The 57671-nt window shown below is 73.6% G+C and carries 43 protein-coding genes, 1 tRNA gene and 2 pseudogenes (2 of these 46 cut by a window edge); 27 read left to right on the forward strand and 19 right to left on the reverse strand.

Annotation, left to right across the window (positions count from 1 at the left end; genetic code table 11):
* Nucleotides 1-85, forward strand: partial view of a S1 family peptidase gene (locus tag H7H31_RS27430; protein ID WP_197996018.1) — the end only. The gene continues 647 nt to the left of window position 1, outside the view; 85 of the gene's 732 nt are visible here — the last part of the coding sequence; its start codon lies off the left edge, out of view; it ends in the stop codon at nt 83-85.
* Nucleotides 86-373: 288 nt separating this feature from the next.
* Here H7H31_RS27430 and H7H31_RS27435 read toward each other — a convergent pair whose 3' ends face one another.
* Nucleotides 374-1402 (reverse strand): aminoglycoside phosphotransferase family protein, encoded by a 1029-nt coding sequence (locus H7H31_RS27435; protein WP_187064561.1) that lies wholly within the window; start codon nt 1400-1402, stop codon nt 374-376.
* Nucleotides 1403-1629: 227 nt separating this feature from the next.
* Between H7H31_RS27435 and H7H31_RS27440 the strand changes: the two genes are divergently transcribed.
* Nucleotides 1630-2826: an FUSC family protein gene (locus tag H7H31_RS27440; RefSeq protein WP_187064562.1), complete on the forward strand. Its 1197-nt coding sequence runs from the start codon at nt 1630-1632 to the stop codon at nt 2824-2826.
* A 105-nt stretch (nt 2827-2931) separates the two neighbouring features.
* On the opposite strand, the gene H7H31_RS27445 is transcribed toward H7H31_RS27440, so the two are convergent.
* Both H7H31_RS27445 and H7H31_RS27450 read right to left on the reverse strand, forming a co-directional pair.
* Nucleotides 2932-4716, reverse strand: a complete 1785-nt coding sequence (locus tag H7H31_RS27445; RefSeq protein WP_187064570.1) for a thiamine pyrophosphate-requiring protein — start codon at nt 4714-4716, stop codon at nt 2932-2934.
* A 43-nt stretch (nt 4717-4759) separates the two neighbouring features.
* Nucleotides 4760-5629: an SDR family oxidoreductase gene (locus H7H31_RS27450; protein WP_232110112.1), complete on the reverse strand. Its 870-nt coding sequence runs from the start codon at nt 5627-5629 to the stop codon at nt 4760-4762.
* Nucleotides 5630-6020: 391 nt separating this feature from the next.
* Here H7H31_RS27450 and H7H31_RS27455 point away from each other — a divergent pair.
* Nucleotides 6021-6517, forward strand: a pseudogene (locus H7H31_RS27455) (alpha/beta hydrolase); the annotation flags it as partial.
* A 233-nt stretch (nt 6518-6750) separates the two neighbouring features.
* Nucleotides 6751-9870 (forward strand): endo-alpha-N-acetylgalactosaminidase family protein, encoded by a 3120-nt coding sequence (locus tag H7H31_RS27460; protein ID WP_232110113.1) that lies wholly within the window; start codon nt 6751-6753, stop codon nt 9868-9870.
* A gap of 181 nt (nt 9871-10051) precedes the next feature.
* Here H7H31_RS27460 and H7H31_RS27465 read toward each other — a convergent pair whose 3' ends face one another.
* Nucleotides 10052-10627 carry a CGNR zinc finger domain-containing protein gene (locus H7H31_RS27465; protein WP_187064563.1) on the reverse strand — a complete coding sequence of 192 codons (576 nt, stop codon included), beginning with the start codon at nt 10625-10627 and terminating at the stop codon, nt 10052-10054.
* Between the two features lie 102 nt (nt 10628-10729).
* On the opposite strand from H7H31_RS27465, the gene H7H31_RS27470 reads away from it, so the two are divergent.
* Entirely contained in the window at nt 10730-11902 is a 1173-nt protein-coding gene (locus H7H31_RS27470) for an epoxide hydrolase family protein (protein ID WP_187064564.1), read from the forward strand.
* A gap of 138 nt (nt 11903-12040) precedes the next feature.
* Here H7H31_RS27470 and H7H31_RS27475 read toward each other — a convergent pair whose 3' ends face one another.
* The gene (locus H7H31_RS27475; protein ID WP_187064565.1) at nt 12041-12439 is read right to left on the reverse strand and encodes a VOC family protein; all 399 of its coding nucleotides are present in this window, start codon (nt 12437-12439) and stop codon (nt 12041-12043) included.
* A gap of 76 nt (nt 12440-12515) precedes the next feature.
* The gene (locus H7H31_RS27480; protein WP_187064566.1) at nt 12516-14282 is read right to left on the reverse strand and encodes a glycoside hydrolase family 35 protein; all 1767 of its coding nucleotides are present in this window, start codon (nt 14280-14282) and stop codon (nt 12516-12518) included.
* A 375-nt stretch (nt 14283-14657) separates the two neighbouring features.
* On the opposite strand from H7H31_RS27480, the gene H7H31_RS27485 reads away from it, so the two are divergent.
* On the forward strand, nt 14658-15539 hold the full coding sequence (locus tag H7H31_RS27485; protein ID WP_187118292.1) for a helix-turn-helix domain-containing protein: 882 nt from the start codon (nt 14658-14660) through the stop codon (nt 15537-15539).
* Between the two features lie 176 nt (nt 15540-15715).
* On the opposite strand, the gene H7H31_RS27490 is transcribed toward H7H31_RS27485, so the two are convergent.
* On the reverse strand, nt 15716-16186 hold the full coding sequence (locus tag H7H31_RS27490; RefSeq protein ID WP_187060294.1) for an NUDIX domain-containing protein: 471 nt from the start codon (nt 16184-16186) through the stop codon (nt 15716-15718).
* A gap of 2 nt (nt 16187-16188) precedes the next feature.
* On the reverse strand, nt 16189-16350 hold the full coding sequence (locus H7H31_RS27495) for a hypothetical protein (protein ID WP_187060295.1): 162 nt from the start codon (nt 16348-16350) through the stop codon (nt 16189-16191).
* A gap of 321 nt (nt 16351-16671) precedes the next feature.
* Here H7H31_RS27495 and H7H31_RS27500 point away from each other — a divergent pair, with 321 nt between their 5' ends.
* From H7H31_RS27500 to H7H31_RS27510, 3 genes are all read left to right on the forward strand, one after another.
* Complete coding sequence (locus H7H31_RS27500) at nt 16672-17886, forward strand: helix-turn-helix domain-containing protein (protein WP_187060296.1); 1215 nt, start codon at nt 16672-16674, stop codon at nt 17884-17886.
* Nucleotides 17887-18069: 183 nt separating this feature from the next.
* On the forward strand, nt 18070-18324 hold the full coding sequence (locus tag H7H31_RS27505; protein WP_187060297.1) for a hypothetical protein: 255 nt from the start codon (nt 18070-18072) through the stop codon (nt 18322-18324).
* Nucleotides 18325-18865: 541 nt separating this feature from the next.
* Nucleotides 18866-19234: a chorismate mutase gene (locus H7H31_RS27510; RefSeq protein ID WP_187060298.1), complete on the forward strand. Its 369-nt coding sequence runs from the start codon at nt 18866-18868 to the stop codon at nt 19232-19234.
* Nucleotides 19235-19255: 21 nt separating this feature from the next.
* On the opposite strand, the gene H7H31_RS27515 is transcribed toward H7H31_RS27510, so the two are convergent.
* Entirely contained in the window at nt 19256-20509 is a 1254-nt protein-coding gene (locus H7H31_RS27515; RefSeq protein WP_187060299.1) for an amidohydrolase, read from the reverse strand.
* Between the two features lie 303 nt (nt 20510-20812).
* On the opposite strand from H7H31_RS27515, the gene pepN reads away from it, so the two are divergent.
* From pepN to H7H31_RS27535, 4 genes are all read left to right on the forward strand, one after another.
* Nucleotides 20813-23341, forward strand: coding sequence for an aminopeptidase N (gene pepN, locus H7H31_RS27520; protein WP_187059808.1), 2529 nt, complete (start codon nt 20813-20815; stop codon nt 23339-23341).
* A gap of 482 nt (nt 23342-23823) precedes the next feature.
* The gene (locus tag H7H31_RS27525) at nt 23824-24675 is read left to right on the forward strand and encodes an SDR family oxidoreductase (RefSeq protein WP_187059576.1); all 852 of its coding nucleotides are present in this window, start codon (nt 23824-23826) and stop codon (nt 24673-24675) included.
* A 424-nt stretch (nt 24676-25099) separates the two neighbouring features.
* Nucleotides 25100-26758 carry a pyridoxal phosphate-dependent decarboxylase family protein gene (locus tag H7H31_RS27530; RefSeq protein WP_232110115.1) on the forward strand — a complete coding sequence of 553 codons (1659 nt, stop codon included), beginning with the start codon at nt 25100-25102 and terminating at the stop codon, nt 26756-26758.
* Entirely contained in the window at nt 26755-28212 is a 1458-nt protein-coding gene (locus tag H7H31_RS27535) for a lysine N(6)-hydroxylase/L-ornithine N(5)-oxygenase family protein (protein ID WP_187062444.1), read from the forward strand. Before H7H31_RS27530 ends, H7H31_RS27535 begins: the two co-directional genes overlap by 4 nt.
* A 553-nt stretch (nt 28213-28765) precedes the next feature.
* On the opposite strand, the gene H7H31_RS27540 is transcribed toward H7H31_RS27535, so the two are convergent.
* Nucleotides 28766-30607 carry a bifunctional metallophosphatase/5'-nucleotidase gene (locus H7H31_RS27540; RefSeq protein ID WP_187062445.1) on the reverse strand — a complete coding sequence of 614 codons (1842 nt, stop codon included), beginning with the start codon at nt 30605-30607 and terminating at the stop codon, nt 28766-28768.
* 154 nt (nt 30608-30761) lie between these two features.
* On the opposite strand from H7H31_RS27540, the gene H7H31_RS27545 reads away from it, so the two are divergent.
* Together H7H31_RS27545 and pyk are read left to right on the forward strand one after the other, a co-directional pair.
* The gene (locus H7H31_RS27545) at nt 30762-31457 is read left to right on the forward strand and encodes an SIMPL domain-containing protein (protein WP_176161074.1); all 696 of its coding nucleotides are present in this window, start codon (nt 30762-30764) and stop codon (nt 31455-31457) included.
* A 145-nt stretch (nt 31458-31602) separates the two neighbouring features.
* Nucleotides 31603-33033 (forward strand): pyruvate kinase, encoded by a 1431-nt coding sequence (gene pyk, locus H7H31_RS27550; protein ID WP_187062446.1) that lies wholly within the window; start codon nt 31603-31605, stop codon nt 33031-33033.
* Nucleotides 33034-33434: 401 nt separating this feature from the next.
* Here the strand turns inward: pyk and H7H31_RS27555 are convergent.
* A tRNA-Leu gene (locus tag H7H31_RS27555) sits at nt 33435-33507 on the reverse strand.
* A gap of 99 nt (nt 33508-33606) precedes the next feature.
* Between H7H31_RS27555 and H7H31_RS27560 the strand changes: the two genes are divergently transcribed.
* On the forward strand, nt 33607-34263 hold the full coding sequence (locus tag H7H31_RS27560) for an ANTAR domain-containing response regulator (protein WP_176161072.1): 657 nt from the start codon (nt 33607-33609) through the stop codon (nt 34261-34263).
* A 70-nt stretch (nt 34264-34333) separates the two neighbouring features.
* Here H7H31_RS27560 and H7H31_RS27565 read toward each other — a convergent pair whose 3' ends face one another.
* Both H7H31_RS27565 and H7H31_RS27570 read right to left on the reverse strand, forming a co-directional pair.
* Complete coding sequence (locus H7H31_RS27565) at nt 34334-34822, reverse strand: PaaI family thioesterase (RefSeq protein WP_187062447.1); 489 nt, start codon at nt 34820-34822, stop codon at nt 34334-34336.
* Nucleotides 34823-34895: 73 nt separating this feature from the next.
* Nucleotides 34896-37178, reverse strand: a complete 2283-nt coding sequence (locus H7H31_RS27570) for an FdhF/YdeP family oxidoreductase (RefSeq protein WP_187062448.1) — start codon at nt 37176-37178, stop codon at nt 34896-34898.
* A 282-nt stretch (nt 37179-37460) separates the two neighbouring features.
* Here H7H31_RS27570 and polA point away from each other — a divergent pair, with 282 nt between their 5' ends.
* The 3 genes and pseudogenes from polA (at nt 37461) to H7H31_RS34385 (ending at nt 42461) form a co-directional block, all read left to right on the forward strand.
* Nucleotides 37461-40190 (forward strand): DNA polymerase I, encoded by a 2730-nt coding sequence (gene polA, locus H7H31_RS27575; RefSeq protein ID WP_187062449.1) that lies wholly within the window; start codon nt 37461-37463, stop codon nt 40188-40190.
* Between the two features lie 421 nt (nt 40191-40611).
* Nucleotides 40612-41703 (forward strand): annotated as a pseudogene (locus tag H7H31_RS34380) (lytic transglycosylase domain-containing protein); the annotation flags it as partial.
* A gap of 191 nt (nt 41704-41894) precedes the next feature.
* Complete coding sequence (locus H7H31_RS34385; protein WP_232110117.1) at nt 41895-42461, forward strand: hypothetical protein; 567 nt, start codon at nt 41895-41897, stop codon at nt 42459-42461.
* Nucleotides 42462-42617: 156 nt separating this feature from the next.
* Here H7H31_RS34385 and hrpB read toward each other — a convergent pair whose 3' ends face one another.
* Both hrpB and H7H31_RS27595 read right to left on the reverse strand, forming a co-directional pair.
* Nucleotides 42618-45467 (reverse strand): ATP-dependent helicase HrpB, encoded by a 2850-nt coding sequence (gene hrpB / locus H7H31_RS27585; RefSeq protein ID WP_372455980.1) that lies wholly within the window; start codon nt 45465-45467, stop codon nt 42618-42620.
* Nucleotides 45468-45590: 123 nt separating this feature from the next.
* Nucleotides 45591-46577 (reverse strand): class I SAM-dependent methyltransferase, encoded by a 987-nt coding sequence (locus tag H7H31_RS27595; protein ID WP_232110119.1) that lies wholly within the window; start codon nt 46575-46577, stop codon nt 45591-45593.
* A 370-nt stretch (nt 46578-46947) separates the two neighbouring features.
* On the opposite strand from H7H31_RS27595, the gene rpsA reads away from it, so the two are divergent.
* Entirely contained in the window at nt 46948-48459 is a 1512-nt protein-coding gene (rpsA, locus tag H7H31_RS27600) for a 30S ribosomal protein S1 (protein WP_187060288.1), read from the forward strand.
* A 118-nt stretch (nt 48460-48577) separates the two neighbouring features.
* Here the strand turns inward: rpsA and H7H31_RS27605 are convergent, their stop codons facing one another.
* Nucleotides 48578-49603 carry a right-handed parallel beta-helix repeat-containing protein gene (locus H7H31_RS27605; protein ID WP_187118112.1) on the reverse strand — a complete coding sequence of 342 codons (1026 nt, stop codon included), beginning with the start codon at nt 49601-49603 and terminating at the stop codon, nt 48578-48580.
* A gap of 368 nt (nt 49604-49971) precedes the next feature.
* Here H7H31_RS27605 and H7H31_RS27610 point away from each other — a divergent pair, with 368 nt between their 5' ends.
* The 4 genes from H7H31_RS27610 to H7H31_RS27625 all read left to right on the forward strand — a co-directional run bounded on the left by H7H31_RS27610 (nt 49972) and on the right by H7H31_RS27625 (nt 53129).
* The gene (locus H7H31_RS27610; protein ID WP_187064958.1) at nt 49972-50919 is read left to right on the forward strand and encodes a PAC2 family protein; all 948 of its coding nucleotides are present in this window, start codon (nt 49972-49974) and stop codon (nt 50917-50919) included.
* Between the two features lie 234 nt (nt 50920-51153).
* Complete coding sequence (coaE, locus tag H7H31_RS27615) at nt 51154-51756, forward strand: dephospho-CoA kinase (protein WP_187064959.1); 603 nt, start codon at nt 51154-51156, stop codon at nt 51754-51756.
* A 223-nt stretch (nt 51757-51979) separates the two neighbouring features.
* Nucleotides 51980-52441: a DUF3592 domain-containing protein gene (locus H7H31_RS27620; protein WP_187064960.1), complete on the forward strand. Its 462-nt coding sequence runs from the start codon at nt 51980-51982 to the stop codon at nt 52439-52441.
* A 316-nt stretch (nt 52442-52757) separates the two neighbouring features.
* Entirely contained in the window at nt 52758-53129 is a 372-nt protein-coding gene (locus tag H7H31_RS27625; RefSeq protein ID WP_176161062.1) for a tetratricopeptide repeat protein, read from the forward strand.
* A 151-nt stretch (nt 53130-53280) separates the two neighbouring features.
* On the opposite strand, the gene H7H31_RS27630 is transcribed toward H7H31_RS27625, so the two are convergent.
* Entirely contained in the window at nt 53281-53604 is a 324-nt protein-coding gene (locus tag H7H31_RS27630; RefSeq protein WP_222625576.1) for a DUF6343 family protein, read from the reverse strand.
* Nucleotides 53605-54107: 503 nt separating this feature from the next.
* Between H7H31_RS27630 and H7H31_RS27635 the strand changes: the two genes are divergently transcribed.
* From H7H31_RS27635 to H7H31_RS27645, 3 genes are all read left to right on the forward strand, one after another.
* Nucleotides 54108-54803, forward strand: coding sequence for a S1 family peptidase (locus H7H31_RS27635; RefSeq protein ID WP_187064961.1), 696 nt, complete (start codon nt 54108-54110; stop codon nt 54801-54803).
* 179 nt (nt 54804-54982) lie between these two features.
* The gene (locus H7H31_RS27640) at nt 54983-55444 is read left to right on the forward strand and encodes a type II toxin-antitoxin system PemK/MazF family toxin (protein ID WP_187064962.1); all 462 of its coding nucleotides are present in this window, start codon (nt 54983-54985) and stop codon (nt 55442-55444) included.
* 81 nt (nt 55445-55525) lie between these two features.
* Nucleotides 55526-56170, forward strand: a complete 645-nt coding sequence (locus H7H31_RS27645) for a nucleoside/nucleotide kinase family protein (RefSeq protein ID WP_187064963.1) — start codon at nt 55526-55528, stop codon at nt 56168-56170.
* Nucleotides 56171-56228: 58 nt separating this feature from the next.
* Here H7H31_RS27645 and H7H31_RS27650 read toward each other — a convergent pair whose 3' ends face one another.
* Nucleotides 56229-56759: a methylated-DNA--[protein]-cysteine S-methyltransferase gene (locus H7H31_RS27650; protein WP_232110375.1), complete on the reverse strand. Its 531-nt coding sequence runs from the start codon at nt 56757-56759 to the stop codon at nt 56229-56231.
* 362 nt (nt 56760-57121) lie between these two features.
* Nucleotides 57122-57671, reverse strand: the 3' portion of a protein-coding gene (locus H7H31_RS27655) for a glycerophosphodiester phosphodiesterase (protein ID WP_187064964.1). 377 nt of this gene lie beyond the right edge of the window; the window shows 550 of its 927 coding nt (coding positions 378-927); its start codon lies beyond the right edge, outside the window; its stop codon occupies nt 57122-57124.

Here is a 57671-nt window from a genome sequence, read left to right on the forward strand (position 1 = left end):
CGCGCGCGCCGGCAAGCCCGGTGTCTACACGCAGGTGAGCCACTTCGCCACGGCCATCAAGAGCGCCGCCAGCCAGCTCGGCTAGCGCCCTCCCGGCGCCGGGCGGCGCCGCGTACCCAGCGCCCACGGGCCCGCGCGACGGGCACCACCAGACGGCGCGCGACGCGGCACCGCACGGACCGGCGGCCCCTTCGGGCCAGTGAAACGAGTAACCCGCACCACCGCACGGGCCGCGCCGACGGGCGCGGCCCGTGCGCGCGTGGCGGGGCCGGCCGGACCTCACGCGCCGCGCGCGTCGCCGGCCGCGTCCAGCACGCGCGGGCGCGCCTCGTCGCGCTGCCGGCGGGCCGGGAGCCGGCGCGGGCCGGCCGCGTTACGGGCGGCGGGCCGGGGCCGGGCGCAGCGTGGGCCAGTGCGCGAGCATCCGGTCGCGCAGCTCGGCGCAGAGCGCGGCCAACCCGCGCACCTCCGCGCGCCCGCGCGCCAGTTCGGCCACCACCGCCAACCGGTGCGCCAGCCGCTCCCGGGCCGAGACGGTGCCCCACGTCCAGTCCTCGTACGGGAGCCGCGCCAACTGGTCGACGGTGCCCCGGTGGGCCCGCTCGACCAGCGCGTCGCCCCTGATGAGCCAGCCGGCGCAGGCGTCGGCGAGGTCGACGCGCAGGTCGGTACCGGTACGGGCGCGCCAGGTCGCCGCGTAGGCCCGCTCCGCCCGCTCCAGCAGCGCGGGGGAGGCGGAGGTGACGCACCAACAGGTGGGGAAGCCGACGCGCAGGTACGCGAGCTCCACAAGGCCGCTGCCCCAGGACGCCCCTTCGAGGTCGATGAAGGTCACCCCGTCCGCCGTGTGCAGGTCGTTGCCGGGGCACGGGTCGCCGTGCAGCAGCGCCCGCCCGGGGGCCTCGGCCAGCCGGCGGATCAGCGCGCGCAACTCGGCGGCCACGCCGGGGTCGGCGCGGGCCCCGAGCGTGTCGGCCAGCGCGAGGAAGGAGTCGACGTCGGCGTCGTCCGGGCCCTGCCAGCGGGGCAGCGCGTCGACGACCTCGGGCCCGCCGCTGGCGTGCAGCGCGGCCAGCGCCCTGGCGTAGCGGACGATCCAGCCGGCGGCCGGCCGCCGGTGCGGGACGTGCGCCATGACCAGCACCCGCTCGCCGGGATCGGTGCCCCACACCGCGGGCACCACGGGTTCGTCGGCCGCGCCGGCCAGCTCCAGCGCGGCCACCTCGCGCGCGTACCGCTCGTCGGCGTCGGCCTCGTCGACGACCTGCTTGACCACCGCGGGCCCGGCGGCCAGCTCCACGCGCCACACCCGCGACCGCGGGCTGCTGTCCAGCAGGCGGGGGTCACGGGGCTGGCCCAGCGTGGCCCGTAACCCGTCCCCGAACGACAGTTCCGACTCCATCGGCGCATCGTCCCACGCCGGCGTGCGCCCCGTCCGGGAGTTGTCGGGCGGCCCCGATGGGGCGGCCCCGATGGGGCGGACCTCGGGCGCGGTCCGCGTGGGGGAGGGCTGGAACGGGGCGGTCGGGGTACGCACGGTCTCGGACCGGCGCGGTCGGGCGTGGCCCGGCGGACGGGAGCGCGCGGTCGTGGACACTCGGGTGCGTTGACTACGCGGAGGAGGCGCCGTTGTCGACCGGCGACAGGCTGATGACCGTGGGGGATCGGCTGCGAACGGAGGTGGAGGCGGCCTGGCGCAGCGCGCGCCTCGCCGTGCGGCAGTCGGGCCCCGAGCGGGACACCATGACGCAGGCGCTCAAGGCGGCGGGCGCGGCCATCGCGGCGTGGGCGCTGACGGGCTGGTGGCTGAAGGCCCCGCTCGCGCTGCTGGCCCCGTGGACGGCGTTGGCCCTGGTCGAGGCCACCGTCTACCGCTCCCTGCGGTCGGGCGTCCAGCAACTCGGCGTGATCATGGCGGGGACCCTGTGGGCGTCGGCGGCGATGGCCATGACCGGCGGCAACACGCTGGGCGCCATGGTGATCGCGCTGCCGGTGCTGGTCCTGTTCGGCACCTACCGCCGGCTGGGGGCGCAGGGGCTCTACGGCGCCACCACCGCCCTGTTCGTCATCACCTACGGCGCCTACTCGCTGGACGAGGTGGGCCACCGCCTGCTGGAGTGCCTGATCGGCGCCGTCATCGGCATCGGCGTCAACGCCCTGGTGCTGCCGCCGGTGCACCTGCGCAGCGTGCACGAGCGGCTGCTGCGGCTGATGCGCGAGAGCGCCGAACTCCTGGAGACCATGGCCGGTTCGCTGCGGGAGGAGTGGTCCGCCGCCGACGCCGCGCAGTGGCACGACCGCGCCCGGCGGCTGGAACAGCTCTCCCGGGAGCTGGCGGAGGCCCGGCAGTGGACCGCGGAGAGCGCGCGGGCCAACCCCGGCTGGCGGCTGCGGCGCGTCGGCGCCCCGCCGCCGGCCGAGGAGGACGTCCGCTGGACGCGCGTCGCCGGCCACCTGACCGCCATCACACGCTCCCTGGAGGGCACGGCGGGCGAGGAGCCCCGCCTCGTGGTGCCGGAAAGCGCGTTCCTGAGCCGGTACGCCGATCTCGTCGCCGAGGTGGCCAGCCTGTGCGCCGTCGCCGAGCGCTCGCTGCGCGGGGAGCGGCCCGATCAGGCGGAGGCGCGGCGCAGCCGCGACCGGGCCTGGGCCCTGTACGACCAGTTCGTCGACGACTTCCAGCACCACCGCTTCGGGGCGACCACGGTCAGCGGCGCCCTGCTGGTGGAGAGCAAGCAACTGCTGTACGAGCTGGCTCCCGACACCGACCGGGGCGACGCCGCGCGGGACGCGGGGGACGACCGCGACCAGCCGGGCCGCCCGTGACCACCGGTCCCGCTGGCCCTTGGCTCCGCTGGCCGTCGGTCCCGCTGACCACCGGTACCGCGGGCGCTCGGGAGCGCCCGCGGGACCGGCCCGGGTGGGTCGGCGTCAGTCGTGACCGCCCGGCAGCATCTCCTGCACCTTGGCCTTCAGCCCCTGCCGCAGCACCGCGCCTCGGTCGCTGTCGCCCTTGACCAGGGAGGCCGCGGCGGCCTCGATCTGGTCCAGCGTCGCGTGCGGCGGGATCGGCGGCACGGCCGGGTCCACCCGGAAGTCCAGGACGAAGGGCCGGTCCGCGGCGAGCGCCCGCTGCCAGGCCGTGGCGACCTCGGCCGGCTCCTCCACCCGCGCCCCGTCCAGGCCGATGGAGCGGGCGAAGTCCGCGTACGGCACGTCGGGGATGGCCTGCGACGGCAGGAACTGCGGGGCGCCCGACAGGGCGCGCATCTCCCAGGTGACCTGGTTGAGGTCCCCGTTGTTGAGGACGGCGACGATCAGTCGCGGGTCGGACCAGTCCTGCCAGTACTTGGCGGCGGTGATCAGCTCCGCCATGCCGTTCATCTGCATCGCCCCGTCGCCGACCAGGGCCAGCGCGGGGCGGTTCGGATGGGCGAACTTCGCGCCGATCGCGTACGGCACGCCGGGGCCCATGGTCGCCAGCGTGCCGGAGAGCGAGCCGCGCATGGCCCCGCGCAGCCGCAGGTGGCGCGCGTACCAGTTGGCGGCGGAGCCCGAGTCGGCGGTCAGGATCACGTCGTCCGGCAGCACCGCGTCCAGGGCGTGCACGACGTGCTCCGGGTTGACGGGATCGGCCTCCACGGCCGCCCGCCGCTCCATCACCTCCCACCAGCGGGCGGTGTTCTTCTCGATCTTCTTCCGCCACGCCCCGTGCTTCTTCCGCGTCAGGCGCGGCAGCAGCCGGGCGAGGGTCTCCCGCGCGTCGCCGACCAGGTTGACCTCGAACGGGTACCGCAGCCCGACCATGAACGGGTCGATGTCGATCTGCACCGCCCTGGCCTGGTCGTACTCGGGCAGGAACTGGCTGTACGGGAAGCTCGAACCGATCACCAGGAGCGTGTCGCACCCCTGCATCAGCTCGTAGCTCGGGCGGGTGCCCAGCAGGCCGATCGCGCCGGTCACGTACGGCAGGTCGTCGGGCAGCGCGTCCTTGCCGAGCAGCGCCTTGGCCACGCCCGCGCCGAGCGCCTCCGTGACCTGCTCCACCTCGGCCCGCGCGCCCCGGGCGCCCTGCCCGACGAGGATGGCCACCTTCTCGCCGGCGTTGAGCACCTCGGCCGCCCGGTCCAGCTCGGCGTCGCCCGGGACGGGCGCGTACGAGCTGAGACCGAGGCTGGAGGGGACCATCTTGAAGGCGTGCCGCGGCGGCGTGTAGTCCAGCTCCTGCACGTCGGCGGGGATGATCACGGCGGTCACGGTGCGCTTGGCGTAGGCGGTGCGCATCGCCCGGTCGAGGACGTTCGGCAACTGCTCGGGAACGGTCACCATCTCGCAGAACTCGGCGGCCACGTCCTTGTACAGGCTCAGCAGGTCGACCTCCTGCTGGTACGAGCCGCCCATCGCGCTGCGGTCGGTCTGCCCGACGATCGCCACCACCGGCACGTGGTCCAGCTTGGCGTCGTAGAGCCCGTTCAGCAGGTGGATCGCCCCCGGCCCCGAGGTCGCGGCGCACACCCCGACCTTGCCGGAGAACTTGGCGTACCCCACGGCCTGGAAGGCGGCCATCTCCTCGTGCCGGGCCTGGATGAACCGGGGCTGGTTGTCGGCCCGCTCCCAGGCGGCCAGCAGGCCGTTGATGCCGTCGCCGGCGTACGCGAAGACGTGCTCCACCTCCCACGCGCGCAGCCGTTGCAGGACGTAGTCGGACACCTTGATGGACACGAAACTCCTCTCCGAGTGGTGCGTTCTGGGGCGGCGGTTACGGCAGGGGAGTTCCGCCGGTGGCGTTCACGACCTCCGCGGTGATGTAGCTGGCCCGGTCGGAGGCGAGGAAGACGTAGGCGGGCGCCATCTCGGCGGGCTGGGCCGGCCGCCCGAGGGGCGACTGCTTGCCGAACTCGGCCGTCTCCGGCAGCGTCGCCGGGATCAGCGGCGTCCACACCGGCCCCGGCGCCACCGCGTTGACCCGGATGCCGCGCTCGGCGACCATCTGCGCCAGCCCCTGCGTGAAGGTGACGATGGCGCCCTTGGTGGTGGCGTAGTCGAGCAGGTGCGGGCTGGGCTTGTACGCCTGCACGGAGGTGGTGTTGATGATGGAGCCGCCTGCGGGCAGGTGCGGGAGCGCCATCTTCGACAGCCAGAACAGCGCGTACAGGTTGGTGCGCAGCACCCGGTCGAACTGCTCGGTGGTGATCGCCTCGATGCCGTCCGGCTGGCTCATCTGGTAGGCGGCGTTGTTCACCAGGACGTCGATGTGGCCGAACTCCGACAGCGCGCGGTCGATCACCGCCTGGCACTGCTCCTCGTAACGCAGGTCGCACTCGACCGGGACGGCCCGCCGGCCGGCTTCCGTCACCAGCTCGACCGTCCGCTCGGCCTCCGACCGTTCCTCCGCCAGGTGGGTGAACAGCACGTCGGCGCCCTCGCGGGCGAAGGCGAGGGCCACCGCGCGGCCGATCCCCGAGTCGCCGCCGGTGATGATCGTCACGCGGTCCGTCAGCAGGGCGCTGCCCTGGTAGGAGTCCTCGCCGTGGTCGGGCGGCGGGTCCATCGGACCGGTCCAGCCCGGGTGGGCCTGGTCCTGCTCGGGGAATTCGGGACGGGGGTGCTTCTGGACTGGATCGCTCACGGGTCCTCCTGACCGCCGGGGCGCCTCGCGGCGCCCCGGGTACGGGCAACAACAGCCCACGGGTTCCCACCGAAGGCCCCGGAACACCCGGTACGTCGCCGCTCCCCCTGGTTGGCCCACGTAACTCCCCCGGAAGCCCCGGCCACCGGGCCCGCGCCGGTGCGGCCGGGACCCGTACCCGTGCGGGCGGGGAGTTCGTATCCGTGCGGGCGGGGCCCGGCCGGCCTGTGGGCGGGCGCGGCGGGGTGGCCTCCCGGGCCGTGCCGGTCTCCCGGGTAGCGCCGGTCTCCGCGAGGCGCGGCGGCCGGACCCGGAGCCGGAAGTCCGGAGAAGCCCAGGGCCCCGGAGCGAAAACCCGTTGGCCGGCCTCGGCGGTCGTTGCTGGCCTCCCGGCGACCGCCCCCGGTCCGCCGCCGACGAGCGGGCCCGCGCCGACCTGCGGCGGGCGCTGCGAGCCGGCGAATCGGCCGACGCGATCCTCGAATCCGTCGTCGGCCCGCTGGTCAAGAACGCCGTCCCGGAGTGGCGGTTCACCCTGGACGCCCTCTCGGAGCTGCCCGAGATCGACGGCCCGGTCGGGTACTCCGGCGGCTGGGCCGCCCTCGGCATCGCCCTCGCCGTGGCCGAGCCGCGCGTCGTGGCCGCCGGCCTTTCGCCGGCGGCTACGTGCCCCGGGCCCAGCGCGAGGAGGCCCGGCGGCTCACCATCCCGCTGCTGTTCCTGCTCCAGTGGGACGACGAGGGCAATTCCCGGCAGCGGGCCCTGGACCTCTTCGACGCCTTCGGCGGCGAGGAGAAGACGCTGCACGCCAACCTCGGCGGGCACACCGGCACCCCGCCCTTCGAGCTGGAGGACGCGTGCCGGTTCCTGGACCGGCACCTGAGGTGAGGCCCGGGCCGGCGGCCGGGTGACGGGCGCTGGTCCGGCACCGGCCGCGCGGCCGGCGCCGGGGACGGGCCTCGGCCTCCCCGACGACGGTCGCCCGCCACCAGCGCCCGGGCGCGCGCTCGTACGCCCCACGGCCTTAGTCCAACAGTCGCCCCGGCTTTGTCCATCGCGACCCCCACGGGTGCGGCCCAGAGTGTCCCCACACCAGGAACCGGCGACGTGAGGAGCACACCGTGGCATCGGAGAGCGCACGAGAGCGGGGGACGGGGCGGCCGGCCAGGAGAACGCTGGTGGCGGGGACGGCACTTGTCGGCGTGGGCACCGCGCTCGCGCCGCTGGGCACCGCCGCGCACGCCGCGCCCGGCGCGCCACGGCGCCGGCCGCGCGGTCCGTTGCGGCTGCGCTCCGCGGCCCTGGAGGTGCGGGTGGACGCCGGTTTCCCGCGCGTCGTGGCGTACGTGGACCGCGCCACCGGGGCCGTCCTGCACGGCCAGGAGGACCCGGTCGCCACCGTCCTCGTCGACGGGGTCGCGCACACGCCCACGGTGACCTGCGTGGCGGGCGCGGACCGCGCCGTCTACACGCTGGCCTTCGCGGCGGGTACCGAGATCACCGTGGAGATCCGGGTCACCGACTGGCGCGTGGACTGGCGCGTCACCCACATCGCCGAGGCGCCGGCGCTGCCCGTGGGCACGCTGCGCGTCCCCGATCTCGCGCTGCTCAGCGTGCGCGGCGACCAGCCGGGGGCCACGCTGCTCGCCGCCCGGATCGAACTGGACCGGGCGAAGAGCGGCGACACCCTGATCGAGGTGAGCGACGCGACCCCGGTCGACCCCGAGCCGGTCGGCTGCGCGTACGCCGTCGTGGCCACCGACCGCATCGGCGCGGCCATCGAGACCAACACCGTCTTCGACCTGCCGGCGGCGACGCCCGGCGCCACCTGGGACAACGGCCGGCTGTGGCGGCAGACGGTGCGCCGGGACGGTTACACCAAGGCCCAACTCGCCTGCGGCCAGTGGACCTACCGCGCGGCGGGCGCGCCGGCGCGGATGACCGAGCCGCTGCCGTACGCCACCGTCATCGTCACCCGCGACCGGGGCGGCGACGGGCGGGTCGACTGGCAGGACGCGGCGATCGCCCTGCGCGACATCATGGTCAACCCGCTGGGTGCCGACGAACAGCACCTGCGGGTGGTGCCGCACATCCCGTTCAACTTCGCCAGCCAGGCCACCAACCCGTTCCTGGCGACCCTCGACAACGTCAAGCGGATCGCGCTGGCCACCGACGGGCTGCGGCAGTACACGCTGCTCAAGGGGTACGCGTCCGAGGGCCACGACTCGGCGCACCCCGACTACGGCGGCAACTACAACGAGCGCGCCGGCGGTCTGCGCGACCTGAACGCGCTGCTGCGCGAGGGCAGGCGGTGGAACAGCGACTTCGCCGTGCACGTGAACGCCACCGAGTCGTACCCGGTGGCCAACGCGTTCTCCGAGACGCTGGTGAACAAGGACGACGAACAGTGGGACTGGCTCGACCAGTCGTACCGCATCGACGCCCGCCGCGACCTGGTCTCCGGCGACATCGCGCGCCGCTTCCGGCAGTTGCACGAGGAGACCGACGCGGGCCTGAACACCCTGTACATCGACGTCTTCCGGGAGTCCGGCTGGAACTCCGACCGGCTCCAGCGCGAGCTGCGCGCGCAGGGCTGGCACGTGACCACCGAATGGGGCCACGGCCTGGAGCGCTCGTCCCTGTGGTCGCACTGGGCCACCGAGACCGACTACGGACCCGACACCTCGCGCGGCATCAACTCCCGGCTGATCCGCTTCGTCCGCAACCACCAGAAGGACGTCTTCGCCGACAGGGAACCGCTGCTCGGCATCCCGCGCACCGGCAACTTCGAGGGCTGGGTCGGCAAGGTCGACTGGAACGCCTTCTACCAGCAGATCTGGACCGACAGCCTGCCCGCCAAGTACCTCCAGGCGTACCCGATCAAGTCCTGGCACGCGCACGAGATCACCTTCTTCGGCCCCGGCGCGACCACCGTCTCCGACGCCGAAGGCCAGCGGACCATCACCACCGCGGGCCGCGTGGTCTACGCGGGCGGCGCCTACCTGTTGCCCTGGGAGCCGCGCGACGCCGCCGACCCGGCCAAGCTCTACCACTACAACCCGCGGGGCGGCAGCACCACCTGGCACCTGCCGCGCGGCTGGTCCCACGCCCGACACGTCACCCTCTACCGTCTCACCGACCAGGGCCGCGCGCGCGTGGGTCGGCTCCCCGTACGCGGCGGCGAGGTCACCGTGGCCGCCGAGGCCGCGACGCCCTACGTCGTCTACCGCGACGCCGCCCCGCGCCAGAGCGCACCGAACTGGGGCGCGCACACGCCCGTGCACGACCCCGGCTTCCACGCCGGCACGCTGGCCGGCTGGCGGGTCAGCGGCCCGGCGCGGGTGGCCCGCAGCGAGCGCGGCGACTACGAACTGGTCATCGACGCCGGCGGGCCGGCCGCCGTCGGGCAGCGGCTGGGCCGCCTCGCCCCCGGCGAGTACGCCGCCTCCGTGCAGGTCGAGGTCGGCGCGCGGGCCGGCGAGCGGCGCCGGGCCACCCTGGAGGTACGGACCGCCGACGGCATCACCGCCAGCAACTGGGCCGACCGCTCGACCGCCGTCAACCACGTGGCCGCCGACCGCAAGAAGGACACCCGCTTCCAACGCCTGCTCACCCGCTTCACCGTGCCCGAGGGCGGCGGACCGGTGGAGCTGACGCTCCGCGCGGCGGCGGGCGCGGCCCGGGTCCGCTTCGACAACGTGCGCGTCGTGCCCACCCGCCACCCGCGCGGCCACGACCGCGACGTGCTCGTCCACGAGGACTTCGAGCACGTTCCGCACGGCTGGGGCCCGTTCGTCAAGGGCGACGCGGGCGGCACCAACGACCCGCGCACGCACATCGCGCAGCGGCACGCCCCGTACACCCAGCGCGGCTGGAACGGGAAGGCCATCGACGACGTGCTCGACGGCGGCCAGTCCCTCAAGTCCCGTGGCGAGAACCGCGGACTGGTCTACCGCACCGTCCCGCACACGGTGGGCTTCCGCCCCGGCCGCCGCTACGAGGTCACCTTCCGCTACGCCAACGAGCGGGCCGGCCAGTACGCGTGGGTCACCGGCGTGGACGAGCCTGCGCCGCGCGAGCTGAGCCGCGCGCCGCTGCCGGTGGCGACGGCGCCGACGCGCTGGCGGCACACCTTCACGGCACCGTCCGACGGCGACGCCTGGGTCGGGCTGCGGAAGGTGGGAGACGACGGCAAGGCGGAGTTCGTCCTGGACGCGTTCACGGTGCGCGAGCTGGACTGAGACCGGACTGAGACCGGACTGAGAGCGGCTTGGCGCCTGCGGCCGGCCGGGGCGCGCAACTGGCCCCGGCTGGCTGGCCGGGGCCCGTAACTGGCCCTGGCCGGCCGGGCGGCGTGCGTTCAACGTGCCGGAGGAGGCGCGGGCATGGTGGGGGTCCACGGCGTCGGACCGGAGCGGGCGCTCACTCCGCCGAGCTGGCGTTGTGGCGCCGGCCCGCCTGGAAGCGCGCCTTCTTCTGGCGGTTCCCACACGTGTTCATGTCGCACCACCTGCGGGTGCGGCTCCGGCTGGTGTCGAAGAAGGCGGCGCGGCAGGTCGGGGAGGCGCACAGGGCCAGCCTTCCGTCGCGTTCGCCCGCGATGACGCTGATCGCGTCGGCGGCGATCACGCCGAGGGCGTCCGCCACGCGGGACGCCGGGCTGAGCCGCCATCGGTGCTCGCCCTCGGGTGTCAGGACCGCCGAGGCCCGCCCCCGCGCGCTGCGGTCGTTGATGACCTGGACGGCGGACGCGGGGAGCGCGTCCTGGAGCGCGGCGGCTGTCGCGGCGGCGTGGATCGACTCCCGCAGCTCCCGGGCGAGGTCGAGTTGGGCGGGGGTGCAGGAGTCCACGGCGAGTCCGTACACCGCCAGCCAGTCGACCAGCCGGTGCGGCGTGGGGATGCGCTCCACCGGGTTTCCGTGACGCTCCGAGAGGGTGCCCGTGAAGCTGGTGGCCAGCACGCTGCCGAGGCGGAAGTCAGGGAACGCGGCACTCATGGAACCACCTTAGCCGGTTGCTACCTGGCTCGGCGGGCTGCTAGAACCGTTATAGCCGGTTCACGCGTGTCGTGGCCGGTCCCTCGACGGCCAGGAGGTCCCATGCCCCCGCCCACCAGCGACGTACGAGCCTTCACGGCCCGCGCGGCCGACGCCGACCTCGAAGACCTGCGCGCCCGACTCACCGCGGCCCGGCTGCCGGAGGCCGAGACGGTCCACCACGCCGCGCCCGGCCCCGGCCGGTGGGGGCAGGGCGTTCCGCTCGCCGACCTCACCGACGTCGCGCACTACTGGCGCACCGGGTACGACTGGCGGTCGTTCGAGGCGCGCCTGAACCGCATCGGCCAGTTCGGCACGGTCATCGACGGCCTGGGAATCCACTTCCTGCACCGCCGCTCCCCGCGCGCGGACGCCACCCCGCTGGTCCTGACGCACGGCTGGCCGGGCAGCGTCGCCGAGTTCGTCGACGTCGTGGACGAACTGGCGGAACCGGCCGGTCCGGACGCGCCGGCGTTCCACGTCGTGGCCCCGTCGCTGCCGGGCTTCGGCTACAGCGACAAGCCGACCACCACCGGCTGGGGAACCGAGAAGATCGCCGCCGCCTGGGTGGAGCTGATGGGGCGGCTCGGCTACCGCACGTTCCTGGCCCACGGCGGCGACTGGGGCGGCAACATCACCACGGTCCTCGGTGGCAGGTTCCCGGCGCACGTCCTCGGCATCCACACCACGTTCGCGCAGGCCCCGCCCGGGGTGACGACGGAAGGGCTGACGCCGGTCGAGCGCACCTGGGCCGAGGAGACCCGGCGGTTCTGGCGCCACCGCGCGGCGTACGCGAAGCAGCAGGCGACCCGACCGCAGACCATCGGCTACGCGCTCGTCGACTCACCGGTCGGGCTTCTCGCCTGGATCCTCGACAAGTTCGCCGAGTGGTCGGACACCGAGGACAGCCCCTTCGAGACCATCTCCCGGGACCGCGTTCTCGACGACGTCACCCTGTACTGGCTGACGCGGACCGGCGCGTCGGCGGCCCGCATCTACTACGAGAGCCACGACTCGCTGGACCCGGACCTCCGGGTCGACGTCCCGACGGCGATCACCATGTACCCGCGCGACGTGGAGAAGTGCCCGCGCCCCTGGGCCCAGCAGCGCTACCGGCACCTCGTCCGATGGCGGTCACCCGAGAGCGGGGGTCACTTCCCGTCCCTTGAGGTCCCCGCGTACTTCGTGCGGGACCTGCGCGAGGGCCTCGCGGCGGTGCTGGCCGCCCGTCGGTGACCGTGGCCGACCGGCGGCCTGGCGCACGGGCCGCCGAGGCGTGCCGGGCCGGGCGGGTGCCCACCGTCGGGTACGGGAACGGCTCCGGGCGCCCCGCCCGCGTGCCGGCCTGGCCGCTTGGCCAGGGCCCCGCACCGCTCAGGACGGTTCCTCAAGCCCCAGCCCCTGCCCGTAACACAGGCAGAAGGGGTGTCCCAGCGGGTCGGTGAAGACGCGGAAGCCGGAGCGGGCGCCGCCGGTGTCGTGGACGAGCGTGGCGCCCAGCGCCTCCACCTCGCGCTGGGCCCGTTCGACGTCGTCCCGGGTCTCCACCTCCAGGTCCAGGTGGAAGCGTTGCGGGTGGTTCGGGTCGGGCCAGCGCGGCGGCCGGTAGTCGGCGACGCGCTGGAAGGCGAAGCGCTGGCCCTCCGGCGAGGTGAGGGTGACCCAGTCGGGGTCGTCGGCGTTCCGCCGCCAGCCCAGGATGGCGCCGTAGAAGCCGGCCAGGGCCGTCGGGTCGGGGCAGTCGATGACGGTGTACTGAAGTTTCGCGATCATGACGGCAGGGTGCCGAAGCGGGGCCCCCGCGTCCACCTCCCGCGCCCGGGCCCGGCCCCGCCGGCCCCCGCGCCGCTCAGCTCAGCAGCGCGGGCCCGACGGGCTGGGCGTCGGCGTCGGCGGGCGTGCCCTCCAGTTCCAGGAGCAGCAACTCGTTGTGGCCCGCCCGCAGCCAGGGACCCGGCACGTACAGGCCGCGCTGCGGGCCGCGCGACCAGTAGCGGCCCAGGCAGCGGCCGTTGACCCAGGCGAAGCCGCGGACCCGGCCCGGCAGTTCGAGCGTCGCGTCGCCCGGCGCGGCCACCTCGAAGGAGCCGGCGAACAGGCCGGGCTCCGCGCCGCTTGGCGCCGGCCCGTACGCGATCCGCGCCAGCGCGCCGGGCCGCTCGACCGCGTCGAGCCGCAGCGGCCTGGCCCGAACTCCGTGCAGGTACTGCCGCTCGTGCAGCACGCCGCCGGTGATGCCCTTCGGCTCGGCCAGCCGCGGGCCGTAGTTGACTCGGCCCAGCGACTCCACCCACAGTTCTACCGTCGCCGGCCCGGCCACCTCGCCGAGCAGCGCGTCCCGCTCGTCGAGCACGCCAGCGCGCACCCCGTCCACGGTGACCAGCGCGCGGTCCCGCAACCCGAGCACGCGCAGCGGGTAGGGCGCGCGCGGCCCCGGCACCTCGAACCGGTACCGGACGACGCCACGGTCCACGTCCAACTCCTCGAAGGTGGGCGGCGTCGCGGCGTGCGTCTCCGGCCCACCCAGCGCGTCGAGCACGCCGTCCAGCGGCGCCCAACGGTCGAGCCGCACGGTGACCGGTCGGCCCAGCGACGGGGGAGCGGGCGGCGGCGCGGGCAGCGGGCCCGGCGTGTGGTCGGCGAGCACCTCGCGGAAGCGCCAGAACTTCTCCGTCGGCGCGCCGCGCTCGTCGATCGGCGCGTCGTAGTCGTACGAGGTGGTGGTGGGCCGCAGCGCGCCGTCGTGCAGCTCGCCGGCCCGGTTGGCGCCGGCCCAGCCGCCGAAGTTGGTGCCGCCGTGTGCCATGTACAGGTTGACCGACGCGCCGCACTCCAGGACCTCCCGCAGCGCCTCGGCCGCCTCCGCCGCGTCCCGGGTCGCCGGCTCGGCACCCCAGTGCGTGAACCAGCCGCACCAGAACTCCATGCACATCAGCGGGGAGCGCGGCCGGTGCCGGCGCAGCGCGGCGAACGCCTCGCGCGCGCCCGCGTCGAAGTTCACCGTCGCCAGCACCCCGGGCAGGCAGCCGCCGGTGAGCATGTGGTCCTCGGGGCCGTCCGAGGTGAACAGCGGCACGCTCACCCCGCACCGCCGCAGCGCGTCGGCCAGGTGCCGCAGGTAGCGCTGGTCGCTGCCGTACGAGCCGTACTCGTTCTCCACCTGCACCATGACCACCGGTCCGCCGCGGTCCGCCTGCCGGGGCACCACCTGCGCGAGCACCCGCTCGCACCACGCGCCCACCGCGGCCAGGAACTCCGGATCGCGGGTCCGCACCCGGGGGCCCAGCGGCCCGGTCAGCCAGTGCGGCAGCCCGCCGTTCTCCCACTCGGCGCAGATGTAGGGGCCCGGGCGCACGATCGCCCACAGGCCGGCCGCGTGCGCCGCGTCCAGGAACCGGCCCACCGCCGCCACGTCGCGGAACTCCCCTCGGCGCGGCTCGTGCAGGTTCCACGGAACGTACGTCTCCACGCAGTTCAGGCCCATCGCACGGGCCATCGCCAGCCGGTGCGCCCAGTGCTCCTCGGGCACCCGGAAGTAGTGCACGGCCCCCGAGAGCAGCCGCACCGGCCGCCCGTCCCAGGTGAACCCCTCGTCCGTGACCGCGAACTCCGCCACGCCCCGCACCGCCTCTCGCACCCCGGCCCGCCAACGCCCACACCCTCGCCCGCCGGCCGGCGGCCGGTCCATGGACAAAGGTCGGCGCTGGGTGGACGGAGCGGGGCGCCGCGCGGGCGGCGGTGGCCACCACGGGCGGCGCGCGGTCGCCGGGTGAACGGGAGTTGGCGACGGGGTGGCGGACGGGCGCTCTCCGGGTGTGCGGTTCGTTCGGGGCCCGCCATGGGGCCCGGCCCGGCCGGGCGACGGGGGCATCGGCCAGCTTGGCCGGATACCGTCGACCACGTGGCGCAGAAGATCTTGGCACCCCGAGGACCGGTCATCCAGCGACGGAACGAGAGGCAGGCGGTGGAGGAGCGCGCGTACCGGACCTGGATGCGGTACTTCATGCCCACCCCGGTCCACCACCAGCTCGGCCTGGTCTGCCTCGGCGTCGGCCTCCAGCACGGCGCGCTGCCCACGGTCGGCCCGCGCGTCCTCGACCACCACGTGGCGGTGGTGGTGAGCGCCGGCAGCGGCTGGTTCGAGGCCGCCGACGGGGTGCGCCGCCCGGTCACCGCGCCCGCCCTGCTCTGGCTCACGCCCGGCGTGCCGCACCACTACGGGGCGAGCCGGGACGCCGGCTGGGACGAGAGCTTCGTCGACTTCACGGGGCCGGCCGTCGCCGCGTACACCGAGCTGGGCTACATCGACCCCGACCGGCCCGTGGTCGCCCTGACCGACACGGTCACCGCCCGCGCCGCCATCGGCCGCATCACCCGCGCCGCCCAGCCGGGCAACCCGCTGCTCGAAGTCGAGACCTCCGCCGCCGTCCACGAACTGCTGGTCGCGCTGCGCCGGGCGCGCGCGGACACCGCGGGGGACACCGATCCCGTGCTGCGCGCGCTGGCGCGCGACGCCTTCCTGCCGCTGTCGGTCGCCGAACACGCGGCCCGGCACGGCATGACCGCGGCCGAACTGCGCGCGGTGGTACGCCGCGCGGCCGGCGCGAGCCCCAAGGACTACCTGCTCGGCATCCGGCTCGGCCGGGCCAAGGAACTGCTGGTCGGCACCGAACTGTCGGTGGCCGCCGTGGCCCGCCGGGTCGGCTACGACGACCCCGCCTACTTCAACCGGCTGTTCACCCGCCGGGTCGGCATCGCGCCCGGCCGCTTCCGCGAACAGCAGGGCCGCGCCGCCCCCGGCGGCTGGAGCGACGCGATCCCCGACCCGCGCCACCCCCCGACCATCCGCTCCACGCCGCCCGCCGTGACCTGACCGGGGGTGGGACGGGACCCTGCGGGGGCGCCGTGACCCTGGTGGTTGGTGGGGCCATCCCCGCACGCGCGGGGACCAGTCGGCGACCCGTCTGACGTGCGTCGTCAGGAGGGGGCCATCCCCGCACGCGCGGGAACCAGAGCAATCGACCTGCAGGTTTACCTCATCACACAATGTCAGCCCAGATACGGCGAGGTTCGATGTTTCAAGTAGTGCCGAATGCGTAGTTGCTGTGTGTGGTGCATCGGCAGATCTTCTACCGCTTCGGAAGCCACGAAGCGCAACTCTGTTGACTCGTCGGAGATGGTCAGTGTTCCGCCAAGCACGCGCGCGGTGAAACAGATATTGAATTGCCGCCGTACCTCGCCGTCCGTGTACGCGATGACGTGGCGTGGGTCGGTGTACGTGCCCACCAACCCGGTGATCTCTACGTCAAGGCCGGTTTCCTCCTTGACCTCGCGTACCGCGCACCCGGGCAGGGAGTCGCTCATGTCCATGCCCCCGCCGGGCAGTGCCCACAGCTCGTTATCCCGGCGGCGCTGGAGCAGAATGCGCCCCTCATCGTCGGTTACCACGGCGGAGGCCGCCACGACCATGCTGTTCGGTGCAGGGGCGGTCGGATCGTCGTAGTACTCGGTACGGGCCAAAGCTAACCTTCCTGACGGAGCGGAACGGCGGACTTCCAGATGGCCGCGAAGCTGTCGGCGTACGTGTCGAATATGCCTGCCTTGCCGGCGCCGGTCTGGTACGAGCGCCGGGCCATCCCCCCGCGCGGGGACCAGAAGAAGACAGACTCGAAGTCTCGGAACATCCAGGGACCATCCCCGCGCGCGCGGGGACCAGAGCAATCGACCTGCGGCTTTATCTCGCGGGGGCCCTGTTTTCTGCAACTTCCACTGATCGCGACCTATCGCCCAAACTCGATGAATCGCCCCATGCTGGTCCCTTCTAGCGGGAAGGCTGTTCAGCCTAGCGCTGTGATGCAGACCTCGATGAGTAGTGCCATGGCCATCGTGATGGTGAGCCGACGCGGGTCGAGAGCTGGGCCCAGCACTAGTGAGCGACGCCGGCGTGGTAGGCCCGTTTCCCGGTGGGTGATGCTCCCGCCGCCGAGCGGAGTAGCGTCTACAGCATGGCAGTTGAGCATCTGGGCGATCGAATCGCGCAGCTCCGCCGCCTCGCTGACCTCACCCAAGAAGGACTGGCCGAGCGTTCAGGTGTGTCCGTTGACGTGATGCGGAAGCTGGAGCAGCACCGTAAGCACGGCGCTCGCCTACCCACCCTGCACGCCCTCGCGAAGGGGCTCGGCGTGGAGCTGACGGGTCTGCTGGGTGATCCGCCCGGGGTCCCGTCAAGCGGGGATGTCGAACCCCCGCAGTTGGTAGCCGTGCGTCGTGCCATCATGCCCCCGCTGTTCGCCCCGCCCCCGAAGTCGTCGGCCGTTGAGCCGCTGTCGCTCCCGCTGCTGCGCGCCGAACTGGCGGCAGGGTGGACGCTCTATCACGCGGCGGAATTCGGCCGCGTCATGGAGCAACTCCCAGGCATCATCAATGATGCCCGGCTCCTGGCCGCCGTGGGCGATCCCGACCAGCGAGCGGCCGGACAGGCGGCGCTTGGCAAGGCATTGCAACTCGGCGGGCATCTCGCCCTTCGGCTCGGGAAATCTGACCTGGCCTTAGCCGCGTTGGAACGCGCCATAGGCGCCGCCCAACAGTCGTCTGATCCGCTGTTGGCGCCGACGATTTCGGGGTCTGTGGCGTGGGCCTATCAGCGACAGAATCGCCTGTGCGACGCGAAAGACGTGGCTGTGTACGCCGGTGACGAGGTGGAACGGAGGCACGCGCGGACCGCCGAAGGCATACGAGTCTGGGGCGGCCTTCTGATGTCAGCGGCCACCTCGTACGCCCGGAGCGACGACTACGACACGGCTGACGAGATGATGCGGACCGCTGAAGCAGCAGCCCAACGGCTGGCCCGACTCCCGGCGCCTGCTGACGGCAAGTTGCTCTCGATGTTCAGCACGTCGTCCGTACGTATCGAGCGCGTGCGTCTCGCGGCTGAACACGAGCGGCCTGCCGAGGCGCTTGATATCGCTCGCGGGATGCGCCTGAACGCACACGTCCCTCCGTCGTGGCGCTCGTGGCTGTTGCTCGACGTTGCCCGCGCGTATACGGACGTCGGAGATGCTGCCGGGGCCGTGCGTACTCTCCAGACGCTGCACCGAGTTGCTCCGGCATGGCTGCGTCACCACACGCTCGCCGTGTCCATTGTCAGCGATCTGCGGGCCGGGCCGAATCGCCCGCCTGGCCTGCGAAAGCTTGCCGTATTCCTGGGGGTGGCTGACTAAGCCTTCAGAAGTGGGACGGTTCCGTCCCTGGTCCGCTGCTGTCGGTCGCGGTTCGCTGACGTAGCGCAAGACCCCCGCGACCGTCTGACCAGTCCGGGGGCGTGGACCACCTGGAAGGTAGGCAGCCATGTGCCAGCGTACGCGCCCGAGCGGCCGTGTTGGCAGCGAACGACAGGGGGCCCGGTGAGCGACACCCCCGCCCCAACTCCCGCCGACGCCAAGCTCGCCGCGCTGATCGACAAGCACGACCGGGAAGCGCGGGAAGACATCGCGGCCACCGGCCGGGAGTCCTGCGCCAAGTGTCGTGCGCTGTGGATCGTCGCCGAGCGCGCGAAGGCGCTGCGCGACTTCACGCAGGCCCGGTCCGCGGCTGAGGCTTGGCGAGCGCACGAGAAGCGGGACCACGCGGCCGGGGGTGACTCCCCTGGCGCCGAGTAGTCGCGGGAACTGCCCCCAGTGCCGGTCTCTCGCCGCCCGCCGGCAGCGTGCCCGCGCGGGGCGACGCGCGGCCGAGTACCAGCGGCTGGGCCAGGAGCTGAGGCAGCACGTACTGGAACAGCACACGCCGTTCCCGCCGGTCGGGAGTGCTGTCTGATGCGCTGCCGAATCGATGAGGGTGGGTTGTGCGTGATCGGGGCGCGAGAGCGCCGGCAGCGCGCGGCCCCCGCGCACCGCAAGCCCCGGGGCCGCGCTCGGACCCACGACTTGGGCCCCCGACCCGGACCCCGCAGGCGCCGAGCCCGTACCCCGCCCGCGCCCTGCTCGTACGCCGTCCGCGCCCCCCTCCGTGTCCCCGTCCGTGCGCCGCCCGCGCTCCAGCGCGCCGCCGGACGGCGCGGGCGTGGTCGCGGCCGGCCGTTCGGCACCGGGCGCGTCCTGTTAGCGTGGCGCCGTTTGCCGCCCGTGACCGCATCGGGAGACCCACGCGATGAACGACCAGCCCGACCTGCCCGCACGCTCCGCCGAGCGGGCCACCTCCGTGCCGCCGACCGGGGAGACGGACACCGGAGAGACGGACACCGCAACCCCGGGTGACGCGGCCGTACGCGCCGAGCTCTCGCGGCTGCGGGACAGCATCGACAACATCGACGCGGCCGTCGTCCACATGCTCGCCGAGCGCTTCAAGTGCACCCAGCGGGTCGGCCGACTCAAGGCCGACCACAAGCTGCCGCCGGCCGACCCGGCGCGCGAGGCCCGACAGATCGCCAGGCTGCGCGAGCTGGCCGAGAGCGCCAAGCTCGACCCCGGGTTCGCCGAGAAGCTGCTGAACTTCATCATCGCCGAGGTGATCCGGCACCACGAGCAGATCGCCGACGACGTCGTGGCCAACGGCGGCGGCACCCCGTAGGAGGGGGACCGGCGCGTCGGGTCAGCCGTCCGCGCTGCTCGTCGCGCCGCCCACGCCGGCGGCGCGCAGGTCGAGGTAGTGCGCGCGGCGCTCCTCGTCGGCGGCGAGCGCGATGCCCGCCCAGGCCATGGCGCGGGCCCCCGCGAGCACCGCGTCGTCGGCCGCGGCGCCGCCCGTCCACTCGGCGAACTCCCTGGTGTGCGGCGTGCCGCTGGAGCCGATGAGGCCCAGGTGCGGGTGGATCGCGGGCAGCGCGCGGGTCACGTTCCCCATGTCCGTCGACGCGCCGATGCGCCGGGGCGGGCCGGCCGGCTCGGCGGGGGAGCGGCCGGCCGCCGCGCGCAGCCCGTCCGCGTACCGGGCCATCAGCCAGGCGTCGTTGCGCAGGTCGAGGTAGTCCGGCTGGGTCGCCGTGATGGCCACGGCGCACCCCGTGGCGAGCGCGGCGCCGCGGAAGCAGTCCGCGACCCGCTCGCGCAGCGCGGCCAACTCCTCCGCCGTGGGCGTGCGTACCTCGAAGGAGAGCACGGTCCGCTCCGGGATGATGTTCGACTGCGCGCCGCCCTCACGGACGATGCCCGCCACCCGGTAACCGTCCGGCAGTTGCTGCCGCAACTGCCCCACCGCCACCTGCGCCACCACGGCGGCGTCCCCGGCGTTGATCCCCGACTCCGGGGCGAGCGCCGCGTGCGAGGCGCGCCCGGTGAACGTCACGTCGAAGCGCGCGACCGACGTCGTGGACGAGCGCGGATCGACGTCGTCCGCCGGCCCCGGGTGCGCCATCATCGCCACCGTCACGTCGTCGAAGGCGCCACGGTCGAGCATCAGCACCTTGCCGCCGCCCGTCTCCTCGGCCGGGGTGCCGAGCAGCCGCACCGCGAAGCCGAGTTCGTCGGCGGCCGCCGCCAGACCGATGGCGGCCCCCGCGCTCGCCGCGCAGATCACGTTGTGCCCACAGGCGTGCCCCAGCTCCGGCAGCGCGTCGTACTCGGCGCACACCCCGATCGTCAGCGGGCCCGTGCCGTACGAGGCGGTCAGCGCGGTCGGCAGGTCGTACGGGCCACGGCGGACGGCGAACCCGGCCTCCTCGAGCAGCGCCGCCAGCCGCCCCGCCGCCCGGTGCTCGGCGAAGGCCAACTCGGGATCGGCGTGCAGGCTCCGGCTCAGCTCCGTGAGCCGGCCGGCGAACGCGTCGATCCGCTCCAGCGCCCGCCGCCGCGCGGCGACCTCCACCGGCCGCTCCCCGCCGGCCCCGGCGCCCGCCACCCCCGTCATCGCGTGCCCCCGGCGGGGCGGCGGGTCACGGCCGGCGCGGCCGGCGGCGCGGGACGGGAAGCGGTCCCGGGCCACGCCGGGAGCGGGGGACGCGGGGTGCGTACGGCGATCGTCATGCCCCCACCCTGCCACCGCGCCCCGGGACGCCACCGACCCACCCGGCCGGCCGCGCCCGTGGACGTCCCCCGGCCCGCTCGCCGGCCCGCCCGCCGCGCCGCCCGGGGCCGGGCTCCGGGCGCCCGGCGCGCGCCCGGCACCCACCGCGGCCTGCACGGAACGCGAGCCGTACGGCAGCATGTCCCCATGTCCGTACTCACGCGCGACGAAGCGCAGAACCGTGCCGCCCGCATCGGCCTCCGCCGCTACACCATCGACCTCGACCTCACCCGAGGCGCCGAGGTGTTCGGCTCGACCACCTCCGTACGCCTGTGCGTGCTGGCGGCGGGCACCGACACCTTCATCGAGCTGGAGGCCGCCGCGCTGCACCGGATCGCGCTCGACGGCGACGAGCTCGACCCCACGCTGTACGCCGACGGTCGCTACCCGCTGACCGGGCTCGGCGAGGGCGAGCACGAGGTGCTGGTCGAGGCTGACATGCACTACTCGCGCACCGGTGAGGGCATGCACCGCTTCACCGACCCGGCCGATGGCGAAACGTACCTCTACACCATGTGCTGCATGTCCGACGCGCCCAAGGTGTTCGCCTGCTTCGACCAGCCCGACCTGAAGGCGGTCTTCGAGGTCACGGTCACCGCGCCGCCCGAGTGGACCGTGCTCGGCAACGGTGTCGCGACCCGCGTCGGCGACACCGCGGACGGCCGCTGGCAACTGGCCCCCACCCAGCCCATCAGCACCTACCTGATGGCGGTCGCCGCCGGCCCCTGGCACTCGGTGCGCACCCGCCACGCGGGGCTGCCCTTCGGACTGCACGTACGCCGCTCGCTCGGCGCCTACCTCGATGCCGACGCCGACGAACTCCTCGACATCACCCGGCGCTGCTTCGACCGTTACCACGAGATCTTCGACGAGCCCTACCCGTTCGACTCCTACGACCAGGCGTTCGTGCCCGAGTTCAACTCCGGCGCGATGGAGAACCCCGGCCTGGTCACCTTCCGCGACCAGTTCGTCTTCCGCTCGGCCGTCACCGAGGGCGAACGGCAGAGCCGCGCCATGGTCATCGCGCACGAGATGGCCCACATGTGGTTCGGCGACCTGGTCACCATGCGCTGGTGGGACGACATCTGGCTGAACGAGTCGTTCGCGGAGTACATGGGCTTCCAGATCCTCACCGAGGCCACCGGTTACACCGACACCTGGGCCGACTTCGGCGTCCGCCGCAAGAGCTGGGGCTACGACGCCGACCAGCGCCCCTCGACCCACCCCGTCGCCCCCGAGCCCGACGGCGTGCCCGACACGGCCGCCGCCCGGCTGAACTTCGACGGCATCTCGTACGCCAAGGGCGCCTCGGCCCTGCGCCAACTCGTCGCCTGGCTCGGCGAGCAGCACTTCTTCGCGGGCATCAACGACCACTTCACGCTGCACCGCTTCGGCAACGCGACCCTCGCCGACTTCATCGACGCGCTCGCCCGCGCCTCCGGCCGCCCGGTGCCCGAGTGGGCCGACGCCTGGCTGCGCACCACCGGCGTGGACACCCTCACCCCCCAGGTCAGCGAGGGCCCCGACGGCTGGGAGCTGCGCCTGCTGCACGAGGGCAGCCGCCCGCACCAGCTCACCATCGGCTGCTACGACCTCGACGCCGCCACCGGCCGCCTCGTCCCCCGTACGCCGCTGCGCTGGAACGTCCCCGAGGACGCGACGCACACCGGCGACGGCCGCCGCCCCGACCTCGTCCTGGTCAACGACGGCGACTACGGCTACGTCAAGATCGGCTTCGACGAGCGGTCCTGGCAGACGATCGCCGCCGCACTGTCCGGGCTGCCCGACGCGCTCTCCCGCGCCGTGGTCTGGAACGCCGCCCGGGACCTGGTGCGCGACGGGAAGCTGGCACCCACCGACTACCTCGACGTGCTGCGCGCCCACCTCCCACGGGAGAGCGACGTCGTCATCGTGCAGGGCGTGCTGGCCTTCGCCCGTGGCCAGATCGCCGACCGCTACCTGCCCGCCGAGCAGCGCCCCGCGGCCCTGGCCACCCTCGTGGACACCTGCCGCGAACTGCTCGCCCGCACCGCCGACGGCTCGGCGCCCGGGCTGCGCCTGGCGGCCGTGCAGACCCTGGCCGACAGCACCGCCGACCCGGCCGAACTCGGCGACTGGCTCGCCGCGGGCGCCGTGCCCGGCGGCCCCGAACTCGACCCGGAGCTGCGCTGGCGGCTGCTGCTGCGGCGCTCCGTGCTCGGCGCCGTCACGCTCGCCGACATCGAGGAGGAACTCGCCCGCGACTCCAGTGCCACCGGCCAGGAGGGCGCCGCCCGCTGCCGCGCCGCGCTGCCCGACGTGGCGGCCAAGGAGGCGGCCTGGGCCGAACTCTTCGACAAGGACGACCTGTCGACGTACCTGGCCACCGCGACCGCCGAGGGCTTCTGGCAGCCGGAGCAGCACGAGCTGCTCCGCGCCTACCTGACGCGCTACTTCCCCGCCGTCGCCGACCTCGCCGCCCGGCGGGGTCCCGCCATCGCCCAGGCCGTCGGCCGCTTCGGCTTCCCGTACCACGCGGTGGACGAGCAGACGCTGCGGCTCGGCGAGGACTGCCTGCGCGAGGCCAACCCGATCCCCGCGCTGCGCCGCCGCTTCGCCGACGAACTCGACGACCTGCGCCGAGCCCTGCGGGTCCGCGCCGCGCAGGCCACGGCCACCCCGGCGACCGCGGGCTGACCCGGAGCCACCCACCCGCCCGCGCCCGCCCGCGCCCGCCCGCGCCCGGGAGTCGCCCGGTGCTTGGCAGCCGCCCCGGCGCCTGGCAGCCGCGCGCGAGCGTGCCGGGGCGCCGGGCCGGGCCGTGGGGCGGGGCCTGGAGCGAAGGGCTGCGCCGCGGCGCACGCCGGGCGTGCGGACAGCGAACGAGTGCACCCCTCGGCGCTCATCGCCCGCCCGGTCCTAGGTCTCCGGTCGCAGGCGGACTCCGCCTAGTTGGCGATCCGGAGGGGGCATCCGGTTAACTAGTCTGGCGCGTGCCAACCAGCAGTCCAGACCCCGGCGTACCCCGCCGGACCCCCAACGCCCCGCCCCGCGCGGGCGGTTCGCCACCGGCCAGCACGCCTTCGGGCGGCGCGGCACCGGTCGCTTCGACCTGCTCGACCGTTGCTCGGGCGACCCGGGCCGGCCGGGGCGTGGGCCAACAGAAAGGCGGCACCGCCGTGATCGTCGTGACCGGAGCCACCGGCAACGTGGGGCGCTCGCTCGTCTCCCAACTCCTCGCCGAGGGCCAGCCCGTACGCGGCCTGACCCGTGACCCCGACCGTGCCGCGCTGCCCACGGGCGCCGAGGCGGTACGGGCCGACTTCGCCGACCCCGCCGCCCTATCCGCGCTCTTCGCCGGCGCCACCGGCCTCTTCGTCAACCTGAGCGCGGTCGGCGAGCACACCCCGGCCGTGCTCGCCGCCGCGATCCCGGCCGGCGTCCGGCGGGTGGTGATGCTCTCCAGCGGCGCCGTCGACGACGACCCGGACGAGACCAACCCGCTCGTCGCGCACCATGTCGCGCCGGAGCGCGCGGTCATGGCCAGCGGCGCCCAGTGGACGCTGTTGCGGCCCAACGGATTCGCCGTCAACTCCTTCCAGTGGGCACCCCAGATCCGCGCCGGCGACGTCGTGCGCGCCCCGTTCGCCGGGGCGCGCAGCGCGCCGATCCACGAGGCGGACATCGCCGCCGTCGCCGTCCGCGCCCTCGTGGACGACGGGCACCACGAGGCGATCTACCGCCTCACCGGGCCCGAGGCGTTCAGCAACGCGGAGCAGGTCGGCATCATCGGCGCGGCGCTCGGCCGCGAGCTGCGCTACGAGGAGATCCCGCGCGCGGAGGTCAAGCCGGAGCTGTTCCCGCACGTCCCGCCGGGGCTGCTCGACACGGTCCTGGACGCGTTCGCCGCCGCTGCCGTCGAGGAGCCCGAGGTCTCGACGGCCGTCGCCGAGGTCACTGGCCGCCCGGCGCTGACCTTCGCCCAGTGGGCGACCGACCACGCGGCGGCCTTCACCCGCCCCGGAGCCTGACCCGCCCCCGTCACGGGCCCACCTCCACCGGCCGCGCCCACAGCGCCCACAGCGCCGCCAGCCTCCCTCGCCCCGGCCCCGCGCCCCCGCCCCACCCGGGTCGGGGGCGCGGGGCCGTCGCACGCCGTGCCCGTCGCGCCCCGGGGGCAACGGGCGGGAGGGAAGCCCCGCCCGCCCCACGGACAGCCCCGGTACCGCCCCGCGGTCAGTTCACCCCCGACCCGCGTGGCCGTACGCCGTGTGGTCGGCCGAGGGGGCGTGATCCTCGTCGGGAACGCGCGTCACCCGCGGCCCGCGCATCCCTCGTACGAGCACGTGGCTACCCCTAACGGGTGGTGTCCGGGCAAGGGCCGTCGCGGCCCGTGGCGACGCCAGTAATTTAGGCCAACCTCAAACCTGCGACTGCCTATTGGAGGGCACATCCGTGCCTGTGCCCGTTGCCGACGCCGAACCGCCCCTGCCGCCCCTCGCGGGCGGTGCCGCGGGTCCGCGCGCGCTGCGCCCGCTGCTCGACGCCGTCCTGGACACGCTCGCCACCGGCGCCCGCGACCGCGCCGGACCGCTGCCCGCGGGCGGACCCGAGGCCGTGGCGCGGGCCGTGCGCGACGCCGTGGGGTGCGCCATTCCCGCCGAGGGCACCGGCGCGGACGAGGCCCTGCGCGCCCTGGTGCACGCCGTCACCGTCGGCGCCGCGGACCCCGCCGACCCGCACTGCGTCGCCCATCTGCACTGCCCGCCGCTGGCCGTCGCCGTGGCCGCCGACCTCGCCGCCAGCGCGCTCAACCCCTCGCTCGACTCCTGGGACCAGGCCCCGGCCGCCTCCGAGCTGGAAGCCCGCACCAGCCGGGCCCTCGCCGCCCTGGTCTACCCGGCCGCCCCGGCCGCCGACGCCCTGGTCACCACGGGCGGCACCGAGGCCAACCAACTCGCCCTCCTGCTGGCCCGCGAGGCGGCGGCCGGCCGCCCCGCCCGCGCTGCGGCACCCCCCACCGCCAGGCCGGCCGACCGCTCGGCGGCCCACGTCCCGGCCCGCGCCCCCGGGGCCCCCGGCGACCGCACGGCGGCCGACCCCGCGCCGGCCGGGCCCGCCCCCGAGCGCCCACCGGCCGACCCGTGGCCGGGCCCGTACGCCCTGCCGCACCCCCGCCGCCACTCCGACGCGCCGCACCCCGGCCCGCCGTACCCGCACCGGCCGGCGCACGGGCCGCCGGCGCTCCGGGTGGTCTGCGGCGAGAACGCGCACCACAGCGTGGTGCGCGCGGCCTGGCTGCTCGGGCTGCCGGACCCGGTCGTGGTCGCCACCCCCCGTGGCGTGCTCGACCCCGCCGCCGTGGCCGCCGCCCTCGGCCAACTACCCGACGAAGCACCGCAGTTGATCGTGGCCACCGCGGGCACCACCGACAGCGGCGCCATCGACCCGCTGCCCGAGCTGGCCGACGTGGCCACCGCGTACGGCGCCCGGCTGCACGTCGACGCCGCGTACGGCGGACCGCTGCTGTTCAGCGACGTCCACGCGGCCAGGGTGCGCGGCATCGAGCGCGCCCACACCGTCACCCTGGACCTGCACAAGCTGGGCTGGCAGCCGGTCGCGGCCGGGCTGCTGGTCGTGCCCGACGCCGCCGACCTCGCGCCGCTCGGCCACCGCGCCGACTACCTGAGCGCCGCCGACGACACCGCCGCCGGCTTCCCCGACCTGCTCGGCCGCTCCGCGCGCACCACCCGCCGCCCCGACATCCTCAAGGTCGCCGTCACGCTACGGGCCCTGGGCCGCAAGGGGTTGGCCGAGCTGATCGACCGCACCTGCGCGGCGGCCCACCACCTGGCCGACCTCATCGAGGCCACCCCCGGCCTGGAACTGCACGCCCGGCCCACCATCAGCACCGTCCTCTTCCGCCCCACCGGCGCGGACCCGCCCGCCGTGGCCCGGGCGCGCCGCCGGCTCCTCGCCGAGGGCCGGGCCGTCCTGGGCCGCGCGGCCCGCCCCGACGGCCTGTGGCTCAAGGCCACCCTCCTGAACCCGCACATCCAGCCCAGCGACCTCGAAGCGCTGGTGAAACTCGTGGAAGGCCACCGCACCGGATGAGCACCACCGCCCCGACCCCGCGACACGAAGCCCAGCCGCAGGCGCCCGCCACCACCCCGGAACAGCCCTACGACCTCGCCGGCGTCGGCATCGGCCCGTTCAACCTCTCCCTGGCCGCCCTGGCCTACGGCGTTCCCGGCCTGCGCACCGCCTTCTACGAGGAGCGGCCCGCCTTCCGCTGGCACCCGGGCCTGCTCATCGAGGGCACCACGCTCCAGGTGCCCTTCCTCGCCGACCTCGTCACCCTCGCCGACCCCGCCAGCCCCTGGACGTTCCTGAACTACCTGCATGACCAGGACCGGCTCTTCCCCTTCTACTTCGCCGAACGCTTCCACATCAGACGCGCCGAGTACGACGCCTACTGCCGTTGGGTCAGCGAGCACCTGCCCGGCCTGTACTTCCGCCACCACATCGACACGGTGCGCTGGAACCCGGACCGCGAGCTGTTCGAGGTGGACTACGCCCACTTGGACGCCGACGACGAGGTGGTCGCGCTCGGCCGCGCCTACGCGCGCCACCTGGCGCTCGGCGTCGGCACCGCGCCGCACGTGCCCGAGCCGCTGCGCCCGCTCGCCGACGCGCACGGCGTGCCCGTGCTGCACTCGGCGCACTACCTCGACCACCGGGCCGAGCTGCTGGCCGCCGACCACGTCACCGTCGTCGGCTCCGGCCAGTCGGGCGCCGAGGTCTTCCTCGACCTGCTGCGCCGCCGCCCGCACGGGCGCGAGGGCCTGCACTGGCTCACCCGTACGGCGGCGTTCGCGCCCATGGAGTACAGCAAGCTCGGCCTGGAACAGTTCACGCCCGACTACACGCGCTACTTCCACGGGCTCAGCGAGTCCACCCGCGACGCGCTGCTGCCCGGCCAGTGGCAGCTCTACAAGGGCATCGACCAGGCCACCATCTCCGCCATCCACGACGAGCTGTACGACCGCACGCTCGACGGCGGCTGGCCCGACGCCGTACTGACCCCCGGCGTACGGGTGCGCACCGCGGGCCGCGTCGGCACTTCCACCATCGAGCTGCACGTCGAACACGAACACCAGCACACCCGCAGCAGGCTCACGACCAACGCGGTCGTGCTGGCCACCGGCTACCGCGAGCGCTCCATCGACACGCTCCTCGCCGACCTGCACCCCCAACTGTGCCGGGACACCGCCGGCCGGCCGCTGGTGGACGAGCAGCAGCGGCTGGTCCTCGACCCCGCCATCAAGGGCTCGATCTACGTGCAGAACGCCGAGCGGCACACCCACGGCGTCGGCGCGCCTGACCTCGGGCTCGCCGCCTGGCGTGGCGCCGTCATCCTCAACTCAGTCACGGGTCGGCTGGCGTTTGCGCTTCCGCGCCGAACGGCGTTCACCACCTTCGGCCTCGACCCGGCGGTCTGCGGCGGTGGTCAGCGTGGCGGCAAGCTCCCCGATCAGCGCGACCGTCACACCGTCGCGCGGACATGACCACACCGCCTGACCGTGCAGGACGACCGGCGCCAGCGGGTGCGCGTTGGGGTGCGCGGGACACTCGGGCCACACCGCCGGCATCGTGGCCGCGCACAGCGCCTCCACCGCCCACTCCTGCACCTGGTCGGCCAGCTCCGCGACCTGCTGCGCCCGCGGCTGGCCGAGCATCGTGGAGATGCCCATCCCGGTGCCGTCCGGCTCGTACAGCATGACCCCCGCGACCCCACCCACGCCCGCGAGCTCCTGAGCCCACGCATCCTCGGCGAAACGAGGTCGCACGGCGCATGAGGCAGCTAGATCCCGGCGCACGGCTTCGAACGCGGCGGCGAACTCCTCATTCATCCTTTCATTGTGCTGACCCGGACCGGCGGGTGTCAGATTTATTGACACCCTTTAACGGTTGTTGACGCCCTTTAACGCTTCCTGACTGACGGCACGTCACACCGGCATGTGCCCCGCCCGGCCCGACCGACCGCCACCCGGCCGGCCCGGCCCGACGCCGCGGCCACGGGGCGTCGGAACCGGCTCGGTCGAGCGTTCGGCGGTCACCTCAGCCGCAGCAGGGGCACTGCGCGTACGGCCGGTGCTCCAGCGGCGAGTAGAAGACGGGCGCCCCGTCGCGGGTCAGCTTCCAGTCCTGGGTCGCGAACTCCTCGGGATCGATCGTCCCCTTCGCCCGCACCCAGGCGATGATCGTGTTCCGGATCTCCTCGGACGTCGACCACACCTGCCTGGCCGTCGCGACGTGCGGGAAGTTGCCGCCGCCGCTGGCCCGGTAGTTGTTCACGGCCAGCACGAACCGGGCGTCATCGGCCACCGGCCGCCCCTCGAAGCACAGCTTCGCGATCCGCCGCCCCGGCTCCTTGGCGATGTCGATCTCGTACGTGACGCCGCTGACCGCGTCGTAGTTGTAGTCCGGCGTACCGTTCGCGTTGGTCAGCTTCGCCGGATCGACCCCGCCCCCGGCCGGCGTCCGCACGTAGTACCGCGCCGAGTGCTCCAGGTACTCCCGCAGTTGCGCGCCGGTCAGCAGCCGCGCCTCCAGGGTGTTCTCGAACGGGTACAGGCCGGCCACCTCGCGGATGGTGACCTCGCCCACCGGCACCACGGCCGTACGCGAGAAGCACGACGCCTGCGAGAGCACCGGCACCTTCGCGTGCTCGGTGCCCGCGAGCGCCGCCCGCACCGTCTGCGCCTGCACGTGGTTGATGAGGTCGATGATCGGCGTGTCCTTGTACGGCGCCTCGTCCGCCGCCATCCGCCGCGCCGAGGTGCCGATCACCTGGTTCACGTACGACACGACCTTCTCGTGCTCCCCGGTGAGCAACCGGACGATCTCCGGGTCCTCGGCGACGGTGTTGGAGTTCAGCACCTTCGAGGTCACCGACTCCACCTGCCACCGGCCGCGCTCCCAGACCAGGCCGAAGTCGAACACCGTCAGCCGCTGGCCCCACTTCAGCGGCTCCGAGAGGACCACCTCGCGGCCCGTCTCCTCGTTCACCACCCGGTACTCCGGGATCTCGGCGTGCGCGTGCCCCACCAGGATCGCGTCGATGCCCGTCACCCGCTGCGCCACCTGCGCCGCCGCGTTCTCCACGTGCGGCAGCAGGTCGCCGTAGGAGGAGGTGCCGCTGGTGCCCGAGTGCGCCGAGACGATCACCACGTCCGCGCCCATCGACCGCAGCCGCGGCACGTACTTCGCCGCCTGCTCGACCAGCCCCGGGAAGGTCAGCTTGCCCTGGACGTGCGCCTTGTCCCACAGCGCGATGCCGGGGTTGGTCAGCCCCAGGACCGCGACCCGCACCGGCCGCCCGAACGGCGTCCGCAGCCGCGTCATCCAGTACGGCGCGAACGCCGGCCGGGCCGTCCGCGCGTCCAGCGCGTTCGCCCCCAGCAGCGGGAAGTCGCACTGCTCGGCGAACTTCCGCAACACCGGTATGCCGTAGTTGAACTCGTGGTTGCCCAGCGCCGCCGCGTCGTACCCGATCGCGTTCATCGCCCTGGCCATCGGATGCACCGGGCCGCCGGGGCCGGTGATCGGGTCCACCTTGGCGTAGTAGTACGACAGTTGGGTGCCCTGGATGGTGTCGCCGGCGTCGATCAGCAGCGTGTCGCGCGCGCCGCGGTCCGCGCGGACCTGCTTGACCAGCGTGGAGATCTTGGCGAGCCCGATGTCGTTGTGGTCCTTGTCGTCGAACTCCGCGTCGGTGAAGTAGTCCCAGTTGAAGACGTTGCCGTGCAGGTCGGTGGTGCCCAGGACGCTGAACTCGTACCGCCTGCCCGGCCGGCGCCCGGCGGCGGGCGAAGCGGCCACGGTCGCCGTGCCGGCCAGCGCCACGGCGGCGCCCGTCGCGGCGGAGCGGCCCAGGAACTTCCTACGGTCCAGCGGCATGTCGTTGTTCTCCGTGTTCTGGCGGCGATGCGCGGCGTGTCCGCGTCGGCGTCACGCGCGAGGATTCTGCACCCGCGTCGGTGGGTGCGACACCCCGGGCGGGTTTCGATCACATGACTACCTGATGTGCGGGCCGACTGCGAGAGTGAGCCCCATGACAACCACCACACCGCTGTCCTACGGAACGCCCGAGACCCCGCGCGTCGCGGTGCGCGGCGAGGCCCGGCTCGAGGTCGACCCGGAGATCGCCCGCGTCGGTATCACCGTCAGCGCCCGCGGCACCGACCGGCGCGGCGCGCTCGACCACCTCACCCGCCGCAACAACCAGGTCCTCGACCTCGTCCGGTCGTACGGCGACGCCGTCGAGGAACTGGAGACCGGCGCCTTCAGCATCACCCCGCAACTCGCCGACAAGGGCCGCCACGAGCGGGTCCGCGCCTACCACGGCCGGGTCTACCTGACCGCCACGCTCGCCGACTTCAGCGCGCTGGGGGAGCTGAGCACCCGCCTCGCCGACCTGGAGCTGACCAGCGTCGACGGCCCCTGGTGGGCGCTGCGCCCCGACTCGCCGGCGCACCGCGAGGCGCGCCAGGAGGCCGTGCGCGAGGCGGTCAAGCGGGCCCGCGAGTACGCGCAGGCACTCGGCGCGGAACTGGCCGCCATCGTCGAACTCGCCGACATCGGCGCCGAGAACGCCCCGCTGCCCCCGCCCGCCGCCAGCATGCGCGCGGCGGCCCCCGGCTACGGCGGCGCGGCGGAGCAGCCGCCCGCCCTCGACCTGGAACCGCGGCGGCAGACCGTGTACGCGCACGTCAACGCCAGGTTCACGATGACGCGTCCCGCACTGTGAGAAGGGTGGGCGAGGCCGCCGGAAATCGCTCATAGGAGCGGACCCGCGCACGTTTCATTAGTTGTCAAGAGCCTTTCATGCAAAGGTCGTTGGGCTGTAGGGAGTTCACGGTTCTCTACCCGCTGGTAGGTCATAGGCTCGACCCATGCGCCGAGCAAAAATCGTCTGCACCCTGGGCCCAGCCACCGACTCGTATGAGCAGATCAAGAGGCTTGTCGAGGCCGGCATGGACGTCGCCCGCCTCAACCTCAGCCACGGTTCGTACGTGGAGCACGAGGAGCGGTACCAGAGGGTGCGCCAAGCCTCCAAGGAGACCGGCCGCAGCGTCGGTGTCCTCGCCGACCTTCAAGGTCCGAAGATTCGCCTCGGTCGATTCCGCGAAGGACCCGTACTCCTTGAACGCGGCGACGAGTTCACCATCACCGTCGAGGAGATCGAGGGCGACCGCCACCGCTGCGGGACGACCTACGAGGGGCTGGCCGCCGACGTCACGCGCGGCGAGCGCATCCTCGTCGACGACGGCCGCGTCACCCTGGAGGTGACCTCGGTCGACGGCCCGCGCGTGCACACCACCGTCATCGAGGGCGGCATGGTCTCCGACCACAAGGGGCTCAACCTGCCCGGCGTCGCGGTCTCGGTCCCCGCCCTGTCCGGCAAGGACGTCGAGGACCTGCGCTGGGCGCTGCGCACCGGCGCGGACGTCATCGCGCTGTCCTTCGTCCGCAACGCCGACGACGCCCGCGAAGTCCACCGGATCATGGCCGAGGAGGGCCGCCGGCTGCCGCTGATCGCCAAGGTCGAGAAGCCGCAGGCGGTGGAGAACCTGGAAGCCATCGTGGACGCCTTCGACGGGATCATGGTGGCCCGCGGCGACCTGGGCGTCGAGATGCCGCTGGAGGCCGTGCCGATGGTGCAGAAGCGCGCCATCAAGCTGGCCAAGCGCAACGCCAAGCCGGTGATCGTGGCGACCCAGATGCTCGACTCGATGATCGACGCCTCCCGGCCGACCCGCGCCGAGGCGTCCGACGTGGCCAACGCCGTCATGGACGGCACGGACGCGGTGATGCTCTCCGGCGAGACCAGCGTCGGCAAGTACCCGATCGAGACGGTCAAGACCATGGGCCGCATCGTCGTCGCGGCCGAGGAGGACGTGCTGGCCAAGGGGCTGCCCCCGCTCACCGAGCGGAACAAGCCGCGCACCCAGGCCGGTGCCGTCGCCCGGGCCGCCGCCGAGATGGGCGACTTCCTCGGCGCGAAGTTCCTGGTGGCCTTCACCCAGTCCGGCGACACCGTGCGCCGCCTGTCCCGCTACCGCTCGCCGATCCCGGTCCTCGCCTTCACGCCCGACCCGGACACCTACGCCCAGCTCAACCTCACCTGGGGCGTGGAGACCTTCCTCGGCCCGCACGTGGAGTCGACGGACGCCATGGTGGCCCAGGTGGACGAGGAACTGCTGCGCATCGGCCGCTGCCAGCGGGGCGACGTCGTCGTCATCACGGCCGGCTCGCCGCCCGGCGTCCCCGGCTCCACCAACCTGGTCCGCGTCCACCGTATCGGCGACGACCCGGGCCAGTAAGCGTCGGACACGTCGACACGGACACGTCGACAACGGGGCAAGTGATCCGCTCAGCGGGCCGGGAAATTCGGCTCGCTGGGCGTCTGCGCGTGGTGACCCATTTCGCGGCCGTGCGCGCCGCGACCCCTTTCGTCGCGCGGAATCCGTATTCACGCGCCACGTGTGAGATGTGCCCTTCGGGACGCGGATGCGTGGCCCGGCCACGCGGGCGTCGGGGGAGGGGAGACGCGAAAGGGAAACAGTAAGACGCGGCTCCCCGTGCATTCACCGTGCGTACGCTTCGCCGCTCGCCAGAGCGGATATCGGTCGGCGTACTCGCATTCGGCCGGGACGAGGCCGCGACGTTCACCACGGCGAATGAATCGCGCCTGTGCTGAACGAACCTTTAAAGCGAAGACAAGTGCCCTGGGTGGGATTCGAACCCACACTGAATACTGTTTGAGAGTATCGTCTCTGCCATTGGACTACCAGGGCTGGCCTCAGAAACAGAGGTTAGCGGAAAGACGCTGTGCGTCAAACATACAGGAGCTAGGTAGGCTCGTGGGGCACCACCTGCCTGATTCGAGGAGTCCCGTGAGCGACGTCGAGCCTGAGCCCGTCGATGAGCAGCAGTCGCACGTCCCGCCGTTGACCACACGTGTCGTCATCGCCGAGGACGAGGCCCTGATCCGCCTCGACTTGAAGGAAATGCTCGAAGAAGAGGGGTACTCGGTCGTCGGTGAAGCCGGAGACGGCCAGCGGGCCGTCGAGCTGGCCCGGGAACACCGTCCCGACCTCGTCATCCTCGACGTGAAAATGCCGATCCTGGATGGCATCTCCGCCGCCGAACAGATCGCCGCGGACAGCATCGCCCCGGTGCTCATGTTGACGGCCTTCTCCCAGCGCGAGTTGGTCGAGCGGGCCCGCGACGCGGGGGCGATGGCCTACCTGGTGAAGCCGTTCAGCAAGAGCGACGTGGTCCCCGCCATCGAGATGGCCGTCTCCCGCTTCACCGAGCTGAAGGCGCTGGAGAAGGAGGTCGCCGACCTCTCCCAGCGCCTGGAGACGCGCAAGCTGGTGGACCGCGCCAAGAGCGTGCTCCAGACCCAGTACGGGCTGACCGAGCCCGCCGCGTTCCGCTGGATCCAGAAGACGTCGATGGACCGCCGCATGTCCATGCAGCAGGTGGCCGAGGCGGTCATCGAGGACGCGGAGGAGAAGAAGGCGGCCAAGAGCTCCAAGGAGCCCTGAGCCGCCGACCGGCGGCGGGCCCGGCGCCTGTCCGGCAGCCCCGCCCGCCGCCGGTCACCGGCCCCGGCGCTCAGCCCGCCGCGGACGCGTTCGCGGCGGCGGGCACCTCGACCTCCCGCAGCAGACAGGTCAGCCGCGCGGTGCACACGCGCCGGCCCTCCTCGTCGCTGATGACGATCTCGTACGTGGCGGTCGAGCGGCCCCGGTGCACCGGCGTGGCCACCCCGGTGACCAGCCCGGAGCGGGCGGCACGGTGGTGGGTGCAGTTGAGGTCGACGCCCACGGCGATCTTGTGCGGGCCGCCGTGCAACATGGAGCCGACCGACCCCAGGGTCTCGGCCAGGACCGCGGACGCGCCGCCGTGCAGCAGCCCGTACGGCTGGGTGTTGCCCTCCACCGGGAGGGTGCCCACCACGCGCTCGGGCGCCGCCTCGACGATCCGCAACCCCATGCGCTCGCCCAGGTGACCGGCCGAGAAGAGGGCGGGCAGATCCAGCCCCAGCCCCTCGTACTGGTCGATGATCTCCTGCGGGAACGTGGTGGTGGTCTGCTCACCCATGCTGTCCGGCTCCGATCCGCGGCGCTTGTTCGGTCTGTGCTCCGTCTTACCTATCAGCTGACTGAGCGAACGCTTATACGGGGGCCGTCTGTTCCAGGCGGATGACCACGGACTTGCTCGCCGGCGTGTTGCTGGTGTCCGCCGTCGCGTCCAGCGGCACCAGGACGTTGGTCTCCGGGTAGTACGCGGCGGCGCAGCCCCGGGCCGTCGGGTAGTGCACCACGCGGAAGCCCGGCGCGCGCCGCTCGCTGCCGTCCCGCCACTCGCTGACCAGGTCCGCGTACGCGCCGTCCGCCAGTCCCCGCTCGCGCGCGTCGTCGGGGTGGACGAGGACCACCCGGCGGCCGTTCCTGATGCCGCGGTAGCGGTCGTCCAGGCCGTAGATGGTGGTGTTGTACTGGTCGTGCGAGCGCAGCGTCTGGAGCAGCAACCGCCCCTCCGGCACCTCGGGGTACTCCACCGGCGCCGCGGTGAAGTTGGCCTTCCCGGTGGCGGTGGGGAAGCGGCGCTCGTCCCTGGGGCCGTGCGGCAACACGAACCCGCCGGGCGCGCTCACCCGCGCGTTGAAGTCCTCGAAGCCGGGGATCACGCGCGCGATGCGGTCCCGCACCAGCCCGTAGTCCCGCTCGAACTCCTCCCACGGCGTGCGGCTGCGCTCGCCCAACACGCGCCGGGCCAACCGGCAGACGATGGCCGGCTCGGAGAGCAACCGCGCGCTGGCGGGCTCAAGGCGGCCCCGGGAGGCGTGCACCATGCCCATCGAGTCCTCGACCGTGACGAACTGGTCGCCGCTGGCCTGGGTGTCGCGCTCGGTGCGCCCGAGGGTGGGCAGGATCAGCGCCCGCGCCCCGGTCACCACGTGCGAGCGGTTGAGCTTGGTGGAGACGTGCACGGTCAGCCGTGCCCGCCGCATCGCGGCCTCGGTGACCTCGGTGTCCGGCGTCGCGGAGACGAAGTTGCCGCCCATCGCGAAGAAGACCTTGGCCTGCCCGTCCCGCAACGCCCTGATGGCCCGTACGACGTCCAGGCCGTGCTCGCGCGGTGGCGCGAAGCCGAACTCCGCCTCCAGCGCGTCCAGGAACGCGGGCGCGGGCCGCTCGAAGATGCCCATCGTCCGGTCGCCCTGCACGTTGCTGTGGCCGCGCACCGGGCACACCCCGGCGCCCGGCCGGCCCACGTTGCCGCGCAGCAGCAGGAAGTTGACGACCTCCCTGATGGTGGGCACCGAGTGCTTGTGCTGGGTGAGCCCCATCGCCCAGCACACGATGGTGCGCCGGGAGGCGAGGACCATCTGAAAGGCCCGCTCGATGTCGGCGCGGGCCAGCCCGGTGGCGCGCAGCGTCTCGTCCCAGTCGGCCGCGCGGGCGGTGGCGGCGAACTCCTCGAAGCCGTGCGTGTGCGCGCGGACGAACTCCTCGTCCACGGCGCCGTCGGCCTCCAGGATCATCCGGTTCAGGGCGCGGAACAGGGCCTGGTCGCCGCCCAGCCTGACCTGGAGGAACAGGTCGGCCAGCGGGGTGCCGCCGAACGCCAGGCCGCGCGCGGTCTGCGGGTTCCTGAACCGCTCCAGGCCCGCCTCGGGCAGCGGGTTGACGGTGATGACCCGCGCCCCGTTCGCCTTGGCCTTCTCCAGCGCGCTGAGCATCCGTGGGTGGTTGGTGCCGGGGTTCTGCCCGGCGACGATGATCAGATCGGCCTGGTACAGGTCGTCGAGCAGCACGCTGCCCTTGCCGACACCGAGCGTCTCGGTCAGTGCGGAACCGGACGACTCGTGACACATGTTGGAGCAGTCCGGCAGGTTGTTGGTGCCGAACTCGCGGGCGAAGAGCTGGTAGAGGAACGCGGCCTCGTTGCTGGTGCGGCCCGAGGTGTAGAAGACGGCCTCGTCGGGGGAGTCGAGGGCCCGCAACTCGTCGGCGACGAGCGAGAACGCGCGCTCCCAACTGATCGGCTCGTACCGCTCGGCGCCCTCGTCCAACAGCATCGGCTCGGTGAGGCGGCCCTGCTGACCGAGCCAGTACCCACTGCGCGTGGCGAGGTCGGCCACCGGGTGGGCGGCGAAGAACTCGGGCGTGACCCGGCGCAGGGTGGCCTCCTCCGCGACGGCCTTGGCGCCGTTCTCGCAGAACTCCGCCGTGTGCCGCTTGTCCGGCTCGGGCCAGGCGCAGCCGGGGCAGTCGAAGCCGTCCTTCTGGTTGACCTTGAGGAGGGTGAGCGCGGTGCGGCGCACACCCATCTGCCGCTGGGCGGCCAACAGCGAGTGCGCGACGCCGGGCAGCCCGGCCGCGGACCGCTGCGGCGGGCTCACCTCGGGCGCGTCCTGTACCGGGTCCCCTGCGGGCGGCTTGGCTGCCATGACGCTCCCCTTTGCGCGGTCGGTCGCGACTGACGTGCGCCGTCGGTCGCCGCGAGCGGACCCGTGGCGCGCGGTCCGCCGCGTACGGTGGCTGGTCGCCGCCCGGCCGTCGGCGAGCCGGGGCCGGGCGTCCGGTGCTGGACCGGTGCGGGTGAATCCTGTCACGAGGCACTGACAGCGGGTCCGCGCGCCCGCCCGGGCTCCCGGCCCGTGGCCCGGGGCGGGGGCCGGCCGCAGCCCGGTGGCTCGGGATTGTCAGTGGGGCGTGGCAGGATCGGGGACGTGGCAGAGAAAGCATCGAAGACGACAGCGACACAGCCCTCCGGCGAGCCGGCCGAGCACCCGCGCCTGCTCCTGCTGGACGGGCATTCCCTGGCCTACCGGGCGTTCTTCGCCCTGCCCGCGGAGAACTTCAGTACGAGCACGGGCCAGACGACCAACGCCATCTACGGCTTCGCCTCGATGCTGGCGAACACCCTGCGTGACGAGCAGCCCACGCACCTGGCGGTCGCCTTCGACGTCTCCCGCAAGACCTGGCGCTCCGAGGAGTTCCCGGAGTACAAGGCGACGCGTTCCAAGACCCCCGACGAGTTCAAGGGGCAGGTGGAGCTGATCGGCGAGATGCTGGACGCGATGAGCGTGCGCCGCTTCGCGGTCGAGGGCTTCGAGGCCGACGACGTGATCGCCACCCTGGCCACCAGAGCCGAGGCCGACGGCTTCCAGGTCTCGATCGTCACCGGCGACCGGGACTCCTTCCAGTTGGTCAGCGACCGGGTCACGGTGCTCTACCCCACCAAGGGCGTCTCCGAGCTGACGCGCTTCACCCCCGAGAAGGTGCAGGAGAAGTACGGGCTGTCGCCGCAGCAGTACCCGGACTTCGCGGCGCTGCGCGGCGACCCGTCGGACAACCTCCCCGGCATCCCCGGCGTCGGCGAGAAGACCGCCGCCAAGTGGATCAACCAGTTCGGCTCCTTCGACGCGCTGGTCGAGCGGGCCGACGAGGTCAAGGGCAAGGCCGGGCAGAACTTCCGGGACCACCTGGAGTCCGTCAAGCTCAACCGCCGGCTGACCGAGATGGTCCGCGACGTGGAGCTGTCCTGCGGCCCGGCCGACCTGCTGCGGGCGCCGTACGACCGGCAGGCGCTGACGGTGGTGCTGGACGCGCTGGAGTTCCGGCACCAGAACTTCCGCGAGCGGCTGCTGGCCGCGGACCCGGGCGCGGTCGAGGAGACCGTGGCCCCGGCGGCGGGCGTGGCGGTGGACGGCGTGGCGCTGGGCGCCGGCGAGCTGGCGCCCTGGCTCGCCGAGCACGGCGGGGTGCCGCTCGGCGTGGCGACCGTGGACGCCTGGGCGCTCGGCAGCGGCAGCGTGAGCGAGGTCGCGCTGGCGACCGCGGCCGGCCCGGCCGCCTGGTTCGACCCCGCCGAGCTGGACGCGGCGGACGAACAGGCTTTCGCCGCCTGGATCGCCGACCCCGAGCGGCCCAAGGTCATGCACGACGCCAAGGGCGCGATGCGGGTCTTCGCCGAGCACGGCTGGACCATCGCCGGCGTGCGGATGGACACCGCGCTCGCCGCGTACCTGGTCAAGCCCGGGCGGCGGTCCTTCGCCCTGGACGCGCTGACGGTCGAGTACCTGGGACGCGAGCTGGCCCCGGCGGCGGCCGACAGCGGACAGCTCGCCTTCGGCGCCGACGACCAGGCCGAGCAGGACGCGCTGATGACGCAGGCGCGGGCCGTGGTGGACCTGAGCGAGGCGTTCGAGGGACGGCTGACCGAGGTCGGCGCGGCCGAGTTGCTGCATGACATCGAGCTGCCCACCTCCGAGCTGCTGGCCCGACTTGAGCGGGCCGGGATCGCCGCCGACCGTGGCTGGCTGGAGTCGATGGAGCAGCAGTTCGCCGCCGCCGTGCAGCAGGCCGTGCGGGAGGCGCACGCCGCGGTGGGCCACGAGTTCAACCTCGGCTCGCCCAAGCAGCTCCAGGAGGTGCTGTTCGGCGAGCTGGGCCTGCCCAAGACGAAGAAGACCAAGACGGGCTACACGACGGACGCCGACGCCCTGGCCTGGCTCGCCGGCCAGACCGAGCACGAGCTGCCCGTCATCATGCTGCGCCACCGGGAGCAGGCCCGACTGCGCTCCACCGTCGAGGGCCTGATCAAGACGATCGCCCCCGACGGCCGCATCCACACCACCTTCAACCAGACGGTGGCGGCCACCGGCCGACTGTCCTCCACCGACCCGAACCTGCAGAACATCCCGGTGCGCACGGACGAGGGCCGCGCCATCCGCCGCGGCTTCGTCGTCGGCGAGGGGTACGAGTCGCTGATGACGGCCGACTACAGCCAGATCGAACTGCGGGTGATGGCCCACCTCTCCGAGGACGAGGGCCTTATCCAGGCGTTCACCTCCGGCGAGGACCTGCACACCACGGTCGCCTCCCAGGTCTTCGGCGTCGCCAAGACCGAGGTGGACCCGGAGATGCGCCGCAAGATCAAGGCGATGTCGTACGGGCTGGCGTACGGGCTGTCCGCCTTCGGCCTGTCCCAGCAGTTGACCATCGCGCCCGACGAGGCGCGCAAGTTGATGGACACCTTCTTCGAGCGGTTCGGCGGGGTGCGCGACTATCTGCAGCGCGTGGTGGAGGAGGCGCGGGCCACCGGCTACACCCAGACCATGCTGGGCCGCCGCCGCTACCTGCCGGACCTCAACAGCGACAACCGGCAGCGCCGCGAGATGGCGGAGCGCATGGCGCTCAACGCTCCCATCCAGGGGACCGCGGCCGACATCGTCAAGATCGCCATGCTGCGCGTCGACCGCGCCCTGCGCGAGGCGCGGCTCACCTCCCGGATGCTGCTCCAGGTGCACGACGAAATCGTGCTGGAGATCGCGGCGGGGGAGCGGGAGCGCGTGGAGGAGCTGGTGCGGCGCGAGATGTCCGGGGCCGTGGAACTCAGCGCCCCCCTCGACGTCTCGGTCGGCGCGGGCAGCGACTGGGAGTCGGCGGCGCACTGAGCCCCCGACGCGGGGGCCGGCCACGGAGCGGGCCCCCGCGCGTCCGCCCGTGCAGCCGCGGGGGACCGAACGAGCAGCGGCCGGGCCCGAAGGCGCAACGGTCACCGGCGGGAAGGGCAGCGCGCCGGGTGGTCCGCCACCCCGGTGGCCGCTCGCCCTCCGCCCCGCCACTTCTCGGGCCCTTTCGGCCAGCGGAACTCCCGGTAAACATCGCCCGACGTGGGAACGCCTGGCCGGCGGGCGTCGTCCTCGTCACCGACGGAACTCCGCGAGAACACCGCGATCACCACGGCCAGAGCCCCCTGTGTACCCGTTCAAAAAGGAACATTGTGTGTCAGTAGATGCGGACCACAAGTTGCCGTAGGGTCACCAGCGTTGTCGCGCGGGGGAGCGCGGCACGGTCGATCGGGAGGGATGGACGATGGCAGCGCACATCAGTCGGCGGCTGCGCAAGGGGGCGGCGACGACTGCGGTGGCAGCGGTCGCGATGGCCGCGCTGACCGCCTCTCAGGCCCCGGGTTTCGCGGGCGGGCACTCGGAGAAGACCAGAGACCGGGACAGAGACGTCGCGGGCGAGGCGCCTTCGAGCGCGGACGACGCGATCAGTGGCGACTCCTCGTACCACACCGACCTCCCGCCGCTGCGCAGCCCGAAGCACCCCACCCGGCCGAGCGACCGGCCGAGCGGCGCCAACGAACCCACCGAGATGGGCGGTGCCGACTCCGGCATCCCGGCCACCGTGCTCGACGCGTACCGGAAGGCGGAGTCGTCCGTCGCGGACAGCCGCGCCCAGTGCCGACTCCCGTGGCAGTTGCTCGCCGCCATCGGCCGCGTCGAATCGGGCCAGGCCCGCGGCGGTGCCGTGGACCGCGAGGGCACCACGTACAGCCCGATCCTCGGCCCGGTTCTGGACGGCAACGGCTTCGCGCGGATCACCGACACGGACGGTGGCGCGTACGACGGCGACACCACGCACGACCGGGCCGTCGGGCCGATGCAGTTCATCCCGTCCACCTGGGCCGCCTGGGGCCAGGACGGCAACGGGGACGGCGAGCGCAACCCCAACAACATCTACGACGCGGCCCTGGCGGCGGCCCACTACCTGTGCGCCAACGACCGCGACCTGTCGGTCAAGGCCGATCTGGACAAGGCGATCCTCGGCTACAACCGTTCACAGGAGTACCTGCGGACGGTCCTGTCCTGGTTCGAGTACTACCGGTCCGGCACGCACGAGGTGCCGGACGGCACCGGCGCGCTGCCCGAGGACGACGGCCCCGGCACTCGCGGCGACCAGCGCCCCGACGACGACGGCGACCCCGCCCGCAAGCCGGGTGGGCACAAGGGCCGCGGCGGGGACGAGGGCGGCAAGCAGCAGGCGCAGCACCCCGGCGGCACCGAGCGGCCCACCACGCCGCCGCGGCCCGAGCCCCCGCACAAGCCGGGCAAGCCGAACAAGCCCACGCCGAAGCCCACCACGCCGCCGACGCCCCCGACCAAGCCGACGCCGCCGTCCAACCGCCCACCACTCCGCCCACCACGCCTCCGACGACGCCCCCGCCGACCACGCCACCCGCCCCCAAGCCCGAGAAGTCCCTGACGCGGGTCGGCGCCCAGCGGTTCACGGCCACCGAGGGCACGTCCTTCGACACGTCGCCCGAGGTCCGGGCGGTCGACAGCAAGGGCAAGCCGCTCGCCGGGGTGCGCGTGCGGTTCGAGATACGTGGCGAGACCGAGGCCCGTTTCTACGGCCTCACGGACCAGGTCACCGTCTTCTCGCGGTTGGACGGCACGGCACAGGCCCCCAAGATCATGGCCGGTAAGAAGGTCGGCACGTTCACCGTGCGGGCCACGCTGGTGGACGAGCCCAGGGGCGCGGTCGACTTCACCGGGGTCGTGGCGCCCCGCCCCGCCCCCACGCCGACGGCCGACGCGGTGACGCGGACCGACACGCTGCCGCTCACCGCGAAGCCGGACGCCTCGTTCGTCGAGCCGATCACGGTGCGGGCCACCCACCGGGGCAAGCCGGCCGCGGACGTGAAGTTCACCGCGACCATGATCAGCTCTGCCGCTGACGCCGCCCCGAACGACAAGGGCCCCTACTTCAAGGACGCCCAGGGCAAGCCCGTGCGCACGCTCGACGGCCTGAGGACGGACGCCAAGGGACAGCTCGTCCTGCCGCAGGTGTTCACCGACGGCACCTCGGGCACCTTCCTGCTCCGCCTCACCACCGCCGACGGCGCCGCCTTCACGCTCACGCTGACGGTCGCCTGAGTCAGCTTCACACCGGGCGCCGACGGGAAACCCTCCCGCCGGCGCCCGGTCCGTCGCGGCCCGAGCGCCCGTCCACGCGACGAACCCCACGCTTCGCGGCGCGCCCGCCGCCGGCCCGGGGCGTCACCCGCCGCCGCGGGCCCCGCCCCGCCCCCGCTACCCCCACCGTGCGCGTGCCGCGGTGTGCCGGGTGGGTTCGGCCGCCGACGGGTCCTGTGGCCAGGGGTGCTTCGGGTACCGGCCGCGCAACTCGGCCCGTACGGAGCGGTAGCCCTCGCGCCAGAACGACGCCAGATCGGCGGTGACGGCGGCCGGGCGGCCGGCCGGCGACAGGAGATGCACGACGACGGGCACCCGTCCGCCGGCGATCCGGGGCGTCTCCTGCCAGCCGAACAACTCCTGGAGCTTCACCGCGAGCACCGGCTGCTCCTCCGCGTAGTCCACCCGTATCCGCGATCCGCTCGGCACCTCGATCCGCTCCGGCACCAACTCGTCGAACCGCGCCGCGTCCCCCGTGGCCCACGGCAGCAGCCGGCTCAGCGCCTGGCCGGCGTCCACCCGCCCCAGGTCAGCCCGGCCACGGGCGCGGTCCAGCACGCCGGCCAGCCACGCGTCGGCCCGATCCAGCAACGCCGCGTCGCTCACGTCGGGCCACGGCTCGCCCAGCACCCGGTGCGCGAAGGCCATCCGCTGCCGGAGCGAGCGGGCGTCGGCCGACCAGCGCAACAGCCCGAGCCCTTCGCCGCGCAGCCCGTCGAGCAGCCCCTCCCGCACCCGCTCCGGATCGGGTCTCGCGAGCGGCTTGACGCGCACCTCGATACGTCCCAGCCGCTCGACCCGGCGGGCCACCAGATCGCCGCGGTCGACGGACCAGCCGACCTCGTCGGCGGTGGTGTGGAGCGTGGCCGCCGCCGTCCGCGCCGTCTCCTCGTCGATCACCGCGGCGAGCCGCACCCGCGCGGACGCGGCGGCGACCGGCCGGTCGGCCACCGCGATGGCCAGCCACTCCGCCTCCCGCAACCCGGACCCGGCCGCCAACTCCGCGCCCGTGCCCGACGCCATCAGCAGCGCGCCGCCCCCGCGCGCCCGTGCCACCCGCTCGGGGAAGGCCAACGCGGCCACCAGCCCGGCGACCGCGTCGTCGAACCCCGCCCCCTGCCCGCCACCATCCCGCGACGCGCCGCTCCCCGTACCGCCGCCTCCCGGGCCCGCGCCCGCACCGTCGCCCCGCACCTCGCCCAATGCCCCCGCCAACCGGCGCGCCTCCGCGCGCCAGCGCCCGGCGTAGGCGTCACCGCCGCGCCGCGCGGCGCGCAGGGCGGCGCTCAGATCGTCCCCGTACTCCCGTGGCGGCTCCTCGCTCAACAGGGCCACCACCTCGGCCGCCGGGCGCGGCCCCACCTCGCGCGCGCCGTCGACAAGCGCCCGCGCCAGTCGGGGGTGCAGCCCCAGCCGCGCCATGCGCGCCCCTCGCTCCGTCACCCGGCCCGCGTCGTCGGTCGCGCCGATCGCCACCAGCACCTCCCGGGCGGCGGTCATGGCCCCACCCGGTGGCGGGTCGAGCAGCGCGAGGCCCGAGGCGTCGGGGTCGCCCCAACACGCGCAGTGCAGGGCGAACGACGCCAGGTCGGCCACCGCGATCTCCGGCGCCGGCCAACGCGGCAGCCGCGCGTCGTCCGCCTCTGACCAGCAGCGATACACCACACCGGGCGCCTCGCGTCCAGCCCGGCCAGCCCGCTGCCGCGTCGCGGCCCGCGAGGCCCGCACGGTCGTGAGCGCGCCGAGCCCCCGCGCGTGGTCGGTGCGCGGCTCCCGGGCCAGCCCCGCGTCCACCACCACCCGCACCCCGGGAACCGTCAGGCTCGACTCGGCGACCGAGGTGGCCAGGACCACCCGACGCCGGCCGGTACCGCCCGCCAACACCGCGTCCTGCACCGCCGCCGGCGCCCGCCCGTGCACCTGCAGCACCTCGGCGCCCAGCCGCTCCCCGCCCCCGAGCTGCCCGGCCACCCGGCTGATCTCCCCGACCCCCGGCAGGAAGCAGAGAACGTCACCGTCCCGCTCCCGCAGGGCCCGCCGCACCACGGCCGCGACGTGCTCCAGCAGCACCGGATCGACCCGCATGCCGTGCGCCGGCCGCACGGCCCGCTCCGGCGGCGCCCACACCACGTCCACGGGATGGGCCGTGCCGTGCGCGGTCACGATGGGGGCGCCGCCGCCCCCCGCGCCCCGAACCTGGTCGCCCGCGCCCCGAACCCCCGCGCCCCGGCCCTCGTCCGTCGCGTCCCGCGCCGCACCGCTCGGCCCGCTCGCCGGGTCCCCGCCCGCCTCGCCGCCCCCCGTTGCGGTAGCGGGGACGGCGAACCCACCGTCGGCCGACCCCGGAGCGCCGCCGGCCGGCACGCCGCCCGCCGGCGTGGTCGAGCCGGCGGCGGCCCCGCCGAGCAGCGCGGCCCAGCCTTCCGCGTCCGTCGTCGCCGAGGCCGCCACCAGCCACAGATCGGGCCGCAGCGTGGCCCGTACGTCGAGCAGGAACGCGGCGGCGGTGTCCGCGTCGAGGTGCCGCTCGTGGCACTCGTCCAGCATCACGACGGCCACGCCGGCCAATTCCTGATCGCGTTGCAGCCTTTGCAGAAGCACGCCGGTGGTCACCACCTCGACCACGGTCCGCCGCCCGACCCGCCGCTCGCCACGCACCGTGAAGCCGACCCGCTCGCCGACCTCCTCGCCCAACAGCCAGGCCATCCGGCGCGCCGCCGCCCGGGCCGCGATCCGCCGCGGCTCGGCCACCACCACCCGCCGCACCGGACCACCGGGACGCAGCAGCCCGGCCAGGGCGAGCGGGACCAGCGTCGTCTTCCCCGTACCGGGCGGCGCGCACAGCACGGCGGTCCCGCGCGCCTCGAGGGCGTCCCACAGCGCGGGCACGGCGCTGCGGACGGGCAGGTGGTCGAGCACGTCAGTACGGATCGTCACGCGTCCTATCCTCGCAGCGACCACTGACATCGCCACGGCGTGGCCGTCCGCTCGCCACGGGGCCCGAGCCCACCCCAAGCCAGGGTCCGCTCAGCCAGTCAGTCAGTCAGCCCGGGCGACAACCCCCGGCCGCGACGCGCGCGGGCGGAACGATCAGTCCCGCTCGCACACGAAGATCGCCGTGCCCGGGATGAGCTGGCCGCGCAGCGGGGACCAGCCGCCCCACTCCTGCGTGTTCCAGTGCGGCCACTCGGGCTCGACGAGGTCCACGAGCCGGAAGCCGCCGCTCACCACGTCCCTGACCCGGTCGCCGAGCGTCCGGTGGTGCTCGACGTAGACGGCGTGCCCGGCCGCGTCCTGCTCGACGTAGGGCGTGCGGTCGAAGTAGGAGGCCGCGACCGAGAGCCCCTCCGGGCCCGGCTCGTCGGGGAAGGCCCAGCGGATCGGGTGCGTCACCGAGAACACCCAGCGCCCGCCGGGCCGCAGCACGCGCCGCACCTCGCGCATCACCCGCACCGGGTCGGCCACGAAGGGGACCGCCCCGTACGCCGAACACGCCAGGTCGAAACTGCCGTCGGCGAAGGGCAGCAGGCCCGCCTCGGCCTGCACCAGCGGTACCGACGCGGCCGGCGAGGCCCCGTCCGCGATCCGCAGGGCGTGCTGGAGCTGGCGGTGCGAGAGGTCGAGCGCGACCGGCCGCGCGCCCCGCGCGGCGAGCCAGCGCGAACACTGCGCGGCCCCGGCCCCGATCTCCAGCACCCTGCGCCCCCTGAGCCCCGCGACCGGGCCGAGCAGCCCGGCCTCCTCCTCGTCCAGGCCCTCCGGGCCCCAGACGAACCGGTCGTCGCCGAGGAACGCGCCGTGTTCGTCCTGGTACTCGTCGGCGTTGCGGTCCCACCAGCCCCGGCTGGCCCGGTTGCTCTCGTCGTCCCCGGCGCGGCGCCGGGTCGCGGTGACGTCGTCCTCGTCCCCGTCCGCACGGTCCCGCGCGGCGGCCAGCACGTCGTCCACGGCGTCCCGCGCGACGCCGGCCGCGGCGCGCGCAGGGGCGTGGGGAGGTGCGGATGACGGGCCGGGTGGGCCACTTTCGGGCGCTGTGGAGGCGTCGGGCGCGTCGGTCGGCCGGCGGTCTTGGCTCATCGTCGGTGTCGTCGTACTCTCTGAATCGACCTGCGGCCGCGAACACCGTGAGTGACCCCCGATGGCGGCCCGGACCACACGTACGCCGGGCCACTGGCGTTTCGCTTCCCACGTGCGCTCTTCGCGCATTGACCCTGCCCGGCTGCCCCCGTATGCTACAAGTTGCGCTGCGAGCCTGCGTACCTCAGACGGAGCAGGTTGCGCTTGCATCTGTTGTATGTCCCCTCGGTTGTCGAGGCGCTTGTGGCTTTCCCTCCGGGGAGACCGCGAAGCTCACGCCTCCAAGGCTGGCCGACTTCGGCAGTGCGATACGGGCTCCCGGCGTAGCAGTACCTACGACTTCAATGTCCGTACCGGAGCCCTTTCCCACATGACGAGCAGCACCGAGACCACCGCCACCACCCCGCAGGTAGCGGTCAACGACATCGGTAACGAGGAAGCCTTCCTCGCCGCGATCGACGAGACGATCAAGTACTTCAACGACGGCGACATCGTCGACGGCGTCATCGTGAAGGTCGACCGGGACGAGGTCCTGCTCGACATCGGTTACAAGACCGAAGGTGTCATCCCGAGCCGCGAGCTCTCGATCAAGCACGACGTCGACCCCAACGAGGTCGTCGCCGTCGGTGACGAGATCGAAGCCCTTGTTCTCCAGAAGGAGGACAAGGAAGGCCGCCTGATCCTCTCGAAGAAGCGCGCCCAGTACGAGCGTGCCTGGGGCACCATCGAGAAGATCAAGGAAGAGGACGGCATCGTCACCGGTACCGTCATCGAGGTCGTCAAGGGTGGTCTCATCCTCGACATCGGCCTCCGTGGCTTCCTGCCGGCCTCCCTCGTGGAGATGCGCCGCGTCCGCGACCTCCAGCCCTACGTGGGCAAGGAGCTCGAGGCCAAGATCATCGAGCTGGACAAGAACCGCAACAACGTGGTCCTGTCCCGCCGTGCCTGGCTGGAGCAGACCCAGAGCGAGGTCCGCCAGACCTTCCTCACCACCCTGCAGAAGGGTCAGGTGCGCTCGGGCGTCGTCTCCTCCATCGTCAACTTCGGTGCCTTCGTGGACCTGGGTGGCGTGGACGGCCTCGTGCACGTCTCCGAGCTCTCCTGGAAGCACATCGACCACCCCTCCGAGGTCGTCGAGGTCGGCCAGGAGGTCACGGTCGAGGTCCTCGACGTCGACATGGACCGCGAGCGCGTCTCCCTGTCGCTCAAGGCGACCCAGGAAGACCCGTGGCAGCAGTTCGCCCGGACCCACCAGATCGGGCAGGTCGTCCCGGGTAAGGTCACCAAGCTCGTCCCGTTCGGCGCGTTCGTCCGCGTCGACGAGGGCATCGAGGGCCTGGTGCACATCTCCGAGCTGGCCGAGCGCCACGTGGAGATCCCGGAGCAGGTCGTCCAGGTCAACGACGAGATCTTCGTCAAGGTCATCGACATCGACCTGGAGCGCCGCCGCATCAGCCTCTCGCTGAAGCAGGCCAACGAGTCCTTCGGCGCCGACCCGGCCTCGGTCGAGTTCGACCCGACGCTGTACGGCATGGCCGCCTCGTACGACGACCAGGGGAACTACATCTACCCCGAGGGCTTCGACCCCGAGGCCAACGACTGGCTGCCGGGCTACGAGAAGCAGCGTGAGGAGTGGGAGGGCCAGTACGCCACGGCCCAGACCCGCTTCGAGCAGCACCAGGCGCAGGTCATCAAGTCCCGCGAGGCCGACGAGCAGGCCGCTGCCGAGGGCGCTGCCGCTCCGGCCGCCGGCGGTGCGAGCGGCGGGGGCAACGTCTCCGGTGGTTCGTACTCCTCCGAGTCGGACGACACCTCCGGTGCCCTGGCCTCCGACGAGGCGCTGGCTGCCCTCCGCGAGAAGCTGGCCGGTGGGCAGAGCTGAAGCTCTCCCCCTGCTGAGCACTAGCTGACGGCGAAGGCCCACCCCTCTACGCGAGGGGTGGGCCTTCGCTGTTTCCCGTTGCCGGGACCCCCACGTTCGCGGGGCCGTCGCGAGCGGTTCAGTCGCGCACGGGGACGCCGGGGTTGGTCAGGCCCCTGCCGCCGGAGACGGTGTTGTCGCGGGTGACCGTGACGGGGCAGCTTCGCGCGTCGTAGTTGGTCACGTTGATGGCGTACCGGTCGGGCCCGGTGGACCCGGCGAGGTCGGACTTGTTGCCGCGAAACGTGGCGCGACAGCCCCAACCGTCCTGTACCTCGTGCGTCTGGTAGCCGTCGTTGGTGGTGCGCTTGCCGACGTTGTTCTCGACGAGGACGTCGTTCCCCTTGATGTCCACCCATGAGTCGTCGTAGTTCGCGCCGGTCAGGCCGCCGCCGTCGAAGGTGTTGCCGATGATCCGGGCGCCGGTGGTGCCTTCTTTGATGTCGATGTTCTCGCCGCCGATGCCCGGGCCCAGCGTGTTGTTCTCGATCAGGATGTTGTCGCTCCTGTCCGAGGTGCCGCCGGCGCTGCCCACGTAGACGCCCTCGCCCATGCCGCGACCGTTGGTGCCGGTGTTCCGGATCGTGGAATTCCTGATCGAGCCGTCGGAGCTGGACGTGCGCCAGTGCACCCCCTCCATGTCGAGGTCGTGCACGGTGACGCCATCGATGTGCACCTCGTCGGCCTCGTCCAGGACGATGCCCTTCTGACCGCCGGTGACCGTGAAGCCGCGCAGGCTCCAGCCGTCGGCCCCGTTCAGGTGCAGGCCGTAGCCGCCCCCGGCGGTCAGGACGGCCCGGGCCGAGCCGATCAGGGTGATGGGGGAGTCGCGACTGCCGGCGCGCGTGGTCTTGAAGTTCCCGCGGTAGGTGCCGTCGGCCAGCTTGATGGTGTCGCCCGGCTTGGCGGCGGCGAGCGCGTCCTTGAGCTGCTGGGCGGAGGAGACGGGAATGGTCGCGGCCGAGTGGACGGGCGTGGCGTGGGCGGGGCCCTGGAGGGCGGACCCAGCGGCGAGCAGCCCGCCACAGGCGAGCGCCGTGATGGACAGCGAGAGCGGGCCGCGCGAGCGGCGGGGGCGGCTGGGGCGGACGGGGCGAGTGCGCATGGGGGCTGCCTCTGGGCCGGGGGTGGTGTGTGGGGCTGCTGGCGCGTGGGGCGTCGTGTCGGTGGGGTGGGCGCGTGTGACGCGTACGCCGGGACGGGTCGGGAACGTAGGGGCATTACGTGAACGCGTCAACAGGGGGCGGGGCCGCGGCGCATCGTCGCGCGATCCGACCTCGTCCGGTCCGACCTCCTCAGGCGTGGCTCGACCCGGCGCGGCCCGGTCCGTCGCGAACCGTGTCCCGGCTCCGGCCCGGCTCGTCTAGCCTGGCCTGGCGTTCGCGCCCCGGTCCGTACAACGAAAGTGATCACCGGGAATGCGGGCGGTGACGGCGGCGTTGGCCTCAACGAGAACGAGGAGGAGCGCTCACGGTGTTGGAACCCCAGGACTTGTACGCATGGGAGCCGAGCGGGCTCGCGGCGGTGGACGCGATATCGTCGCGCGACTCGGCCGGGCTGGTGCTGCTCTACCACTTCGATGGCTACATCGACGCGGGTGAGACGGGCGCGCAGATCGTGGAGAAGCTGCTGAAGGGCCTGCCACACCAGGTCGTTGCGCGCTTCGACCACGACCGGCTCGTGGACTACCGGGCCAGGCGTCCGCTGCTCACCTTCGAGCGCGACCGCTGGACGGCCTACGAGACGCCCGTGATCGAGCTCCACCTCGTGCGCGACGCCACTGGCGCGCCCTTCCTGTTGCTGTCGGGCCCCGAGCCGGACGTGGAGTGGGAGCGCTTCGCGGCGGCCGTGCGTCAGGTCGTGGAGCGGCTCGGCGTACGACTCACGGTCAACTTCCACGGCATACCCATGGGCGTGCCGCACACCCGGCCGGTCGGCCTGACGCCGCACGGCAACCGGGTCGACCTGACGCCGGGCTACCAGGGCCTGTTCGACGAGGCCCAGGTGCCGGGCAGCGCCGAGTCGCTGATCGAGTTCCGACTCGGCGAGGCCGGGCACGACGTGCTCGGCGTGGCGGCGCACGTACCGCACTACGTGGCCAGGTCGCCCTACCCGGACGCGGCGTTGACGGCGCTTGAGGCGGTCACCGCGGCAACGGGCCTCGTGCTGCCGGGGGTCGCCCACAGCCTGCGGACCGCGGCCCTCCGTACCCAGGAGGAGATCGAACGACAGATCTCCGAGGGCGACGAGGAGTTGGTGTCCCTGGTCCGGGGCCTGGAGCACCAGTACGACGCGATAGCCGGCGCCGAGACGCGCGGCAGCCTCGTCGCCGAACCCGCCGAGTTGCCGTCGGCGGAGGAACTCGGCGCGGAGCTGGAGCAGTTCCTCGCCGAGCGCGCGGAGCGCGACGGCGACGTCTGAGCCAGCCCTGTGGCGTGGCGTCGGCGGTGCGCCGCTGCGGCGATCTGGAAGCGCGGCGGCGACGTGTCGTCGAGGCGAAGGGCGGTGCGGCGGTGTGGCAGGGGAGCGATGCGCGGTCGAGGTCTGCGGGGCGTTGCGGCGGCGAGCGAGGGCTGCGGCCTGTGTGTGGTGTGGCCGGCGGGCCGCGCCGGGGTGGGCCCTGTTCGCGCGAGGCTGGCCGCATAGGCTGAGCGCATGCTGAAGCTGGGGCTGACGGGCGGAATCGGTGCGGGCAAGAGCGAGGTGTCACGGCTGCTCGCCTCCTACGGGGCGGTCGTGATCGACTCCGACAAGATCGCGCGCGAGGTGGTGGAGCCGGGGACTCCCGGACTCGCCGCGGTGGTGGCGGAGTTCGGCGAGGAGATCCTGGACAGCGAGGGGCGGCTTGACCGGCCGAAGCTCGGCTCCGTCGTCTTCGCCGATCCGCAACGACTGGCGGCCCTCAACGCGATCGTCCACCCGCTGGTGAGAGACCGTTCCGCCGAGCTGGAGAGCGAGGCGGGAGCCGATTCCATCGTCGTCCACGACGTACCGCTCCTCACGGAGAACGGTCTGGCGCCCCTCTTCGATCTCGTGTTGGTCGTGGACGCCTCGCCGCAGACGCAGCTCGACCGACTGGTGCGGCTGCGCGGCATGACCGAGGAAGAGGCGCGCTCCCGGATGGCGGCCCAGGCGACACGGGAACAGCGTAAGGCCGTAGCCGACCTGATCGTGGACAACGACGGTCCGCTGGAGGCGCTGGAGCCACAGGTCAGGAAGGTGTGGGAGCAGCTCAAAGAGCGAGCGGCCTCCGCATAGCGGCGCCCCGGCCGCGCGGGACGCTGAGCGTGCCGGGTCAGTGGCGCGTGAGCGACACCGGTCCCGCCGATCCGCTGAGCTGACGCGCGCCGCGCCGGCACCGTGCAGCGGCGCGCTCGGCGCCAGCGCGGCGGCGCAGCGAGGTTGGGGAGCGACGGGGTCGCGGGTCGGGGGCGTGCGTGCGGGGCGCGCGTCGCGAGCGAAAGCGAGGGGGAGGGCAAGCATGGCGTACGGGCCTGCCTCGGTGGTGGGGCTGTTTGCGGTCGTCGGCGGCGCGGTGTCCCTGGTGGCCGGGTTGGCCGGCCTTCGGCACGTGTGGCGCCTACGCGGCGGCGGGGTCGCGGCCTGGGCGTTGATCAAGCCAGCGCTCCAGACGTCGGGCCCGGCCGGTGCGGGGGACGGGCAGGCCGAGGGGGAGCGGACGGTGCGGTCGCACGTCGGGGGGCGCCCGCGGTTGCAGTTCACCACGGAGGACGAGCGGGTCATCGAGGTCGTCTGCCCGGTGCCGCCGTCCCGTCAGCAGCCGTTGACCATCGGCAAGCACGTCCTCATCCGCTACGACCCGGCTGATCCGCGCACGCTCGTCATCCACCGTCGGGAACGCCTCGTTTGGGATTACGGCTTCGCCGGTGCGGGGGTGGCCTGGATGTTCCTCGGCCTGCTGGTCCTGGTGTTCGCCCCGTGAGCGGGAGCGCTGCCGCGCGCGACCGAGCGCGTGGGGGCGGTGTGGCGTGCGGCGGCGGGGCCAACAGGGCCGCCGTTAGGGGGAGCGTGCGCGCGTGAGCGGCTGACGGCGCGGGAATACAGTTCCGGGGCAGACCGTTGTGGACCTCGTTGGCACCATCTCGCGAGGCCGCGAGAGTCTGCGATCTCGCATCGCGAGGCGCGCGTTGGCACGCAGCCCGACGGGCTCGTACGGCGGCGCGGGGTGCCAACGGCACCTCATCGCCCATGAGTGAGCCGGCGACCAGTGACCGGGAGAACCGGGAGAGGAGACGGCAGTGACCAGGCAGCCCACGCCCGAGACGCATGTGATCGACTACCGCGCGGCGGAGCAGTTGCTCGCGGCGCGTGACCCGCGGGGTGCCGTGAAGCTGCTGGACTCCGTCATATCCGCGCACCCGGACAACACCGCGGCGCGACTCCTGCGGGCCCGGGCGTTCTTCCTCGGAGCCCAACTACGAGCGGCCGAGCTGGAGTTCCAGCACGTCCTGGAGCGCGAGCCCGACAACGCCTTCGCGCACTTCGCGCTGGGGCGCACGCTGGAGCGTGCCAGTCGTCCCGACGAGGCCACGCGTCACTTCCGGCTGGCCGCGGCCCTCGACCCCCGCCCGGACTTCATCGCGGCGGCCCGGTTCGGGGACGCTGGCTGACAGGTGTACGCGGCCGCGCGGCGGCCTCCCGCTCCCCGGGAGGCCGCCGCGCGGGGCGCCTGCCCAGCCGCGGCGCGGAGGAGTGCGGCACGCGGCGGCACGCCCTACCGAGCACCGACGCAGGCGACCTTCCCTGACGTTCGACTCCCGGTCAACGCGCGCGGCGGCGGTGCCGCCAGGCGGCGCCATCGTTCGCGTGGCGGGCTCCGACGGCACCGTCGCTGAGGGGTTCGTACGGTGGCACGTCTCGGCCGGGTTGGTAGTGCGGCCCCTGCCGGAGGCGCCGCAGGACGCATCCGACATCGAGCGCCGCCACGCCGGCGATCACCGTGCAGGCCGTGGCCCAGCCGGGCCTGCCGACGCCGGCGAAGGCGACGGCGCCCGCGACGGCCCAGGCCAGACCCCACAGGGCCAGGCCGAGGCGCAGCCGTAGGGGGCTGCGCGCGTGGAGGGGCTCATCGCCGGTACGGAGCATCGCAACACATCTCCCACGATCCAAAGTACTCCTGCCAACGGGGCGCCCGGACGGTCGTCGCGCGCGGTGGCGGAGGCGTGCCGGCCCGCCGCCGGCGGCGTGAGCGAGCCACGCCCATCGCCGCCGCTCTACGTGGTCGATCCCGTATGTGCCGCCGGTCCTCGCGGGAGCCGTCCGCGACGGGCGGACGCCTCCTCCGCATGGCGTGGGTGTTCCGCTGCGTGGGCGCGGCGGGTCCGCCGCCGACCAGTGGGCGCGGGGGGCTCGCGTTCGCGGCGCGCGGAGGGCCTTCTTCGGCGACGCACCGCGCACGGGCCCGGACTTGGAGCGAACCCTACGGGCCCGAGCCGAAGTGGCGGGCCCGGCCGCCGAGTCGGCGCACGGGGGTGCCCTCGGGCGCCGGCCCCGCTCCATACTTGCCGCTGTCGGCGCCACGCGTGTGGCGGACCTCCGCCGGTTCAGCGCAGCCAAGGATGCCCTGCTCGCCCGACCTGGGAGGAACCATGAGACCTCGCCCCTCCGCCGCCCGCGCGCCGCGCCCGATGTGGTTAGGCGTACTGCTCGCCGTGTGCGCGCTGCTTCTCGCCGGGGCCCCGCCCGCTGCCGCCGCGGACCGGCAGACCGTCGTCGCGGGCGGGGACGTGATCTACGCCGGCAGCGGCGGCACCTGTGTGGTGGGCTTCAACGCGGAGAAGAGCGGCAGCCCGTACGGCATCGTTCCCGGGCACTGCGCGGAGACGGACACCACCTGGTACGCGGACTCGGCGCGGACGATATCCATCGGACGCACGGAAGGCGCGGGCTTCCCCACCTCCGACTACGGTCTCATCCGCTACACCAACACGGCCGTTTCGTTCCCCGGCGAGATCCGGCTCAGCACGGGCAAGCTCGTGGACATCACCGGTGCCGCACGTCCCGTCGTCGGGCACTCGATGTGTCACATCGGGCGAGTGACCCTCTACGGGTGCGGCATCGTGCAGTCGGTGAACGTCTCGGTGAACTTCCCCGAGGGGCTGGTGACCGGCCTGTTCACCTCCAACGCGTGCTCGGAGCGTGGGGACGTCGGCGGCCCCGCGTTCGCCGGTGACAAGGCGTTGGGCTTCATCTTCCACTCGGGTGGCGGTTGCCGCACCGCTGGCCGGACGTACTACAAGCCGATCATTCCGGTGCTGGCCGAGCACGGACTGGTGTTGCGCTGACCCGTTGGCGCAATTCCGCCCCCGGTTACCGCCGCGGGCGATGACGCGCCCCCGCTCGCCGCATCCGAGGCGCCCGTTGTTGCGCCGCGCCGGCCAGGGGTAGGCGCGGCCGGCGCTCTCCCGGGCCGGCCAGGACCCGCGCTCACGGCACCCAGCGCCGCGCGGGCTAGCGTGTCCGGATGACCTCAGCACCCAACGCTCCGCACGGCACACCCGACAACCCCGGACGGCTGGGGCCGTCGGCCACGGTCGAGGCTCGCCCAGAACAGGTCGGCCCGGTGCGCACCGAGTACGCCCCCGACCCGGACGGCGAACCAGACCCCGGGGAGATCGTGTGGACCTGGGTGCCGTACGAGGAGAACGACGGGCGGGGCAAGGACCGGCCGGTGCTGGTCGTGGCGCGGGAGCAGGCCGGCACCCTGCTCGCCGTACGGCTGTCGAGCAAGCGGCACGACGAGGACCGCGAGTGGGTGCCGATCGGGTCGGGGCCGTGGGACAGCGCCGGGAGGGAGTCGTGGGTGGACCTGGACCGGGTACTGCGCGTGCACCGCGACGGCATGCGCCGCGAGGCGTGCGCACTCGCCCGCCCGCTCTTCGACCGGGTCGTGGTCCGGCTGCGGCGCCGCTACGGCTGGCGTTGAGGGGCCCGTCGCTGCGGCGCCCCGTGCGCCGCGTACCGGGGCGCGGGTGGGCGCGCCGGGGACGGCCGGCATGATGGGAGTGTGCGGCTCGAAGCGATCTCCTGGGAACGGCTGACCGACGCGCTCGCCGACCGGGTGACGCGGACCGAGGCCGCGGACGGCGGCCCCTGGCCGCGAGTGGCGGTGGACGGCGCGCCGGCCGCGCACGGCGACGCGCTCGCCCAGCGGCTCGCCGACGCCCTGCGGCTGCGCGGCCGGTCCGTACTGGTGGTGGCCACGGCCGGGTTCCTGCGTCCCGCGTCGCTGCGCTACGAGTTCGGCCGGCAGGACGTCGACGCGTACTACGACGGATGGACCGACGTCGGCGCCTTGTGGCGCGAGGTGTTCAACCCCCTCGACGCGGGCGGTTCCGGGCGCGTGCTGCCCGACCTGTGGGACCCGGTCACCGACCGTGCGACGCGCTCGCCCTACGTGTCGCTGCCGCCCGGTGGCGTACTGGTGGTCCACGGGCCGCTGCTGCTCGGCCACTGGTTCCCGTTCGACCTCTCGGTGCACCTCCGGTTGTCTCCGGCGGCCCTCGCCCGGCGGACGGGGCAGGACCAGCAGTGGACCCTGCCCGCGTTCGCCCGCTACGAGGCGGAGGTGTGCCCCGCCGAGAGCGCCGATGTGGTCGTACGTGCCGACGACCCCCGCCACCCGGCGTGGAACGGCGGGGATACCCCGTGACCGGGCCTCCGCCGGCCCCGCGCGCGCCGAAGCGGCCACGCGACAGGGGCCGAGTGGCCTAGAACAGCGGCTGCGGCAGCACGCCCTCCAGCGCGAGCAGCGTGCGCTTCATCTCCAGGCCGCCTCCGAAGCCACCTATGCCGCCGTCGCTCTCGACGACGCGGTGACAGGGCACGACGACCGGAATCGGGTTCGCCCCCATGGCCACGCCGACCGCGCGGGCGGCGTCCGGCTCACCCGCCCTGACGGCGAGATCCTGGTACCCGACCACGGTGCCGTACGGGACGTGGGCCGCCAGCTCGCGCAGCACCCGGCGGTTGAAGCCCGAGATCAGCGACCAGTCCAGGGGCAGGGTGAAGTCCCGCAGTTCGCCGTCGAAGTACGCCTCGAACTGCCGGACCGCCGCGGCGACCAGCGGGTGCTCGGGCGAGGGGGAGGAGGGCACGGCGATCCCCAACCGGCGGCCGAGTCGGTCGAGGGCGTCGGCGCTTCTCGCCGCGTTGGCGTGGAAGACCACCTGGATCAGGCCCTGCTCCGTCATGGCGAGCAACAGGGGGCCGATCGGTGTGTCGATGGTCTGCCAGGCCACGGTGCGACCGCCCGCCCGGGCCGCCCCGCCGTCCGCCTGGGCCGACTCCCGGTCCGACGCCCGCTCGGGCGCCGTGGCCGCGGGGCGGGCCGCGCGCGTTGCCGGCTCCGCCTGCTCTGAGATGTTCACGCGTTCAGCGTAGATCGCCGTACTGACAATCGCCGTTGACTTGCGAGAACGCGGAGCGCGGGGACCGGATGCGCGGGCGCGTCGGCGGGGCGAACCTGGCGATGTCGGACGCGCGGACCACGTCGTACGCGTGCGCGGCGGGCCCGACCGCCCCAGTCGAGGACGGTCGGGCCCGCCCGCTTCGCGGAGCGGCGCTCCGTGCCGGGGTCCGCGACGGCCGTGGCGGGCGGGTGTTACGCCGCCGCGCTCGCCGTCGGTACCGCGTTCCGGCCGGCGGCGGGCTTGGCCTTGTGCCCCACCGCGTCACGGATGACGTCGGGGTAGTTGGTGATGATCCCGTCCACGCCCATGTCGGCGACCTTGACCGCCTTCGCGGCGTCGTTCACGGTCCAGGTGTAGACCTCCAGCGGCCTGCCGTGCGCGCCGCGCAGCGCGTGCACGGCGGCGACGTAGTCGGAACTGACGGTCGTGTGGCTCGGGTTGATCTGGTCCGTGAACTTCGCGTACTTGGGCAGGTCGGCCACGGCCGGCGTGCCGAGGAAGCCCGTCTTCACGTCGGGGCGCAGCTCGTGCGTGGTCTTGACCGAATCGGCGCTGAAGCTCTGGATGATCAGCCGGTGCTTGACGTGCTGGCGGTCGAGCCACCCCTGGCGGCGCAGCTCGTTCAGCGTCTGGCGCTCGATGCCGGGGTACAGCTCGGGGGCCTTGAGCTCCATCAGCAGCTTCTGGTGGTTCCTGCTCACCCGGTTCATGTACTGCGCGAGCGTCGGCACGCGCTCGCCG

Source organism: Streptomyces buecherae (genome assembly GCF_014295035.1).
Lineage (GTDB): Bacteria > Actinomycetota > Actinomycetes > Streptomycetales > Streptomycetaceae > Streptomyces > Streptomyces youssoufiensis.

Excerpts from the sequence above, each read along its gene's own strand:
- H7H31_RS27435 (WP_187064561.1), bottom strand. The coding sequence starts at position 1,402 with ATGGAGTCGGAACTGTCGTTCGGGGACGGGTTACGGGCCACGCTGGGC.
- H7H31_RS27465 (WP_187064563.1), bottom strand. The coding sequence starts at position 10,627 with ATGAGTGCCGCGTTCCCTGACTTCCGCCTCGGCAGCGTGCTGGCCACC.
- H7H31_RS27470 (WP_187064564.1), top strand. The coding sequence starts at position 10,730 with ATGCCCCCGCCCACCAGCGACGTACGAGCCTTCACGGCCCGCGCGGCC.
- H7H31_RS27475 (WP_187064565.1), bottom strand. The coding sequence starts at position 12,439 with ATGATCGCGAAACTTCAGTACACCGTCATCGACTGCCCCGACCCGACG.
- H7H31_RS27485 (WP_187118292.1), top strand. The coding sequence starts at position 14,658 with ATGCGGTACTTCATGCCCACCCCGGTCCACCACCAGCTCGGCCTGGTC.
- H7H31_RS27495 (WP_187060295.1), bottom strand. The coding sequence starts at position 16,350 with ATGTTCCGAGACTTCGAGTCTGTCTTCTTCTGGTCCCCGCGCGGGGGG.
- H7H31_RS27500 (WP_187060296.1), top strand. The coding sequence starts at position 16,672 with ATGGCAGTTGAGCATCTGGGCGATCGAATCGCGCAGCTCCGCCGCCTC.
- H7H31_RS27515 (WP_187060299.1), bottom strand. The coding sequence starts at position 20,509 with ATGACGGGGGTGGCGGGCGCCGGGGCCGGCGGGGAGCGGCCGGTGGAG.
- pepN (WP_187059808.1), top strand. The coding sequence starts at position 20,813 with ATGTCCGTACTCACGCGCGACGAAGCGCAGAACCGTGCCGCCCGCATC.
- H7H31_RS27535 (WP_187062444.1), top strand. The coding sequence starts at position 26,755 with ATGAGCACCACCGCCCCGACCCCGCGACACGAAGCCCAGCCGCAGGCG.
- H7H31_RS27540 (WP_187062445.1), bottom strand. The coding sequence starts at position 30,607 with ATGCCGCTGGACCGTAGGAAGTTCCTGGGCCGCTCCGCCGCGACGGGC.
- H7H31_RS27545 (WP_176161074.1), top strand. The coding sequence starts at position 30,762 with ATGACAACCACCACACCGCTGTCCTACGGAACGCCCGAGACCCCGCGC.
- pyk (WP_187062446.1), top strand. The coding sequence starts at position 31,603 with ATGCGCCGAGCAAAAATCGTCTGCACCCTGGGCCCAGCCACCGACTCG.
- H7H31_RS27565 (WP_187062447.1), bottom strand. The coding sequence starts at position 34,822 with ATGGGTGAGCAGACCACCACCACGTTCCCGCAGGAGATCATCGACCAG.
- H7H31_RS27570 (WP_187062448.1), bottom strand. The coding sequence starts at position 37,178 with ATGGCAGCCAAGCCGCCCGCAGGGGACCCGGTACAGGACGCGCCCGAG.
- hrpB (WP_372455980.1), bottom strand. The coding sequence starts at position 45,467 with ATGTCAGTGGTCGCTGCGAGGATAGGACGCGTGACGATCCGTACTGAC.
- H7H31_RS27595 (WP_232110119.1), bottom strand. The coding sequence starts at position 46,577 with ATGAGCCAAGACCGCCGGCCGACCGACGCGCCCGACGCCTCCACAGCG.
- rpsA (WP_187060288.1), top strand. The coding sequence starts at position 46,948 with ATGACGAGCAGCACCGAGACCACCGCCACCACCCCGCAGGTAGCGGTC.
- H7H31_RS27605 (WP_187118112.1), bottom strand. The coding sequence starts at position 49,603 with ATGCGCACTCGCCCCGTCCGCCCCAGCCGCCCCCGCCGCTCGCGCGGC.
- coaE (WP_187064959.1), top strand. The coding sequence starts at position 51,154 with ATGCTGAAGCTGGGGCTGACGGGCGGAATCGGTGCGGGCAAGAGCGAG.
- H7H31_RS27620 (WP_187064960.1), top strand. The coding sequence starts at position 51,980 with ATGGCGTACGGGCCTGCCTCGGTGGTGGGGCTGTTTGCGGTCGTCGGC.
- H7H31_RS27630 (WP_222625576.1), bottom strand. The coding sequence starts at position 53,604 with ATGCTCCGTACCGGCGATGAGCCCCTCCACGCGCGCAGCCCCCTACGG.
- H7H31_RS27635 (WP_187064961.1), top strand. The coding sequence starts at position 54,108 with ATGAGACCTCGCCCCTCCGCCGCCCGCGCGCCGCGCCCGATGTGGTTA.
- H7H31_RS27640 (WP_187064962.1), top strand. The coding sequence starts at position 54,983 with ATGACCTCAGCACCCAACGCTCCGCACGGCACACCCGACAACCCCGGA.